This window comes from Neorhizobium sp. USDA 3394 (assembly GCF_056280385.1).
The window spans coordinates 397,089-454,075 of sequence record NZ_JBWCDU010000002.1 but is presented as its reverse complement, the minus strand read 5'-3'; the positions used below and the strand labels follow the sequence as shown (position 1 = coordinate 454,075).

The following is a 56,987-nucleotide window of genomic DNA, read 5'->3' as shown; positions in this document are numbered from 1 at the left end:
ACCACGATCAAGCGGCGCGTTGAATCGGAGCAGGGCGGGATAGCAGCAGCATCAATGACCGAGATAACCATCGAAACTGAATTGACGTCCTTGGGCATCGACTCTTTGGGTTTGGCTGACGTCCTTTGGGATCTGGAGCAGGCCCACGGGATCAAAATTGAGCTGAACACATCCGATGCGTGGTCAAATCTCAGCAATGTTGGTGACGTTGTCGAGGCCGTCCGCGGATTGATTGCGAAGGAAGTTTAAAATGAACAGACGGGTAGTCATCACCGGGATGGGTGGGCTTTGCGGCTTAGGCACCGACGCACAATCAATTTGGACAGAAATGCGGGAAGGTCGCGCAGCAATCGGTCCAATTGCTAACACCCCGCTTTACGATCTGGAGGGGACTGTTGGGTCCGAGATAGGGGGGCTGCCCGAGCACGAGATCAGCCGCAAGCAGCTTGCCTCAATGGACCGCTTCAGCCTCTTGGCTGTGATTGCAGCATGGGAAGCGCTGCGACATGCAGGGCTTTCGGTCAATGAAGGAAACCGCACCCGCTTCGGCGCAACCGTTGGCGTCTGCGGCTGCGGGTGGGATGCAATCGAGCAGAGCTATCGCGGCCTCTTTTTGGGGGGAGCAAGCCGCGTACCCATTTTTAGTGCCCTGAAAGCCATGCCAAGCGCGCCAGCAGCACAGGTAAGCATGGTGCTGCGCCTAATGGGCCCGGTATTTGGAGTTACTTCCGCTTGCGCGTCGGCAAATCACGCTATCGCTACGGCGGTGGATCAAATCAAGCTGGGCCGCGCCGATGTGATGCTCGCTGGCGGTAGCGATGCCCCGCTCACCTACGGAGTACTAAAGGCTTGGGAGGCTCTGCGGATACTAGCGCCGGATACATGCCGCCCGTTTTCCGCCGATCGAAGGGGTGTTGTTCTGGGAGAGGGCGCTGGCATGGCGGTACTGGAAAGCTACGAGCATGCTGCCGCTCGCGGCGCTACCATACTTGCCGAGATCGTCGGAGTGGGCCTTTCCGCCGACGCTTTCGATATCACGAGCCCATCAGTTGAGGGACCAGAGTCAGCGATGCGAAATTGCCTTGCTGACGGCGGTTTAAACCCCGAAGATGTCGATTACCTTAATGCTCACGGCACCGGCACCAAGGCTAACGATCTAACGGAAACAGCAGCAGTTAAACGTGTCTTCGGAGACCATGCATATTCAATGTCGATTTCCTCCACGAAGTCGATGCACGCGCATTGCCTTGGCGCAGCAAGCGCACTGGAAATGATTGCATGCGTGATGGCGATCAGAGAGGGCGTAGTGCCGCCGACCGCAAACCATCGAGAGCATGACCCTGACTGCGATCTAGACGTTACGCCCAATGTGGCGCGCCAACGTAAGGTACGTGTTGCCTTAAGCAACTCCTTTGCGATGGGTGGCACCAACGCCGTATTGGCCTTTAAGGGCGTGTAGGGTCCTGGACCGCCAATTTCCTGCTCCCCTGGGGGATTTGTACAGGCGGCCATCATCAAATCTACCATAACTAGCGGGGTGGAAATAAAGCGAGAAGAGAATTGATGCTGCGCATCTAAGATCTCGCCGGTGCGACGGCTGTCCATCTGCGATGGCTCGGTCTAGCCTATCAGCCAAGGAGCCGACTGGTACGCCTTGTACCAGATCGGCTCGCAACACTCCCCGAATTAGCCATTCCGGGGCCTGTACAGGTCAGGCCGTGGTGGGGAGTGTCGGTAAACCTCCCCTGCCCTCAATACTCGTCGTTTTTCGATAGATACTGCGCTGAGTTGGGAGCTGTGGCGTTGATCTGGCGATCACCCCGTTCGATTAGAGCCAAGGCCTTGATTGCCTTTGCCGCTTCGCTTTCTGGGTCGAGAGCAAGCATATGGCCGACCATTTCCGCAGCCCATTGGGGCCCCCGCACCACAACCGCTTCCTTGGCAAGATCGAGCGCCTTCTTTGCCCCGGCCATGTCGAGGATCTTGCGCGCGCTCCATCGCCGGCAGAGGGTGTAGATTGGTCGCAGTGCGATCGAACCACTCCACATAGTCGCCATCGATGCTACAGACGGCCCAAGTGACGCTACCATAATATTCCTGAAGGTACGGGCTATATGCAAGTTCTGAAGATAGGTTCACCTCCCGGGCAAATTAGTCCGGCGTCTTGCGGTGCTCAAGGCCTGCCAGGGACTGATCAAGAATGCTCTTGATTCCGGTTAGTGGGTGGGAGCATCTCTCCCCTCATCCTTCCCGAGGCTCAGACGCAATATTCCCCTGCTCCATGGAGCTGGCATCCAAGGTGAGCATCTTCTCAAGGCTGGCGATCCATGTCTCAGGTGGCCTCACTCGTTAGTCGGGCAGACGTTATGCCGCAAGACCAGCAATCGCTTCGAGAAACGCATCGATTTCTTCCTCCGTATTGTAGTAATGCGGCGATGCCCGCACGACCGGCGGAAGCTGTCGCGAATAGGCGTCAACGGGCGTGCTGGAGGGAGGTGACACGGAGACGTTTATTCCTTTATCTGTCAGATAGGCCATGACCGCTGACGAGGCCCAACCGCTAACGGTGAATGAGATGATGGAAGCGAGCGGCGCCCCAAGGTCATGGATCGATACGGAACGCAACTCTCTCAGGCCCTCGCGCAGCCTGGATGAAAGGCGATTACAACGCTGCTCAATGTTGTCGAGTCCAACGCCCAGCGCGTAGTCAACTGCCGCCCGCAGGCCGAGACGAACCGAATAGTTCTTCTCCCACGTTTCAAAACGCCTGGCATCGGGTCGCAATTCGTATCGGCCAGGAGCTGTCAAGGGCGCACCATAGAGGTCTATCATCGCTGGCTCTATCTTCTCGAGGACTGATCTACGCATATACATGAAACCAGTTCCCCGCGGCGCACGGAGAAACTTCCGACCCGTGGCGGTGAGGATATCGCAGCCAAGCGCGTTGACATCAATCGGCATCTGACCCGCCGCCTGGCATGCGTCGAGTAGATAGAGGATGCCATTTTCTCGCGCTATTCGACCGATCGCTGCCGCTGGATTGATAAGGCCGCCATTCGTCGGTATCCAAGTGACCGCTATCAGCCGCACGCGATCATCGATCATTCCCACCAGTGCGGTCGGATCGAGGACGCCAGAGGCGTCATTCGGGATGACTTCGATAGATACCCCGGTGCGCTTAGCGACTTGCAGAAAGGCGATGTAGTTGGCTGCAAATTCGGCACTTGCCGTCAGAATCCGGTCCCCTGGACCAAAGGAGAGGGAGTAAAACGCGCGCTGCCAGGCGATTGTTGCATTTTCAGCTATCGCTATCTCATCGCGGGTGCAGTTTACGAGTGTGGCCAAGCTGTCATATGTCCCCTCAAGTAGAGAGCTGGCCTCGGCGGCGGCTTCGTATCCGCCGATCTCTCCTTCACGGCCTATGTACCCGATTACCGCTTCAATAACCGGGCTGGGCATCAAGGCAGCCCCAGCATTGTTAAGGTGGTTTCTGTTTTTTGTCCCGGGCGTTTCAGCACGCAAGCGCAGAAGATCCAACGCCTTGTGAGCGTCGCCGATAAATTGCGACATGCTGTTTCCTTCCTTTCATCGAACCACCAATTTAGTTGACGCTATCCGCACTGTCGCGAAACCCCCTACTTTTGCAACCGGCTGTGCAGATTTGAACGACGGGAAAACACTCACTGCCAGTGCCTCATCAACACGTAAGATTGTGCTCACCGGACTCCTTTTGTGTTCGCAGAGGGCATCGATCTATAGTTCCGCCGCGTGTTCCACAACCAGCTGCCATTTGCAATCGCCCGCCACGACAGCAGACCATTATGTCCGTTCGCGCTCGTGTGACAAAAAATCACAGTCACCACTGTGCTTTTCTCAGAAGGCGTTGTTCGTCTCGGCGAACCAGTTCCTTCAAGAATTGCTTCACCGCTCTCACTCTCGGAAGATAAGCTAGGTCCTGATGCGCCGACATCCAAATTTCGCGCACACCATGCAGCTCTTCGAGCACTGGAATGAGACCAACGTTCAGGCTGCGTGCGAATTCCGGAAGCGCCACAATGCCCGCCCCCGCGGATGCGGCGAACATCTGCGACATCATGCTATTTGAGCTGAACACGATCTTCGGAGCCGATACAAGCTCTTCGAGCCAAAGAACGCTTTCGAGCTGGACAAGCTCATCGATATAGCCGACGAAGCGGTGCTCCCGAAGATCTGCCGCGTAACAAGGAACTCCATTGCGCTCAAGATAAGCCTTGGAAGCGAACAGCCCTGTTTTAAAACGCCCAATCAGCTGACTGTCCAGCGCAGTTCCACGGGGTTTAAAAAAACTTAGAAATAGATCCGCCTCGCGGCGAGCGACGCGAACCGACTGAGGGGATGTTACCAGTTCGAGGTCAAGATCAGGATGCCGCTCACTGAGTTCCACAAGCCGTTTTGAGAGATAAAGTGTTGCGATACCCTCCATCGTAGCGAGTCTGACGGTACCGCGGATCTCGTCGCGATTGCTCACGTCACTTCGAAGGGCATTCACCCCGTTCTCAATTTCCTCCGCCCGTCGCATGGTAATTAGCCCAGCCGGTGTCAGCAAAAGTCCGTCCGGATTCCGCTCGACGAGCGCGCCGCCCACCGTATATTCTAAACGAGCAAGCCGGCGCGAAACGGTAGAGTGGCTGACCTTCAGTTCGCGGGCGGCGCCGGTCACGCTCTTGCACCGGACTACGGTAAGGAAAAGCTTGAGATCATCCCAATCAAGGTGGTCAATTGCCGTCGCCATGCTCCCCCCGTCTATTTTTGCACAGCATAGTGCATTCTATTGGGGTTGGCGCGCAGATTCGCTCTGCTAGCTTCGGACCCGACCCCCCAGTTAGTCCGTGTGAAGCAAACTTCGGCAGGCGGACTGATCCCAAAAGTTGGTCTGCTTAAGGTAACCTAGGAGAAGACCATGTCGAGACAAACTGTGAACTCTTCGCACGCCACCGCTGTGGGATCATACTCGCACGCGACATGGGCTGGCGACTTGCTGTTCTGCTCTGGCCAAACGCCGATCAACCCGAGCTCCGGCAGACTGGCCGATGGCGGCATTGCCGATCAAACACGCCAGTGCTTTGACAAGCTATTTCAGGTTCTCGAGGCGGCAGGATTAGGGGGCGACGACGTCGTTTCAGTCAACGTCTATTTGACCGACATGAGCGACTTTAGCCATATGAATCGGGTTTACGCCACTCGCTTTTCAGCACCTTATCCCTCGCGCACCACCATTGGCTGCTCCAGTCTGCAGCTAGGAGCGCGAATAGAAATCAGTCTAACGGCACAACGACAATCCTGAACACGCCGCGCTTGTCGCGATGCTCCAGATGGGAAGGGCCGATTTTATCGGCAATGGAAATCGATGAGAACCGTGAGTTTTAAGGCCGCCGCCGCTCATACCGCGTCGGTGTACTTGGATCCCTTGGCAAGCGCAAACAAAGCTTGCTCCGTGATTGCTGAGGCGAGCCGCAACGGCGCTTCCCTGGTGGTGTTTTCGGAGAGTTTTCTTCCCGGTTTCCCTATTTGGGCAGCACTTTACCCGCCGATCCAATCGCACGAACATTTCAGGCGCTTCTTGAATGCTTCGGTATACGTGGATGGCCCGGAAATTGAGCGCGTGCGGAAAGCGGCGACTGACTATGGTGTTTTCGTTTCGATCGGCTTCTCGGAGCGCAATCCGGCAAGTGTCGGAGGACTGTGGAATAGCAACATCTTGATCTCAGATGCTGGCCAAATCCTAATCCACCACAGAAAACTGGTCGCGACCTTTTTCGAAAAATTGGTATGGGACCCCGGCGACGGCGCTGGTCTGGTCGTCGCGAATACAAGAATTGGACGTATTGGCGGTCTCATTTGCGGGGAAAATACCAATCCGCTTGCGCGGTATACTCTGATGACGCAAGCAGAACAGGTCCACATAAGCACTTATCCCCCCATATGGCCTACTCGTGTTCCTACAGAAAGAGACAACTACGACAACCGGGCGGCCAATCGAATCCGTGCCTCGGCCCATTGTTTCGAGGCCAAGTGCTTCGGCATCATTGTAGCCGGGCGGTTGGATGAAAGCGCGCGCCAGTCCATAGCCTTGAATGACCCCACGGTCGCGGCGGTCATAGATGCCAGTCCGAAGGCCAGCAGCTTTTTCCTCGGACCAACGGGGGCGCCCGTTGGTGATGAATTGATTGACGAAGGTATCGGGTACGCCCATATCGATCTGGAGGATTGTATTGAACCGAAGCGGTTTCACGACGTCGTTGCGGGTTACAACCGCTTTGACATATTCGACGTAGCTGTGAACCGGACGCGTCGAAAGCCGATAAAATTTGTAAAAGACATCACTACGGAATCTTCAACGGACACTGAGGTGCAAGCGTTACCGGAGTAAGGCGATGACACGGACGGGCATGCATATGACCAAGAAGGGGTTCTCATTCCAAGGCCCTGCTGAAGGCGTTCATGCCCTCAACTCCTGGATCACCGCTGAAGACGATCTTTTTCTGGTCACTCATATGGGGTTCCTGGAAATCGACCCTAACCATTGGCATCTGGATGTCGATGGCCTCGTGGGAAACCCGGTGGAGCTGCGCTTGGCTGATCTCCTGGCGATGCCGCAGCGCGAGTATATGTCATTTCACGAATGCGCTGGCAGCCCTCTTGCTCCGACAATCGCCAAGCGCAGGATTGGAAATGTGGTTTGGAAAGGGGTGCCGCTATCGCTTGTTCTGGAGCGCGCGAAGATCAGCAGCGATGCGTCCTACGTATGGACTTCCGGCCTTGAGTGGGGCTCGTACGCAGAAGTCGAAGAACCTTATCAAAAGGATCTGCCGATCGCGAAAGCACTTGCAGAAGAGGTCCTTCTTGCACTTGAGATCAACGGCCGGCCGCTTTCCATGGAGCGCGGAGGTCCGGTTCGGCTGGTCGTGCCAGGATGGTACGGCACGAACTCCGTAAAATGGCTTGGTTCGATCACTGCCGCAGACCGGCGGTCGCGAAGCGCCTATACGACGCGTTTCTATAACGACCACACGGCTTGGGGTGTGAGACCGGTTTGGCATGTCGCCCCGGAGTCGGTCATCGTGTCGCCGTCCCCAAGTGATATACTCTCAGCTGACATGCCAACAACAATATGGGGCTGGGCTTGGGGAGACAATCAGATTTCGAGTGTCGAGGTGAGTGTGGATGGAGGAGGCTCGTGGCAAGCTGCAACAGTCGGGCCACGCGAGGATAGAAGCTGGCAAAGGTTCGAGTTGTCATGGTCGCCTCGAGCGGGTCAGCACCTCCTAATTTGCCAGTGCACGAACGAAGTCGGGGAAGGGCAGCCGTTAGCTGGCGCGAGAAACGCGGTGCACTCGGTGGAAATAAACGTCGCATGATAAGCCCTCATCTGCAAGCAATGTTATAGTTATCACTGGCCCCCCCGGCGCATGAATTTGCCTTAACGTCCCGTTCCTGTTCGGCAACCCGGACGTCTGAGCCAATACCCTTGACCGTGGTCTGGGGGCAAGGCGCCCGCCCTTTATTTTCTGTCCAGGAGGGCTTCAGTCCCTGGCTCCGCGGAAACCCAGTGTGGCAGGCGTGCCGCATCGTCCAGTCTACAGGAGGAGCCAAGCCGCACTGATCGTCAACAAGAGCGCGTTCCAGCCGCCGCCTTTTCTGACGTCGAGGGAGGCGCGAGGCAAGGCGGAAAGTCGCCTTGCGGAATCGATTGGTCTTACACGTCAGACGAACCCTGCCACGCAAGGTAGCTCAAGAAAACAAACCGACATACGGGGAACAAGAGAATGTGCAAGCCTGTCAGTCAGGAAGGGGGCGATCATGTCGCCAATAGCGCCGTTTCCATTTGGCCCATCATCGTTATCTGCTTTACGATCGTCGTCTTTGATGGCCTCGACACCATCTCAATAACCTTCGTGGCGCCAAAGATTGCCAATATCTGGGACATGCCGGCGTCCGCCATGGCGCCAGTCTTCATGGCTGCCAGTATTGGCGCGGTCATTGGTTACATTGCAGCAGGTCCAATGGCAATTCGCCTTGGAGACCGCAGAGTGATGCTTCTCAGTGTCGCAGTTTTTAGCATTGGCAGCCTCGCCAGTGCAACTGCCACCGATATCATGGGTCTCGCTACCCTGCGGCTAATGACCTCCGTAGGGTTGGGAGCGGTTCTGCCTCTTGCTGTGGGCGCTGCGTCGTCCGTCGTTTCACCGGCACGTAGGTCCACCACGGCCATATTTATCACAACCGGTCTTTCAGCAGGGGGCGTACTGGCGGGTATTCTCGGAGGGCCGCTGATCCAGAACTATGGCTGGCAATCAATCTTTATAGTCGGTGGAATACTGCCCCTGCTTCTATTGCCGGCCATCGTCTGCTTTTTTCCTGCTTCGAGCCGTGAGCATACCGTAGCCGGCAAAGAAAATGCGATCCTGGGGCTGTTTGCGGGGCAGCTTGCACTTCGGACGATTCTTCTTTGGCTTTTCGCCTTCGTCGTATTTGTGGAAGCCTATGCCGTCCTCTACTGGACGCCGACGTTGTTGATCAACTGGGGCATGCCATCTGAAATGGCTCCAGCGAGCGCGGCAGTATTGTCCATGGGTGGTCTGTTCGGAGGCGTGATCCTCGTTTTCCTGGTAGTGGAACTGAGTGTCGTGAGATCCCTTATGGTGTACGGGGCCTTCGGGCTCGGCTGCATTCTGATCTTCGCACACGGAAGTCTGGACAAGACAATAATGATGGTTGTCTTCGGTATTGGAGCCGGACTGGTTCCTTGTTGTATGGGGCAGGCCGCTCTCGCTGTTTCGTTCTACCCCGGACACCTTCGAGCGACAGGAGTTGGCTTTGCTGCGGCCGCAGGCCGGATCGGTTCTGTGGTCGGCCCGGGACTTGGAGGCGCGGTCATCGCATTAGGCTGGTCGACACAGCAGATTGTCCTGATGGCGGCGGTCCCGTCCATATTTTCAGTGATCATTCTTGTCGCAATACACATCCTAGGACCTATCGACATTCAAGATTCCCAAATCGCTTGAAGACTGATTGGTAGACGACCGTGTTTGATCACGGAGGTTTGTGGATGGCAGCCAGACGATATGAATTGAGCGATGCTCAGTTGGCGAAGATTGCGTCGTTGTTGCCTGATAAAGCTGAGGATTCGGGGCGCACTGGATCGGACAACCGGCTGTTTATGAATAGTTGTCTTTGGGTGTTGCGCTCTGGCGCGATCTGCCGGAGCGGTATGGCAAGTGGAAGTCGGTGCATAAGCGTTTCAGCCGCTGATGCCATGCCGGCATCTGGGAGCAGGTGTTCGAGACGCTGAAGGCAGACTAAGACAACCAATATCTGATGAACGACAGCACGATCGTCTGTGCTCATCAGCAGGCGGCATCCGGAAAAAGGGGCCAAGGATCCGGCGCTCAGGCGTTCCCGAGTTGGATTGACCACTCGGCGACGTCATGCAAGCTCCGGCGCCTCTGGAAGGGCAGATCGGCAATGTCGTGCTGGCCGATAAGGCCTATGACAGCAATGTTTTGCGAGCAATGCGCCAGCATCGGAGCCAAAGCCGTTATCCCGTCAAACTGTTCGCGCAAGATCATCATTCCGCACGATGAACTCCCGTACATGCATTGCAACCGTATAGAGAGGTGCTTCAACCGAATGAAGCACTTCCGCAGTTTTTTAACCCGATACGATCGCAGAACCATTCATTCCCAAGGCTTCTTCTATCTGGTTGCCGCAATGCTCTGGCTGCGATGAATGTCGATCGTCCTAGCTCCCAACGACCGGTCGACCCGCGGCCAAAGCCCAATGAGTTCCATACTGCTGATCTGCTGCTGCAGCTTTTAAAGTCTCGCGATTATGCTGTTATGGGATACGGTCGCTAGCGCGTTGTTCCTTAGGTCATGTTGACAAAGTGAGGCAGCCAAATCCTCACTGCGGCGATCGCCAGGAATGCAGCGAATGATGTTTTAGTCTTGTCGTAGCGGGTAGCGATGCGGCGGAACTGTTTGATCCGGTTGAACATCCGCTCGATACGATTGCGGTCTTTGTAGGCATGATAATCGCAAGCTGGTGGATTCTTCCTGCTTGCTCGCGGTGGAATGACCGGGCGTGTGCCGTGGAAGAGAAGTTCCTGGCGGATGCTGTCGGCATCATATCCCTTGTCGGCGAGTAGACGACGGGGCCTGTTTACCGGCATTGCGAGAAGATCTGGAACGGCCAGATAGTCAGAGGCTTCGCCACCCGTCAGGACAAAGCCAAGAGGGCGGCCCTGACCGTCTGCTCGGGCGTGGATTTTTGTCGTAAAGCCGCCGCGTGATCGACCAAAAGCCTCCTTATGAGTCCCCTTTATGGATGGCCCGCCCCTCCCGCCGGCACCAGTGTATGATGCCAGTGTCCAAGAGAGGAAGGAGCGAGCCATGCAAATAATGATCCTTGGTATTGACCTGGGCAAGAACAGCTGCAGCGTCGTTGGCCTGAACGAAAGTGGGAAGGTCGTCGTTCGACGGCGGATGCGGCGTGACGGGGTCATCTCGTTCGCTGCCAAGCTGCCGCCATGCGTCATGGCAATGGAAGCTTGCTGTGGTGCCCACCATATGGGCCGGTCACTCGTGTCGTTTGGGCATGAGATTAGACTCATGTCGCCGGAGTATGTGCGACCTTACGTCAAGGCTCAGAAAAATGACGACCGCGACGCAGAGGCGATCGCCGAAGCCGCAAGCCGCCCGACCATGCGTTTTGTCGAACTCAAAAGCGAGGAGCAACTTGACATTCAAACCCTCCATCGCGTGCGCGACCGTTTGGTTGGTGAGCGCACTTCATTGACCAACCAAATCAGAAGCTTGCTTTTGGAGCGTGGGCTCGTCGTGGCACAGGGGCACGCTCGATTAAGTTTGTTGCTTAGCGAATTACTTGACACCGATGCCAGCACGCTTAGCCCGCGCATGATGTTCCTGCTGCGTGACATGCGCACACGTTGGGAGGAACTCGATCGGCGCATCGCTGCTTTTGATGCTGAATTTGCGTCCATGGCACGAACTGACGAGCGAGCTCGGCGTTTGACGGACATTCCCGGGATCGGGGCATTGAACGCCACGGCGCTTGTCGCGGCTGTCGGCGACGCAGCGACGTTTTCCAAGGGACGCGACCTCGCAGCGTGGTTGGGACTTGTGCCTCGCCAGGCCACTACCGGCGGAAGACCGAAGCTCTTGGGCATCACTAAGCGCGGCAGCAGATATTTACGCAAGATGCTGATCCAGGGCGCGAGATCTGCCATGCCCTCGTTGGCAAGGAGTGACACCGCCGTAGGGGCGTGGCTGCGAGGACTTCTCGCACGTAGTCACTCCAATGTCGCCGTTGTCGCACTGGCCGCAAAGATGGCGCGAACCGTCTGGGCCTTGCTCCACCACGGACGAAGCTACAAGGTGATGTCGATAACGACTGCCTGAGACACATAAACAGCGCTCATGGCGAAACGACGCCGGATGCGCCGAACTGCGAGTGGTAAAAGGAAGATGGCCTGACAGTCGATCGGCGTCCTGAAAACCTCCGGCGCTAAATGGCCTTCGAGGCCGGCCCCTTTATGAGGATGAGGACGCGCGGATCTCCATCTTGGCAGTGGCCAGCGCGCCAACATGCCGGATACGTTTGTGCAGACTGTTCAAACCAGCATCCGATTATCGCTTGCAAACGGGGCGGGCCATACGTTAGCGCCCGCTGCCTGTGAATGGCCGCGAACTGTGGTGCTGTCCAGCATGTGCTGCCAATCATCTGTAAGGCCAAGCTCCACAAGCGTTTCCAAGAGCGCATCCCACACCCCTTGCTCGGCCCAGCGCCGGAATCGGACGTAGACGGAATTCCACTTTCCATATCGCTCATGCATGTCACGCCACGGGCAGCCGACCCGAAGGACATGCAACATGCCGTTCATGAACTGACGATTATCGTGCGAGGGTCGCGATTTACGGCCACGCTCTGCAGGAAGAAGCGGTTCTACGATCCGCCATTCTGCGTCGGTTAGGTCTCCACGTGCCATCGCTGCCTCCTAAAAAGCAGCTTTGAATCAGACCATAACTGATTTGAGAAGACACTTTGTCAACATGACCTAGACACTCAAACGCTGCGGCTGGTTTCAAAGGAGCGGGCCATTCTGGACCTGACGTTCCATGGAAATTGGTTCGTATCCACCCGTTTCTTGGTCTAGACCCTCTACCCCGCCGAAAAACACAGGAGGATGTCCATGCTACAGATTACCTTTCTGGCGGCGACGCCAAGAGCTCTCTGCCGACGTGAGCCGTGGCCTTATCCGAGACCGAGCCTCTTACGCAAATCAGCGTTTTCTACGCGCAGTTTTTCTGCCAGCAATTTGCGTAGATGCTGATTTTCCTGCTCCAGCTGAAGAAGATCGACGAGCTCATCAGTTGCAAAATTGACCGATACAGCAACCATCTCATCAGGTTTTATAGCCGGTTCTCCAGTGTTTTTCCTGACGCTGGCGCCCGCCGAGAAGCTGAGTTCCTTTTTGCGCGCCCTTGTTTGTCTGCCGCGATCTACGCCCGCTGCACCTGAGAAAGTGGAAGTTTCCGCGTTGACTATGGATGCCGTCTCACTAACCGCTTTCTTGATACGCGGTTTGCGCTGCTTCTTCGATACTGAATCCGGTACAGCCTGTGATCCTTCAGTATCGGTATTGAGTGTCGGATCAACCGGGTTGACGACGGATGTCACTGGTTCGAGTAATCTTTTCTCTTTCCAAGGCTCTAGAGACAGTGTCGATGGCGCTTGGTCTGTCAACTCGGCCGAAGTCACATCCGCAAGCATATTTTGCTTCCGAACAAACTTGGAGAAAAGCGTCGCGTCGTCCTGCACTGCACGCGTGATTGATCTGAGGTCGACGTCTCCCCAGATGGTCTTTGAAATTGGCCGCTGAGTTTTTCGAGAGAGCTTACGTTCGACGATAAAGTGCCGTTGGGGCTTTTTCATAATTTTGATTCCGAAACTTCCGAGCCGCAGGCTCAACGGTATGACTGAGGTGATAGGTCGCCTATAAAACTTACTTCACAGACGGTCTAGGTCATTCGCAGATTTCCCAGCCGGACGCAGCTGTTGGAACCGGGATAGTCTGAAATGAGGCATTTGAGAATGTTGACCAGCGGAAATCACCTGTCTAGGCATCTGAGACGGGTGCGGATCATCGTGTCTCTACACCTCAACAACGCGCGCCATCACGACCGGCGTTGGAACATAAGCTCCTCCGCGAGAAATGCACGGGCGCGAACCTCGCGCGCATAAGCCGCGGCCGCTCCTACCCTCTTGCCCAGATCGCCATATGCTTGACGAAGCGGGGCGTAAAATCGTTGAGCAGCTAAAGCATCTCTTCCGAAAAGAGAACCTGGCCGTCACAGGCGACCGATGCGGCGATTCCGATGGTCGGAACAGCGATAGCTGCCGTCTGTATCGCTCACACGAATGGCACGCAGAGCGCAACATTCATCGCAGAAGTGTCGTTGCAGGGTATTATCTGCCAGGCAACTCTTGAGGAAGGACAATTCAGGTGGACAATCAACGCAGCGCGGGCGGCTACGACAACCTCTGGATAAATCGCGAGGGCCAGGCAGAAGCCTTCGACGCCATTGGCGCGCACTACGATGAGGCCTTTCCACACAAACAGGGTCAAGTCTCAGCGGGCGATTGGCTGATCAGGTCCTTGCCGACCGGTTCTCGCGTTCTGGATCTGGGCTGCGGTACTGGCGTGCCAACTTCCCGCCAGCTAGTGGCCTCCGGTTTTGAGGTCGTGGGCATCGATCTGTCCGGCGCGATGGTGAAACTCAGCCAGGACTGTGTGCCTGGCGCAACATTCCACCAAATGGACATTGCCGACTTGCGACCAGGTGGACCGCGGGAACTCGGCCAGTTCGACGCTGTCGCGGCCTTCTTCTCGCTGCTAATGCTGCCCCGTGCGGAGATTCCCCTCGCGCTCCTGACGATCCGCAATCTGCTGGTGTCTGGTGGCCTGTTCGCCCTATCCATGGTGGAGGCCGATGTCGACGATTTCCCAATAACGTTCCTCGGAAACAACATCCGTGTCTCCGGCTACCTGCGCGAGGATCTGCGGACAATTATCGCAGAGGCTGGCTTCCAAATAGTGAAGGAGACCTCGTATACCTGTGCCACGGCTATCGATATGCCGCCGGAGGAACAGATTTTCCTATGCTGTCGTATGAGCCCTTCGCGCAGCGGCTAGATGTTCATCCATTGTCGGCAGATCGGCGGTGTGGCGGGCGATCACCGATGCGCCCTTCGTGCCCGAACGGGAAGCGCACGCGTTGGATCGGACCGCTTAGGAACAGAAGAGTTCCGGCGCTCTGTCGCCGGCTCAAGTGGCAAGGAGGCGAATGCGCCATGATCCCAACGGACAAATCTCGATACGGATCAGACTGTCTTCCTCAATGCGTCCTCGAGCGTGACAGCGATAAGGCGATCGACATGGCGGATCTCATCGTGGCCAGCGGCATAGACCGCGTTAGATCGGCCGAACATATGACTGCACGTCCGAAAACCAAAGTCTGAACCCTGCTGACAACGTGACGACTTGTTAACTCATAGCGGGACCGCGTCCAGCGCCCGATGACAGCTTTACTGCTTTGGGGCAACCGGTGAGCTCTTTCTAATCAGGCGAAAGGTTTTCAGGTGAACGCTCTCCAGGCGATCGTGGCCAGGCAGTAGATAGGTTGTGAGCCTTGTCGCTGGTTGGCGTGGTCCTCCGGTCGGCACAGGTGTAGCGTTCCGCTCACACATAGGCGGCTTCAATACCGCCATCGATCGGCAAGTTGGCGCCGACGATCCAGCGGGCATCGTCCGACAACAGGAACACGATCGGCCCTGCTATCTCATCGGGAAGCGCCGGACGCTTCACGAGGGCCGAATCGCGATCGACGCGTTCCTGTCCGAGCATCGAAACGAAATCGCCGAGGATGGGCGTGAAAACCGGACCCGGTGCCACCGAATTCATGCGAATGTTGTCCTGCATGAAAAGTTCTAAGCTGCGCTTCTTGGTCCAGACGATTAGGGCCTCCTTGAAATACTGGTAGCAGTTCTCCTGCTGCACCGGGTTTGTGTCGAGCCAGGCCTTGCCCAGTACGAAGCTTGCCGCTGCCGCCAGTTCCTTGTGCGCGTCGAGACGGTGCGGCCAGTCGGCGCCGAGAATAGAGGCGATATTGACAATCGAGGCGCCCTTCAGCATGCGCGGCACGAGCGCTTCCGTCAGGTGGCGCAGGCCGAGATAGTTCACCCGAGCAACAATGTCGCTGTTAACTGTACCGGGCACGCCCGCGGCATTGACGAGGCCATCGATGCGATCGGGAAGCGCGGTAATGGCGGCGTCGATGACGGCCGGATCGCCGAGGTCCATCTTGACGAAGCCGTCAAGTGTGAGAAGCGTGTCATTGCGGTCGATACCGATGACACGCGCGCCCTCAAAACGTGCAAGCCGCGCGACTTCCCCGCCGATGCCGGAGGACGACCCAGTAATCACGATAGTCTTGCCATGCAGTTTCATGGTTAAGCTCCTTACACGTCTGAGGTATCGACCGGCCCGGTGGGGTGCGGCGGGACCGACCGAAAAGGAATTCTTGGGAGACGCCCACGATGTCAGAACGGATAGGCGGTGGCTTGGTCCTTGACCGAGACCCACTGCCACTGGGTCAATTCCTCAATATCGGAGGGACCGCCCATGCGGCTGCCATTACCGGATTTGCCGCGACCGCCGAACGGCGCATAGGGGCCACCATTCACCGTCTGGTCGTTGATGTGGAGTTGACCGACATTCAGCTGATTGCCAAGCGCCATGGCGCGCGCGACATTGCGCGAAATAACGCCGGCGGCAAGGCCGTGGTCTGAACGATTCACTATTGCGACCGCGTCTTCATCGCGCTGGAAGGACACGACGCAGGCGACGGGGCCGAAGATCTCCTCGTTGAACGCCCGCATGTCCGGCCTGACGTCCGTCAAAACCGTCGCCTTGTAGAAGCGCCCATCATGGGTGCCACCCGCTAAAAGCTGAGCGCCTTTTGCGATGGCATCATCGACAATAGCTTGGATAGAAGCCACCTGTTGATCCGAAATAATCGGTCCGAGCGCCACCTGGTGGCCGGAGGGATCGCCGACCTGCAGATGCCCAGCCTTCGTCGCCAGCCGTTCACTGAGTCCAGTAGCGATCTTCTCGTCGGCGAGGACCAAGCCGGTTGCCATGCAGATCTGCCCTTGATGCAAGAAGGCGCCCCAGGCGGCGTTAGAAGCAGCGACATCGAGATCGGCGTCGTCGAGGATAATCAGGGCATTTTTGCCGCCCAGTTCCAATTGCACCTTCTTCAGGTGCTTGCCGCATAATTCGCCGACCTTTGAGCCGCCACGTACCGATCCTGTAAACGAGACCATGGCGACATTGTCATCGATGCAGAGTGCCTCGCCGGCATCGGCGCCACCGGGAATGATGTGCAGCACGCCTTCCGGTAGTCCGGCTTCCTCGAATATACGGGCAATGATGAAGCCGCCGGAAATGGGGGTGCGTGGATCGGGCTTGTGAACTATCGTATTGCCAAGGGCCAAGGCCGGCGCGATCGAGCGGATCGACAACACGAGCGGGAAATTGAAGGGTGAAATCACACCGACTACGCCGTGCGGCACCCGGCGCGCATAATGCGTGCGCGTGTCCATGCCCGGCAGGAAGGTGCCGGTGGCAGCCATGGCAAGCGTTGCGGCATGGCGGATGAAGAGCGCGCCATGCTCTACTTCGATCATTGCCTTAGCGTGAATTGAACCGGATTCCCGCATGATCCACGGTGCCAGTTCTTCGCCATGTTTCTCCAGCAGATCGGCGGCCCTACTGAGTATTCTTGCGCGCTCGCCGGCGAGCGTCTCCGCCCAGCTCTTCTGAGCTGCCTTTGCCTCGCGGGCGGCGCGGGCAATATCTGCCGGCCCACCGAAACCCACAGTGGCAACATGCAATCCGGTAGCAGGATCCGTAACGTTCAGGGTTCCAGCAGCTGTCGCCTGCCAGCCGGAGAAGAAGGCTAGGCCATCCCAGCGGTCGGATTGCAGAAAGTTGGGTTTGTGGACGTTCACGATGAAGCTCTCCTCAGCTTTGGTTTTTGGGGACAACGCTCTGCCGTGGGCGGGGATCGTCGTCTGACCCTTTCGCTCGGTCTACTGTGTTGTCGTCCTCCGACCCGTCTCCTCAACGGATGGCAGTCAGCAGCAAACCGCGTGCCAGGTCGAGACAAAGGCAAATCTACAGCCTCCCTCCACCGTACCGAACTGGAATGGCTTGGCTTTTTCGGAATATCACCCATTTCGCCCTTTCTACTCCTTGCTTGCGAAACTTCATCAAATGATAAAAAACATGATCATGATCGATAAATTGATGAAGGTGCTCGCGTGGTGATGGATCGACTGCCAAAACTGATTTCGCTCGCTGATGCGTCCAGGAAGACCGGCAAGATGGTTTCTCGGGGTGCCTTTGACGAACTGGACACCGGTGCGTCCCCCACGCTGAGCGAATTGGCGCAAGCCCTTCATTTTTCGCTGGGCGACGGCCGTATCTGGCTCAACGATCAGCGCATGCTGCTGATGCAGGCGCAGGTGCTCGGCCGCCTACGGCAGGAGGTGATCGAAGCCTTCGGAGTGGAGGCTGCCAAAGGCATGTTCATGCGGGTCGGCTACATGCAGGGCGTGCGTGATGCGGAACTGATCCAAAAGCGCTTCCCAAACGAGGATCTGACCCATGCTCTGGCGGCCGGCCCGCGGGTTCACACTCTGGAAGGTTTTGTGAAGGTGACGACGCGGCATTTTCGCTTCGACGTTATGAAGGGCACCTATTTCGGGGAGTTTCTTTGGGAGGATTCCTCCGAAGCGGCGGAACATATTGCCCATCACGGGCTCGCAACCGAGCCCGTCTGCTGGATGCAGACGGGTTATCCAACCGGCTACACGAGCAAGCTTTTCAAGCGACCGGTGATCTTCCGCGAGATCGAATGCTCAGCCATGGGCGCGCAGCGCTGTCTGGTTGTGGGCCAAAATGCCGAGGAATGGGGTAACGACGCGCCGGAGCGCGCCTATTTCGGGCTCGAATGGAAGCCCCGGCGTCGAGAGACGATGGGGGACGCTACACCGGAGCAGAACGGCGACAAGGACGGCTCACGCGAACCCACGGAGTCCAAGACCACGGACGAGATCATCGGCGCTTCTGCGAGCTTCCTGCGGGCGCGCGCCATGGTCGAGAAAGTGGCCGACACCGATGCGACTGTGCTTTTGATCGGCGAATCCGGCGTCGGAAAGGAGCTTTTTTCGCAAAAACTGCACCGCTTAAGCCCACGCTCCAAGGGTCCTTTCGTCGCTATCAACTGTGCGGCCATCCCGGATAACTTGGTTGAGTCAGAACTGTTCGGCGTCGAAAAAGGTGCATTTACCGGCGCAGTCGCCTCTCGCGCAGGCTATTTCGAGCGGGCCGCCTCCGGCACAATTTTTCTCGATGAGATTGCTTCGCTTGCCTACGCGGCCCAAGGCAAGCTTCTGCGCGCGATTCAGGAGCGGCAGATCGAGCGGGTCGGCGGTTCCCGCACGGTGCCGGCCAATGTGCGGGTAATTGCTGCCTCCAACGTGGAACTGGCGGATGAGGTACGGGCCGGACGGTTTCGCCAGGACCTCTATTTCCGCCTCTGCGTCTTTCCGATCGCAATCCCGCCTCTTCGGGAACGCCGCGACGACATCTCGTTCTTGGTATCGCATTTCCTCAGACAGTTCAACATCCGCCATCGTCGCGACTGTAGCGGGCTGACGCATCGGGCGATGGATGCGCTGCTGGCCTATGATTTTCCGGGCAATATCCGAGAATTGCAGAACATGATTGAGCGCGGCGTGATATTTGCCGATGCTGGCGCCCAGATCGACATACAGCATTTGTTTTCAGGTCGCGAGATGTCACGCGTTTATCCGCAGCAATTGAGCGAGGACGGCCGAATCTGGCTTCCGGCGCCGCGCAAACACGCAGCCAATACTGCCTTGGGAGTGGGTATCACCTCCACCGACGACTTAGTCAAAGCCGAAGAGGCGCTTTATCGTGCTGCGCTGGCCGACGCGGGAGGCAATATCTCGTCAGCTGCCCGTCGCCTTGGCCTGACACGGGCAAAGCTCGACTACCGCCTGAAGAAGCATGGCCTTGCCGGCGCTCGCTAACATCGCGGCGCCGGATTGTCCCGCTTTGGTAGCTCATCGTGCGAGCCAACTGGCCGAGGCGTCGATGTCGCCCGGCGGGCCGGCTTGATGCGTACGGGTTGTACTGTCTGCGGCCTTGGCGGATGCACGTCCCCGCGCGTCGCTCCCCGCATTGTCTGCCTGTACCGAATTTGGTCAATTTGCTGCATGAGATCGGTTCGGGTACGGTATTGCCCTTACCCTCGTTGATCGACCCCTCTCGGACGAGGCCGGCCCTCACTAAAGCTGGCTCAGGGCGGAGCTTGATCCGAGGTCGGTATCCTGAGAATCAGCATTGACGTTACGGGTGAGGAAAAGCAGTTCGCCTTGGCGAAAGAAGGAAACGCCTTCACCTAACCGCCGCCGAGATAATCGTCTCGGTGAGCATGACAATGCGGCCAGCGCTTGACCCACGGCTGCCGATCAACCGAGGTTGAGCCGCTTTCGCAGATCGGCATTTTCAGCACGCAGCTTCTCGGACAGCTGCTTGCGCAGTCTTTGGTTTTCGTCTTCCAGCTGCAGAAGATCCGCAAACTCGTCAACTGCTGCCACCGACGGATCAGTCGCTGCCTGCACCGCCTTCGGAGCACGTTTGAGAGGCGCAAGTTTGGCGCTTGGCGCACCTTCGTCGGACCTTGCCTTGCGGCCTCTCCTCGGCTTGACCGCTGCGGCATTCGAAGTCGCTGCCGGTTGCGCCGAAACTGCGGCTGAGGCCGTTTCAGCCGCCGCCTTTTTGGCGCGAGGTTTGCGCTCCTTCTTCGGTGCGGGCGCCGCAACCGTCGGTGTGTCAGCATCAATCGTCGTATTCATATCGTCGGCCATTATGGTCTCCTGTAAAGCCGCTGCATTTGTCTCCTGCTCAATCGACGGTGTCAACAACACCGCAGCCTGTTGTTCTCCGACGAAAGACATTCAGGCGGCGGCTAAGCTTGGGGAAGGAATGGCATTGCTTCTTCAAAGCCTATGTCCGCAATCACTCCAGTTGCCGGCTTCCGCGAATCTGAACCAGCTCAGAAAGAATGATTATGAGCGCTGGCCACGGCGCTTCCGGCAGGTCGGAGCGGGGATCCTCTGTCTCCAGCTCACAGTGCAGATCTGCGGCGACGCCGGCGACAGATCGAGATAGGGGTGGTCCGCAGCTCCTTCACCAAGGCGCCTTCGACTTTCGCGATTTCCACCTCCGCCTTTTAGGCCTTGGAGTAACCTATCCGCCTGCATCGAACGGACCTCGCGTATGAAACTGAAATGCCAATGCAGATGACCGAGCTAACCTCGAAGCCCCAGTCTAGACGTTATCGAAAATCCCGGGGCCTGCGCCTGTTGCGCTGTCGCAAAAGGGGTCCTTGCGACAGCTTATCCTTCTCACGGTCCTCTACCAGAACCGGCCCCTATTGAGGAGAAGTTCAGCCGTTTCCGAAAAAACCATTAAATGACCTTCTCGATATCAGGCAAGCGCCACGACTTGTCGAAATATGGCTCTAGCGGGCCGAACAAGCGGAAATACATAAACCAAGCTTTACCCGGCGTTGTCGGTATCCAGTTCTGCTCCAGGCCTTTCGGAGTCTGCGGTCCCATAACAATCTCAATCGAGCCGTCGTTTTGGACTTTGAGTTTTTGCCGGGAAGATCGATCCACGATCTGTTGCTTGTTCTGAATGAGACCGCGGGTCTCGGTGTCGTACAGCGTGATCGACCAAAAGGACTTGGCAGGGACATTGGCTGGAACGCGCAACCGGTAAGACTTTGCGCCATCAAAGGCGTGTCCGTCGGGATCACAGTAGGCGGTGAGGTATGCCGAGCCAGTTCCGGGTGTCTTGGTGAGAACGGCGGCGGAAGTGCCTGTGACCTCGTAGAAGAACGCCATCCGTTCATCAAGCAGAGTACCATTCGGCACGTCCTGTTCGTTGACAAAGTCCTGAGGTATCAAATATTCCCAATGCGTATCGTCCCGATAGCGCATCCCTGGAATGCGCTTGCTGAAGGCACTAGCCTTCGCCATCGCTTCGCCGAGCTTTGCGGCTTTCTCAAGTAGCCCTCTCTGCCGGTCACTTGGCGAAAACGATCCGTCATAGGTGACACCAAGCGGCTTCAACATAGCTGCAAAGAAGCGGTCTCGATCCTCGATCTGCTCACCATTCAGCGCCTGAACCAACGACTGCCAATACGCGAGGCCTTTAGGATGAGCCATACTGGTCAACTCGCCCCCGGTCTTGAACCTAAGAAGCGCCTTCGCGCCGCTCCCTGTTGCGCCAAGCGGATAGACCTGAATTTTAGAGAAAACAGCCTCGACCTTCGTGAGGTCACTATCGAGTCCCCGGCAGAACATCAGGACTTTGTTGGTCCGGGAACGCAGCACTTTTGCGCCATCGGGCAAATTTTCCGGAGCTTCATACGCCGGACCGACCAATATGAATTCCGCTCCCTTGCCGCCATCTGGCCCCGAAATGCCGACATCAATGAGCGGACGATCCCACCAGTCGATCAATGAGCCCGCAGTAGCGCCTTCGGGATAGTCGATGACAATTGGTCCCTCCGTAAGATCAAACCACGCGAACACATAGGGCGTCGTTACATTCGACCCGAGCATGACGCTGACGTCCCGATACCCGGCAACAAGCACGAGATCGCCGCTCCTCGCGTCGGCGTTGTCGATAAGCATCCGGCGCGCACCTTCCATGCCGACAATCGGAACCGCCCAGAGATAGGCTTGCACTGCGCGTTGAAAATCCATGGTATCATATAGCTTATCAACCGTATCTGGCGTCGGAATTCCGAGGTCGAACTCCAAGTCGGCACCCTGCAGGACTGCTTCGGCAGCAGCATCGTGTGCTGCTGCCGCGGTAGAGCCGACCGCTCCAAGAATTGTAGCCGATGAAGCCATCTTGAACGCATCCCTCCGAGTGATTTCCATGAATGATACTCCCTACTGTTCGATTTCTTGCACCTTTACAACAGTCATGCTGTCACCATGATGTCAGCATAGGGCATGGCCATAAGCGGTTGATCGGTTAAACGACTCACGAGGTGATGTCCGTTCATCTCGATGGGAAGCAAAAGGGGCGTAATGCGTAGAGCAGACAGACTACTTCAGATCATACAGATCCTACGCCGCGAACGCAGACCGATCAGCGGCCGCACCATTGCGTCGGAACTTGAGGTGTCGTTGCGAACGATTTACCGCGATATGGCAGCGCTGGAAGCATCCGGAGTGCCTGTTTTTGGCGAGCCGAGTGTCGGGTACGTGTTGCAGGACGGCTACGATCTGCCACCACTGATGTTTTCGACGAACGAACTGGAGATCGTCATGCTGGGATTACGCATGGTCGGGGCGCGGGGTGGCAAAGAAATAAACACCACAGCGCGCGACGTTGTCGCCAAAATCTCCGCCATTTTGCCGGATGCGAAGCGCTCAGAATTTTGGACCGCACCCTTACTTGCGCCTGGTCCGGAGGTCTTACCGAAGGATGGCCCAGTGCTGCTCCAATTGCGGGGTGCGATGAAGGTTAATTGCAAAGTAGAGATCCTTTACCACACGGCAGACCGTGAACCTGAGCGGCGCACTGTTTGGCCAATCGTTATCGCCTTCTTCGATTGCGTCCGGGTGCTCGCCGCGTGGTGCGAACTTCGGGAGGCATATCGATATTTCCGGACTGATAGGATGCTGGAAGTCAACCTGCTCCCTGTGAAGGTCCCTCGCTCGCGAAAGCGGATCTATGCGGACTGGTGGCATCACGAAAAAATGGAATCAAAGCTGGGCGTCGACGGAATGGGTGTTGTCGCTCACTCCTAACGCCAAAGCTTTGCGCGGCAGATTTGCGTGTTATTGGGGGATTTTGGCAGCAATGGTTTGATAAGATCTTTCTGACGCCTCTAGGCAGATTAACCTGATGTGGTGGACCGCCTCCGCTCCCGGCATCGCAATGTGCCAAAGTGTGGTTGTCGAAGTCACATGAGGAGAGCCCGCCATGGAGCATGGTTACGATAATCGGTCTGGATATCGCTAAGCAGGTATTCAGATTCAGAGAGTCAATTGTGCTGGTGCGATCGTCTGCCGCCGCCGGCTGCGCCGCGACGTTGTGGTGGGATTTTTCAAGGCGCTGGCGCCGTGCTTGATCGGAATGGAGGCTTGCGCGACCGGACACCGCTGGGCTCGGGTTCTTACGTCACTGGGCAATGAGGCTGATGCCCGCTTCTTACGTCAAACCCTATGCCTAGCGGCAGAAGAATGATGCGACGGATGCCGAGGCGATCTGCGAGGGGGTGACGCGGCCGACGATGCCGTTTGTTCCTGTGAAGAGCAGCAGAACGTGCTCACGCTACGCGTTGGGGGAGGTACACGAGACGGTCAGCGACATGGATCGTAGATCCACGGTTGGGATCGCTCGAACGAACTGAGCCGTCGCTTTGAGACAATCCTTGGAATTGGCCCAACTATTGCGAGCGCAATCGCCGCGACAGTGAGCGACGGATCTCTCTTTAAATCCGGAAGACAATCGGCGGCGAGGATAGGCCTGGTGCCGCGACCGAACTTATCGGGCGGCAAACACAGGCTTTGAAGGATCGGCAAGCAAAGTAACGCCTATCTCCGACGACTTCTCGTCGTCGAAGGGCATGCGGTGCTTCGCTTCACCCAATAGGTGCTGATGGCGTGATGGTGGACGGTCGAGCCGGAACCGGACAAACTCGGTTAGTGGTGTAGCTTGAAAGCGCGTTGACCCGTCTGGGATCCGATCTGCCGATTACATCAGGGCCAACGGTATGGATACGCCGCAATTAAAGGCCGAATACATCCCTCTGCACCTGTCAATCCGCCGAACCCGCCAAATTGCGCTTGCCACGCGAGGGCCGTCCATACATGCCACTGAAGTTTCAACCCGTGCATTTAGAACCTCGGCGGTTTTGGAGTATTCTAAGCTCAGCGTGTCAGCGCTGTGACTTTTGCTACGACACGCATCAACTCGTCATTTGCTTAAACAGGCCTTACGATCACAAGGCATGAAGGTCACGAGAGCGTTTCCGGTGCGACGAGCCAATATGTAGTCGTAACCTGAGCAAGGCGTGACATTTCTTAATCGAGAGATTATTATCGCACAACAATTGTGTGAACGAGATCATGCCAAAGATTGTAGACCACGATCAGCGCCGGACCGAGATTGTCCGGCTTATAATCAAAGTTATATCGGAACACGGCCTCAATGGCACGACCGTGCGCACTATATCTCGGGCGGGCGGCTTCAGTAGCGGCGTCCTGTCGCATTACTTTTCCGACAAAGACGAGATGATCAAGTTCGCGTTCGAGGGGGTGGCAGACCTTATTTTCAGCCGAATCGATCAACGACTTCAAAATGCCAAAGGTCCAGAAAGACTTCGGATTATCCTCGAAGAACACTTGCCAATCTACGATCATGACGACGAAACCGCCGTGGCATTGGCCTTCTGGGAAGTAGCGATGCATGACCCTCAGCTGCGAGTGCAATTCAAAAAGAACTACGGCAGATGGCGCGACCGGCTACGCACTGAAATGCGTAACCTCCTTCCGGGTATCTCGGCTACGGAGATCGAAACCCGCGTGGATTTCGCGGTTGCGTCCACCGACGGCCTGCTCATCACCTTTGCGCTCGACGGAGAAGATTACAGCAGCGAGCGTAGGATCATGTTGCTTGATCGCCTGATGACAAACTTGGGAGTGGAGGATATGAAGGAAGCTGCCGCCTAGAAAGTGAAGGCTGCGAATGCTCGACCTTTCCAAGCCGCCGGACCAAGGGCGTGGATGGAGTTCCCTTTCGTATCCACCGCCACCATCACCGGCATGTCTTCGACCTTCAGCTCGTAGATTGCTTCCATCCCGAGATCGGGCCAAGCGGCGACTTTGGCTGACCGGATTGCCTGCGATACCAGATATGCCGCACCGCCAACCGCCACGAGATAAGCGGCCTCGTTCTTCTTGATCGCCTCAATGGCGGCAGGACCGCGCTCTGCCTTGCCGACCATAACCCGCAGTCCAGTTGCCGGAAGCACGGTTTCCAGGTAACGATCCATGCGCGTGGAGGTGGTTGGCCCCGCCGGTCCGATGACTTCGTCACCCACTGCATCGACCGGGCCAACGTAATAAATGGCCTTCTCCCGTAGATCGACGGGCAGCCCCTGTCCACGGCTGATTGCATCGGCCATGCGTTTGTGAGCAGCATCGCGTCCCGTGTACAGGGTGCCGGACAGAAGCAGCGTCTCGCCGGGCTTCCAGTCCGCAACAACGTCCTTATCGAGACAGTCGAGGTTCACCCTACGCATGTCTGCGCCAGCTTCAAGACCAACGTCGGGCCAGTCGGCCAAATTTGGAGGATCGAAACGAGCAGGCCCTGTGCCATCAAGAGTGAAATGGACGTGTCTCGTCGCGGCGCAGTTCGGGATCAGAGCGACCGGCAAAGATGCGGCGTGACAGGGGAATGTTTTGAGTTTGACGTCCATAACCGACGTTAATCCGCCTAGACCCTGAGCCCCTATCCCGAGGTCGTTCACACGGCGGTAAACTTCCAGGCGGAATTCTTCGGCCTTGTCCTTCGGTCCACGTGCGAGCAGTTCATTCATATCGAGAGGCTCATTCAGGGCCTGCTTGGCCAGGATCATCGACTTATCAACGCTCCCTCCTACACCAATGCCGAGGATACCGGGAGGACACCACCCCGCTCCCATCGTCTGGACAGTCTTCACTACCCAGTTGGTAACACTTTCACCGGGGTCGAGCACTGCAAACTTAGCCTTGTTTTCCGAGCCCCCACCTTTGGCCGAGACGGCGATACCGATTACGTCTCCCGCAACCATCTCCACATGCATGATACCAGGTGAATTGTCTCCTGTATTTCCCCGGTCGAAAAGCGGGTCGCGAACCATCGAGGCTCGAAGCGGATTATCTTCAGCCTGATAGGCATCCCGCACGGCATCATCGACGATTTCCTGCAGGCTTCGCGTTGTGTCTATACGGGCACCCATGCCGATCTTGAAGAAGATGTTGGCCGTGCCTGTATCCTGACAGATGGGACGACGGCCGAGAGCTGCCATCCTGGAATTCTTGAGGATTTGCCCAATCGCATTGCGTGCCGCAGGACTCTCTTCACGTTCGTAAGCCGCGCCGAGGTGGCGGATGAAGTCAGCTGGATGGAAGTAGCTTACGAACTGCAGCGCGTCGGCGATACTCTGGCGGAGGTCCTGCTCGGAGATGACGGCCATGATTTCAATCGTCCCCAAATTTCAGTGACAACAGCGGCGCGTGCTGCTGAGCGCCGTACACGTCCGTTTCCCCGATGGCACCCGAAACGAGAGGTCGTTTGATCGTGGCTTTGATTGCGTTGGCTGGCTCGAAGGCGATGATGTCCAACACGTCCTTTTCCTCGATGCCGTACAACGAGCAAATGAGTCCAGAATTGATGAGATTGACCCGTTTGGCCTCTTCGAACCAAAAGCGGTCTTGGAAAATGATGTCGAACGTCAACTCGTAAGGTCCGGCGTTTTTCGACCGAATGACGCTTGCTACATCGATCAGACGTGTCATGCCCTGTCCTCCAGGTTCACAAGCTGAAAAGGGAACGGAGATACTGGATCGGCAACTTTCAGCAGGTGATACAAGCTGAAGGCATAGACCTGTCCTGCCTTGAAATCCGAAGGGGAATACGGAAATGCGAGGTTTCCAGCCGTCGATACACGACCAGGGTAGCCGAAGTGGAGCATCGTTGACCGCGCAAATGAACAGATAGTGTCTGCATCGTCTTGCGTCTTGGCAATTGCCTCGATCACTATGCCCAGTTCGTGCGGCGTAAGATCGCGCTGCGGCTCCAGCGCACCCATAACACCATCCCGACCATAGGTCCGAAAAATCAGCTCCCAGCTACCTGTCGGCATTTGCCTGAAGTTGTCTTCGACGCGGGCTCGCACGCCGGCAATGATTTCGTCGACCTTTGCTATGAAGTCAGGTCCTCTAGCGCCTGCGATGGAAACTGTGCGGAAGCCCAGAGGACGAGCACCTTCCACCTTAACGAAGTAGTCGTCACTAGGAATGAAGCGTGTTCCTGTGACGCGAACACGCCCATTCTCCAGCTGTTCGAATTTGGTCTGATGTAGATCGAGCGCACCCCCAGGTCCGGGCAGTCGATATGGGTCAGACTTCTCATAAAGAGTGTGCGCCGCGACCGAAGAGATTGTGCAGACGCGCTCTGGGTTTACGGTTTCAAGCACGAAGCCCTCGGCATCGAGTGTGCCGATCATACAGTCGGATCCGCTGCCTGGTGTCGACGCAATCGCAGCGCATTCCAGGATTTTTCCCATGTGAAGCGCGAGCGCTCTGTCGAAGCCGCAATTGATTGGAACCGCTGCAAATACGGCAGGATCGTAGCACCGGCCCGCGATGATCACGTCTGCGCCGGCCTGCAACGCAGCGATCAAAGGTTCCTCGCCCATCTGGGCAACCACATAGGTGGACGATCCAACATCGTCCTCGCTCGCCGGATCACCCGGAGGCAGTGCCACCAACCTCCCCGAGGCCATCGATGATACCAGAAGTTCTTTGGAAACATCCGCTGGGATGACGGCTAGTCTTCCTGATAGCTGTTCTTCTGCGGCGATCTCCTTGACAATATCGACAGTCCAATCGAGATGAGGTCGTGCACCACAACCACCGGCGCTGCCGACGAGAACAGGGATGTTCCGCTCGCGAGCAGCGGTCAGCATGATCCGAAGGTCACGCTTCACCGCAGCCCTATTGGTGAAGGAAACCCCCGCTCCGAGATAGTACGGGCCGGGATCGCTGGATCCAGCATCGACCGCGATAACGTCGGGATTAAGAAGCATGGCTGCGGCGAACGACTTCTCTGGGAAACCGTATCCCAGGATAGCCGTCGGTGAGAGAACCTTGATCGACGCGTTCGCGGTCATACTGACACCTTAGAAAGAGAGAGACTGTGCCGGGATGGCGAGGTCATCGAGATTCATTAGGACTTCAGCTCCGCCGTCGATGATGATGTCGGTTCCGTTCACCCAGCACGCCTCTTGGGAAAGCAGGAAGGCAATCGGACCGCACATCTCACCTGGACGAGCATCCCTGCCCCCGGCCTGCGACCTGAGCCGACCCAGCAGGTCTTCGCCCATTGTTTCGTAAAAGGTGTCGAGGATTGGGGTCTGAACGGCTCCTGGACTTACAGTGTTCACCCGCACCCCACGGTGACGCTCACGACTGGACGCCAGCATCGAATACAAGATAACGGCCTCCTTGGAGACGTCATAAGCCGTCACGCTATCGAGACCGAAAGAGAGAAAGTGCGCGAGCCCCTCCTTCCAGTCGCTTTTTGCGATCAGAGTTTTGATCATCCCTGTTCGCGCCCGCCAATTTGCACCGGCTGTCGACGCGATGTTTACGACGGCTCCGAAGTCACGAATCCGAGGCAGCAACGCGTCGGTCAGGCGACGAACCGCCAGGTAATTCACCTGCGCGATGGTTTCGACCTTGAACGAACCCGGGACGCCCGCGATGTTCACCAGCCCATCGATAGGTTCAGCGATAGCCTGAACCGCTGCATCGATTTGATGGGGGTCAGCCAAGTCGCACTTGAAGAATGTGCTGACACTGCCTTTCGGCTCAACGCGATCCAATCCGATGATCTTGGCACCACGGCCCGAAAGGTCTGCCACGACCGCTGCACCGACACCGGAGGAAACGCCCGTCAGGACGTAGGTCTTGTTTTCATGTGTCATGTGAGCCTCACGCAGTGTACCGGATCGGCAGCGACGCCAAACCGTTCACAAAGCGGGACGGCACAAACACGGCATCGCCCGCTGGTTCTATGTTTTTGAGATGTTGCAACGAAGCCTTGGCCAGCATTGGAAGTTCGAGGCGAGCTAGATGCGCGCCCAGACAGGTGTGACGTCCACCACCGCCAAATCCAATGTGAGGGTTTGGGTTCCGCTTCACGTCGAAGCTGAAGGGATTCTCGAACTTGGCATCGTCCTTGTTGCCGGAATTGTACCACACGACAACCTTGTCTCCCTCGGCGATCTGCTGACCGCCGATTTCGATGTTGGCTGCCGCGGTACGGCGCATATGCTGCACCGGCGATACCATGCGCACCAGTTCTTCGACGCCGGTCTGAGCAATTGCGTCCGGATCGGCAGCCCATATCGCCATCTGATCGGGGTTCTCCAGGAACAGACGCATCATATGACCGCCCACAGTCCCTGTCGTTTCCATGCCCGCCGTCACCAGAAGCTGGAAGAAATATCCGACCTCGTCATCGTTGAATTTGCGGCCGTCGATCTCGGTGGCGATGAAGAGCGAGACCACATCGTCTTTCGGGTTTTTACGGCGTTCACGCGACAGCTCTGCGCCGTACACGTTCAGTTCAGCGAAGGCAGCAGGAACCTTGTCGGCCCCCCCCATCTCAGGTGCATCGCCAGCAAGTGCGGTGACCGTTAGTCTATGAAGGTGTTTGCGGTCGCTTGCCGGGGCACCAAGGATGTCGCAGATGACCGCGACAGGGAACGGTTGGGCAACTTCGGTGGCGAAGTCACATGCGGCCTTTTCCTTTGCGGCGAGTACCAGTCCTTCCGCGTGCTGAGCGGCCGTGCGAGCCAAAGTCTGAACACCAGTTGGCGAGAAAATCTTGGAGACCACCTGGCGAAGCTTGAAGTGCTCGGGTGCATCCATGTTCAGGAACCAGCCTTCCTGGCGGGCCTCTTCGACTGACTGGTCACCGATATAGGTGGTTGGACTGTTCCGGAAGGTCTTGGCATCCTGGCTCACAGCGACGATGTCATCGTAGCGCGTGACCGACCAAAAACCTTGCATGCCCTGTTCCGGGCCTTCGGGGAACTCATGCCAGCTGACCGGCCGTTTGCGGCGAAGGATTGCGAAACCCTCATCACGGTCTGGACGTCGCCAGAAGCTGTGATCCGCCAGATTGATTTCATTGACATCAATGGTCATGGGAGCCTCCTCCAGACTCAGTTGTAGGAAACGCCGGGAAGGACGCAGAGAAGCTCGAACGCGAGGTTCGCAGCAACGAGCGCGGTATTCCCGGAAGGGTCATAGGGTGGCGAGACTTCGACAATGTCGGCACCGACGACATCGAGACCACGGCAACCACGGATAAGCTGAAGGCCCTGCCACGACGTCAGGCCACCAATCTCAGGCGTGCCGGTCCCCGGCGCGTACGACGGATCGAGCGCGTCGATGTCGAAGCTGATGTAAGTCTTGGCATTGCCAATCTTAGCGCGAATTTCATCGATCAGCGGCACCAAGGATTTGCCCCAACAGTCGTCAGCAGATACGACCGTGAAACCTCGGCTACGAGACCAATTGAAGTCCTCTGGAGAGTAGCCGGTCCCGCGCAATCCGATCTGGAACGTCAATTCCGGAATGATTGCCCCTGCTTCGTAGGCACGGTTGAACGTCGTCCCGTGAGCAATCGGCTCTCCGAACATCGAATCGTTGATGTCGGCATGGGCATCGATATGGATCAACGCTACCGGACCGTGCCTATCTGCGACGGCCTGCAGGATCGGGAAGGTAATGGAGTGATCGCCGCCCAAGGTGATGGGACGGACAGGATAGCGAAGCAGTTCCTCATACGCGTCGCGGATGCGGCGAGAACTGTCCGGAAGATTGAACGTGTTGATCGCCACGTCGCCTACGTCAGCTACCTGGAGGCTTTCGAACGGAGCAGCTCCCGTGGCGACGTTGAACGGACGGAGCAAGCAGGATTCCGCACGGATAGCTCTGGGGCCAAACCGTGTGCCAGCGCGCCAGGACGCACCGATGTCGATCGGGACGCCGATGAAGCAGGCATCCAAGCCCTCCGGCGTGGGCACGCTCGGCAACCGCATCATGGTGGCGGTCCCACCGAAACGGGGCATTTCGTTTCCGCCCAAAGGCTGATTGAAGTTACCCATCACTGAGTCTCACGATTGCTTGCTGGGGAGATGAAGCAGAAGACCGTCATGGTCGTCAGTGATGTGCAACTGGCAGGACAAACGACTCGTGGATGTTGGTTCAGCGACGAAGTCCAGCATGTCCCGTTCCATAACACCAGGTGCAGGCAGACGCTCGGTCCACGACTGGTCCACGATCACGTGACAGGTCGCGCAAGCGCAAGCGCCACCACAATCTGCCTCGATAGCTGACACACCGTTTGATGTCGCGAGTTCCATGATGGATTGCCCGACCACACCCTTCAGGGTCGTTACTTCGCCACTTGGCGATTGGAAATGGATCGTTGTCATGGTGTCACCTCACTTCGAGACGGAGTCAGACAGAAGCGCACGAGCCAACCGAGCGACGCCCTCTTCGAGATCTTCGTCGGTGATTGTCAGCGCAGGCGCGATACGGATCGTGTTTCCCCAGAAGCCGCACGGAAGTACGAGAAGGCCTTCGGCGACGGCACGATTGGCGAGAGCCTTAGTTGCGTCGGGATCAGGGGTCTCGCCGTCGTCCTTGAAGATTTCAAAGGCTACCATCGAACCTACGCCTCGGATCGCGCCGACAGGAACGACTTCGTTGCGGGCCGCGATCTTCTCCAGCTCAATCTTCAACTTGTCGCCGACGGAAACTGACCGTTGAAGGAGGTTCTCCTCTTCTATCAGATCGAAAACAGCGAGGGCTGCGGCGCAGGAGAGCGGGTTCCCGGCATAGGTGCCGCCAAGAGAACCTGGCTGCGTCGTATCCATGATGGACCGCTTACCGATAAGACCTGCAAGCGGCAGACCTCCACCGATGGCCTTCCCGACGGCGATGAGATCGGGCTCAACTTCGGCATGCTCTATAGCGAAAAATCGTCCGGTCCTGGCGAACCCCGACTGAATCTCGTCAGCGATAAGGAGGATGCCATGCTGATCGCAGATCTCACGTAGACGCCGAACGAATGCGACCGGGGCTTGGTAGTACCCGCCCTCACCCTGCACTGGCTCAATGATGATGCCTGCTACCTGTTCCGGAGAGATCGACGACTTGAACAGATAGTCGAGCGCCTTCAGGCTATCTTCTTCGCTCATACCATGTGCTGGCACTGGGAACGGGACATGGAAGACGCCCGGTTGGAAATGAGGATAGTTCGCGCGCAGCGGCGCAACCTTCCCTGTCAGCGAAAGCGCCAGGTTCGTTCTGCCATGGAATGATCCAGTGAAGGCGATGATACCGGGCCGACCGGTTGCGATCCGAGCAATCTTCACGGCATTCTCGGTTGCCTCAGCACCCGTCGTGAAGAGAACGGAAGTAGCATCGGCAATCGGGGCAGCCTCGTTGAGGCGTTCGCAAACTGCGATATATGGCTCATAGGCCTGGACCGGATAGGCCACGTGGGCATAGTGGCCGAGTTGTTGGGTCACGGCGGCAGTCACCTTCGGATGGTGGTGCCCGACGTTCATGACGGCAATTCCCGCTGCGAAGTCGATGTACTGCTTGCCATCTGCGTCCCAAACTTGGGAACCTTCGGCACGCGCAGCGAATATGGTGTATGCAGATGCTGCACCGGCCGGAACGGCTGCCTTGCGCCGCGCCAAAAGCGATTGATTGTTGCTCATCTCAAGTCGTCCTCAATTCAGTGCGTCAGACCGCCAGACCATCATCTTCTCGGTCTGCATGTCGCGGATGGTGTGGGGGATACCGCCTACGCCGAGGCCGGAGTGCCGAGCACCTGCAAAAGGCATCCAGTCGACGCGGAAGAGCGGGTGCTCATTGACCATGATGGCTGTGCCATCCAAGTGGCGGTAGCAGTGCATCGCGGTATCGATGTTGCGGGTGAAGACCGCAGCCTGGAACGAGAACGGAAGATCGTTCGCCTGCGCGAGAGCAGCGTCGATATCGTCAAATCCATAGACGCAGATAACGGGACCGAAGACCTCCCTTCGCGAAACATCAGCATGCGCATCAGGGTTTACGAGAACCGTATTCGCGTATGTGCTCTCCGTCAGGCGGTCGCCACCCGCCGCGATCTTGGCACCAGAACGAGCAACCCAATCAGCAACGCGGTCCGCCTCCGCATGAGTGATCAACGGACCGACGTCCGTTTCAATCTTTGTCGGATCACCAATCTTCATTGCCGCTGCGACGCCCGACAGGCCCGAGACAACGTCGTCGAGGACAGAGTTGGCACAATAGACTCGCTGAACCGACACGCATGCCTGGCCAGCATGCCAAAAACCGGCACGGCCGAGACGCGGAACGACGGACGAGAGGTCAGCATCAGCAGCAACGATGACAGGAGCCACGCCCCCGTGCTCCAACGCGCAACGTGCACCCGGAGCGAGGTTTGACCGAAGCTTCCAACCGACCGCAGCCGAACCGATGAAGGTCAGAAATGCCACGCGGGGATCGGATACCATACGACCGACGACTTCCATATCGAGGGGCAGAACCATCTGCGCCCAGACTTCAGGAAGGCCAGCCTCACGGAAAATCTCAATCACCGCGCGGCAGCTCAGCGGCGTCTTGGGAGATGGTTTCACAATGACCGGAGCACCGGCGGCAACAGCCGGCGCAACCTGGTGGATGACGAGGTTGAACGGATGGTTAAAGGCGGCAATCGCCAGGACAACCCCAATCGGTTCCATCTGCGTGAACGCTACCCGACCCGCAGAAGTCGCATTGATGTCCATCGGGATAACGTGACCGCCTTCGTTGCGAAGGATCTCAACAGAAAGCTCGATGCCATCGATCCCACGGTCAACTTCAATCAGCGCATCCTTGAGCGGCTTGCCGGATTCTGAAGAAACCTGAAGAGCGAGCTGTTCGCGGCGTTCACGAACGATGTTCGCAACCCGGCGGAGAACCGCGATGCGCTCAACCTTTGGCAACCACCCTTTCCTGTTGCGGTACGCCCGGTAGGCGCGTTCGAAGGCGTTCTCGACCTCGCCAGCGGTGGTAGCCGTCAACGTCTCGAGAAGTGCTCCGTCAAAGGGTGCTCGTACGTCGAATTTATCGGTCATCGTTACGCAGTCCTCTGCATTGCAAGAGTTTTGAGATCAGTCGCCGGATCAGCCAGTACTTCTGGGATGACCGGAATTCCGCCTGCGACCATGCGGCGAGCGCACATATGATCAGATGGGCTATTCACACTGTCGGCTGCGATCACCCGCCCGGATTTGAGGTGGAAAACCGTGAACTTTCCTGCCTCGGGATCACCACGAACGACGTGTCTCTCGGCGGCGAACGGCAGACCGGTCGTTTGCAATTTTGCCTGGCCCTGGTCAGACCAGAACCATGGCACTGCATCGTACGACGCAGTTTCGTCCAACATTGCCGCAGCAACAGTCTTCGACTGATCGATAGCATTCTGCACGCTTTCCAACCGGACGTAGCTTCCTGCAAACCTGTTGGGATGGAAGGCGCAATCACCGGCGGCGAAAATATCAGAATCGGCGGTACGACCAACTGCATCGACAAGCACGCCATTGGGGCATTCGAGACCGGCCTCTGCTGCGATCTCGGTATTGGGCACAGCTCCGATGCCAACCAGAACGAGATCGGCGGCAATGACCTCACCGTCTCCAAGGGTAACGGTCTTGACGTGATCAGTGCCATCGATCCACGCGATCACTGCCGAGGTAACAATCCGCGTTCCCATGTCGCGGTGCATCTTGTCGAACCAAGTGGAGATTTGAGGTGCGACGGCACGCGCCATCACCCTAGGGCCAGCTTCCAGAACGGTCACCACCTTACCAGCGGCGACTGCAGTTGCGGCAACCTCAAGGCCGATGAAGCCGCCACCGACGATGACCACGTTGTTCGCTGACGTCAGGGCAGACATAAGCTTCTGGCCATCGGCCAGGCCTCGTAGCGAATAGACGCCCTCTAAATCTGCGCCAGGCACAGCGAGCTGCCGAGGCCTTGCTCCTAGGGCAAGTGCCAATTTCTCATACGAGACGGTCCCATCGTTGATTTCGACAGTCTTTGCGATAAGGTCGATGCGACGTGCCTTCTGACCAAGAATAAGGTCGATGCCTTGGGCAGCGAGTGCTTCTGCCGGACGGAAGATCAGGCTCGCCGCGTCTGTTGTGCCCTTGAGGAAGGCCTTCGAGAGCGGAGGACGCTGATAGGGCGGGTGCGGCTCATCGCCGATAAGGACCACCTTGCCAGTGTAGCCCTTCTGACGAACCGAGGTTGCGATCTGCAATCCGGCCTGTCCGGCACCTAGAATTACGATTGCCATAGGAAACCTCAAAATTTGATCCACGTCGTTTTCATCTGGGTGTACTTCTCAAATGCGTGCAGCGAGTTGTCGCGGCCATTGCCGGACTGGCGCATGCCTCCAAAAGGAACCAGCGGCGAAATGAGGTCGACCGTGTTGACAGCGACAGTGCCTGCGCGCAGGGACTCAGACATTCGATGAGCCCGGGAAAGGTTTGAGGTGAACACCGACGCCATCAGTCCGTAGATGGAGTCATTGGCCATCCTCACGGCTTCCGCTTCGGTTTCGAAGGACAGAACCGAGAGTACCGGCCCGAAGATTTCCTCTTGGGCGATGATGTGCCCCGGCGTGACACCGGCAAAGATCGTCGGCTCGATAAAATTCTCTGACGATCCAATCGTGATGCGATTCCCACCGAGCACAAGGCTCGCTTCGGCACGCCCCTTCTCGATGTAGGACATAACCCGCCCGCAGTGCTCGGCATCTACCATGGAGCCCATGAGCGTATTCGGGTCGAGAGGGTTGCCGGGCGCATAAGCTCGGGAATGTGCGATCACCTTCTCCAGGAACGCATCATGAACGCCCTTCTGGACAATGAGACGCGTCGGCGAAGAGCAAATTTCACCTTGATTGTAGTGAACCCGAGCCGCCAGCTCTGCTGCTGCGTCCAGGTCGTCGGTGTCGTCGAAGATGATGTTCGGGCTTTTGCCGCCACACTCCAACCAGGCGAGCTTCATATTGGACTGAGCGGAATACGATAGAAACCTCTTGCCGACCTCAGTGGAGCCGGTGAACGCGAGGCAATCGACGTCCATGTGAAGGCCAAGCGGCTGACCGACAGCTGCACCGAAGCCGGGAAGAACGTTGAACACGCCATCGGGCACGCCTGCTTCAGCTATGAGCCTTGCCAGGTGAAGCGCAGTAAGTGGCGATTGCTCAGCAGGTTTCAGAATAACCGAGTTGCCAGCTGCCAGGGCAGGAATGCATTTCCAGACAGCCATGTCGAGGGGGAAGTTCCACGGCACAACAGCAGCCACAACACCAACTGCCTCGCGTCGGATCAGGGCTAGATTGCCCCGTGGCGCAGGAGCGATCTCGTCATAAATCTTGTCGATGGATTCAGCGAACCAGCGAACATATTCGACAAGATCAGGCAGCTCATAGGAGAAGGCGACCTGAACCGGCTTTCCCATATCCAGGGATTCGAGCAACGCAATCGATTCAAGATCACGCTCGATCAAATCAGCCAAGCGTAACAGAACCCGCTTCCGTTCCGTCGGGCTGCGACGTGACCAAACACCGGCTTCGAATGCGGCACGAGCTACCGATACTGCTCCATCGACATCCACCTGCCCGCATTCAGCAACGAGATTGATCAGCCCATTGGTAGCCGGGTTCCGATTTTCGTAGGTCTTGCCAGACGCCGATTGCACGAACCGACCAGCGATGAAGGCGAGACCATCAGGTTTCAGCTCCGTGGCGCGGCGAGTCCAGAAGTCGAGGCTGCGAATAGACACGTTGGAATTTCCTTTGAATTCTGAAATAGACGGGGGCCGGAGACTAGCCCCCGGGCAAGACCCTCAAACTTCCTCGAGAAGTCGGGCGAGCTTTGCGTATGACTCCGGGCGAGCCTGGCGCAGCCACATGGCGTAGACCACTCCACCGACGCCGATCACGGCGACGAAGACCGGAATGAAGATGTCGAGAACGGGCGTTTGGCCACCGGTGAGCCAGGCGACGTTTGTGACCATCATCCAGAGGATCCAACCCAGAACTGCAATGCTGATGGCCGGCGCGATGAGGCGCTGCCAAAGATTGGTGTCGCGCGGATTGGAGCGGAAGAAGCCAATGACTGCGATAGCTGTGAGAACCTGCACAGCGACAATTGCGATGGAAGCCGGAGCTGCTGCGACAGGCATAAGCTGGGTGATAGGATCGACGCCGAGCAGACCTGCAACCAATACGCCCACCAGCATGAGGCCACTCTGAAATGCACTGGCCACATGCGGTGATTGCTGGGTCGGATGCAGCTTGGCAAAACCGGTCCAGATCACGCCTTCACGACCCAAGGAGAAGAAATAGCGGGAAAGCGTATTCTGGAAGCTCAAGATCGCAGCAAATAGCGACGTGATCATAAGCAGTTCCATGGCGGTTGCAGCCCAACCACCCAAGACCTTAGTAGCGATATCGAACCAGATCATCCCGGGGTTGCTGGCGGCTTGAGCAAGGGCCAGCTCCGTGCCGTAGGCGGAAATCATAAACCAGGTCGCCGAGCCATCGAGAAGCGTGATAACCGCGACAGCAAAGAAAAGGGCGAGAGGAATGTTTCGCTTCGGGTTACGGACCTCTTCTGAATAGATTGCGGCGGTTTCGAAGCCCATGAACGCGGCGATGACGAATACCACTGCGGAGCCAAAACCCGGCGTAAAGACAACGGAAGGCTGGAACGACTCCATGACCCAACCATCCGGTCCGGGCCCCTGGAAAAGAACGCCAACATTGAAGACTAGCGCAATGCCGACTTCCGCCAGCATCAGCAGACCGAGGACGCGACCGTTGAACTGTATGTTTCGGCTTGCGAACACGTGAACGATTGCGACGAAGGCGGCACAGATGATCCACCAGGGAAGTTCGAGACCAGTCACCCTCGTGAAGAGCATCGAGCCGAAGAGGCCGAACATGCCGTATAGGGCTAGATTCAAACTGGCGTACGCGACGACTGCCAGGAATGCAGCCCCTACCCCGGCCGGATGCCCCAGACCATTGGAAACGTAAGCGTAGAACGCGCCAGCATTCTTGATGTGGTGAGACATCGCTGCGAAGCCGATGCTGAAGATCAGATACGCTAGACCGATCAGCAGAAAGACCGACGGCAAGCCCAAACCGTTGCCGAAGGCGATGGCAGTTGGAACCGCACCGATGATGACCGTCAGCGGTCCGTTTGTTGCGATGACGAGAAGCACAATGCTCAGGACGCCCAGCGCGTCTTTCCTGAGCGTCGGAGCAGACGCTTCGTGCGACATGTTGTTCCCTCTTTTTTATACAACAGTTGTTTTAAAAAAGAATTAGTAACTGTTGTCAAAGGAATTCGTTGCTGCGACGCACAAAATTTAGCAATTGCTGACGCTGCCCGTTTATTAATCACCGCCCGTGTGCAACGGGCGGTGGCAGTCGGAGTGGGTTCAAGAACAAGGACGATATTTGCGGGTCTCGACTGGCCGCATCGGTTGATCAAACCTACGGTATCGGAGGGTCGAGCCTAGCACATTGCTGCAGGAAGGCGGCCGGTCCGGCTGACTGGCAGAAGCCTATCACTGCATCGGGTCGATCACGAACCACACCTCCGGCGCCACTACGAGCTTCATCGCGGAGGTAAACAAAGCGACCAGATAGGCGTGGTGGTGCGCATTGATCATGTTTATGCCCGCGAGCGTGATCAGCATGGCCCTCAACAAGCGGCAGTAAGGTAATGAGAGAGAGATGCGCCGGTCAATCATGGGGCTTTTATGCCAAGGAAAAGTGCTCCCTTAGCAGCGCTTGCACGAGCTCACCACGATACATTATTGCGAGGGGAAAGACGCGAATCCGGCCGGTCGAGGAGAACTAGTGGCCGGACGTCAGCTTCAGGCCGGCGATGCACCCTACGACGCCCAGCACCAGCAGGATGCGGACCGGAGTTGCCGGTTCACCAAAAAATGCCATGCCGATTGCGACTGTGCCAAGGGCGCCGATTCCGGTCCAGATCGCGTATCCCGTGCCTAGAGGAATTACCCGCGTTGCCATTTCCAGCAGCACCATGCTCAGGATGATGCACACCATGAACGCGAGCGTCCAGGGGATGTTACGGAAGCCGTCCGTGAAGCGCATGCAGGTCGTGAATCCGACTTCGAAGACGCCGCCAAGTATCAGATAGAGCCAAGCCATTTTTACACCTATGCTGTGAATGTGGGAGAGTTTTGGACTGTTATCGAGTCCTTGTGGCGTCCGGCCGACGCGCCACCGTCCGCGTTAGAAGCCGCGCTCCGCGCCCGCGTGTAAACCAAGCCCAGGCCCAGTTCACATAGACGGTGAGCTTGCTGCGGAAATCGATGAGCAGGAACAGATGCACCATTGACCAGGCCGCCCATGCCGGGTAGCCGCGAAGGCGTAGCCACCCAAAATCGGCAATGGCCTTGGATCGCCCGATGACAGCCATGGTGCCCCAATTGCGATAGCGGAACGCCCGGGACGTCTTGCGGCCGGCCGCGCGGGCGATGATCAGGCGCCCGACGTAGCGGCCCTGCTGCTTAGCCACGGGCGCCAGTCCGGGCAGCGGCTTCCCCCCGATCTGGTAGCTCGAAACGTCCCCGATCGCAAAAATATCCGGGTGACCTGGCACCGAGCAATCATCCAGCACTTTAATCGAGTTGTTACGTGCACATTCCGCGCCCAGCCAGGCGCCGGCCGGCCGGGCTTGTGTTCCGGCCGCCCAGAAGACGTTCTGGGTGGAGATCCGTGTGTCGGCAACCACCATCCCATAGGCGTCGATGTGTTCAACAGCTGCGCTCAGGATAACCTCAACCCCATGTGCGCGCAGCGCCTTGAGGGCATACTGCGACTGGTTTTCAGTGAAGGCCGACAGCACACGGGGGCCTGCCTCAACCAGCAGGATGCGGACCTTGGATGAGGACAGGCGCCGGTAATTACTTTTGAGCATGGCACGCGTGAGTTCCGCGATCGCGCCCGCCAGCTCGACACCGGTCGGCCCACCACCAATCACCGCGAACGTCAGCAGCGGCTCTACGTCAGTAGTGTTGTCGGCACCCTCTGCAGCCTCAAAGGCCGACAGAAGTCGCTCGCGGATGCCCAATGCGTCGTCAAGTGTCTTGAGAACCGGCGCGACAGGCTGCCACTCGTTGTGGCCGAAGAAACTGTAGTCCGCACCGGTTGCCAGGACCAGGTAGTCAAACGCGACCTTGCCGGATTTCGCCGTTAGGACCTGTTTACGGTCGGCGTCCACGCCGACAACCTCTTCCAGGATAACCGACACATTGCCGGCCCTTGCAAGCAGGCTGCGGGACGCCGAGGCGATATCCGCTGGCGAAAGCGCGGCGGTTGCGACTTGGTACAACAGCGGCTGGAACAGATGATGATTGGTGCGATCGATCAGGATTACATCCAACTCAGAGCCCGACATCGCGTTCGCCGCAGCAAGGCCTCCAAAGCCCCCTCCAACGATAATCACCCTTTTTCGATGGTGGTTCTGCATGTGCATTCTCCTTGATCTTTAACGCGCATACCTTAAAATACGAGCGTATTTTGACTGTGAAAATACGCTCGTAATTGAAAATTTCAAGGAGTTCCTGCATGGGCGCACGCCACACCGTTGATAAGGACCGAGTGATTGCGCTTGCAGAAGGGATCGTCAGTGAACGGGGCGCGGCCGCCTTGACGATCGACGCGGTTGCCAAGGCTGCAGGCATTACCAAGGGCGGCGTGCAGTCATCCTTCGGCACGAAGGACGCTTTGATTGCCGCCATGCTTGATAAGTGGATGTCGGAAGACGACCGGCGCTTTCGCGACTATCTGGGTGACGGGCCTGCGTCCCCAGCCAGGAAGGTCGCCGCCCATGTGAAGGTCACACATCAGCAGGATGAAGCCACACACTCGCGCGCAGTAAGCCTGCTGATATCCCTCCTGCAGTCGACGGAGCATCTCGAAAGCGCTCGCAGGTGGTACGCGCGACGGATCGACGGCTTGCAGGACGATAATGAGAATGACGAACGCGCTCTGCTCGCCTTCCTTGCTGCGGAAGGCGCCTTTTTTCTAAAGTTTCTCAAGCTGATTGATATTGATCAAGACCGCTGGGACCGCATTTTCACGCTGATCGACAAGCTTCTCGTCCATGGAGAGGGCGACGTGTAGCGCCGATGCGGTCAAGTGCGTCGCCTGACGATCAAACTACGAAATGCCACCTAGGGCAGAGCCCGGATCCTCAATTCCCAGGAGGGAATGCAGCTTCACCGCGACGCCGGCGACGGATCGAGGCGTGGTGCTCCACAAGTCCTTTGCCAACGCCTCCTCGACATCTGCGATTTCCTCCTCGGCTTTCTTCGCCGTCGTATATCCGACCCGCTTGTCAGCCTTTCTTCCACTCACTCCGGCGGGCCGCCAATACGGCCTTTGCTTGCCGCCGCATTTCATCCTGATCAAGCGTTGGGCAAAAGACGGTCGATCTCCCGACTGGAATGGACCACCGTAAAATCGTACATTGTCTAGCACCTTAATGACTGAACGTTGCCATCATCGGCGGATCTGAGATCCTGGATGACCGTGCGCTACATTTGACACCTTCCGCAATGCAAGCAGCGGAGCAGCGACGCGGCAATCTCAGGGCAGGCAGCTTGCCGCGCCGGCTGGCTGATTCAGGAACGCGATCAGTCAGGCTCTTTCTCGGCGGTCACCCTGGATGCCGGCTCCCGCAAATCTGCACCAAATCAGAAAGGATGGTTCTGAGCTCTGGCCACGGCGCCTCCTCCAGGCCCGATCCGGGGTCCTCTGTCTCCAGCACACAGTGCAGCTTCGCAGCGATGCCGGCGACGGATTGAGATGAGGTGTTCCACAACTCCTTTGCCAAGGCGCTTTCGACTTCTGCGAGTTCCGCCTCCGCCTTCTTGGCGCGGGAGTAACCGATCCGGGCGTCCACCGCGTTCCAGTCGGCACGGCGTTCCGCCAGCTTCGCTCGGGCCGCTCGTCGTGTCTCCGTCTGATCGGGGTTCGGGAGAAGGCGATCGATCTCTTCCGTGGTGTAGGCCCACATGAAGCCGTCGCCCTCGGAGAAGCCGATTTTCACACGTGGGAAGCTGCCAAGTTCCCGAAGCATCTCGGTTTCGAGCTTCTGCTGACGACGGCAAGCCTCACTGTACAATCTGTGGGCTGCCAGCCAGTCCCTCCACAGCGAGACCGCCGGGTCGACTTGATCGGTTCGATCCCCTCCCCTCGCAGACCTGCCAGCCGCTGACGTCGCCGCAATCGACGCAGCAGCCGCGGCCAGGGACGTTCGGCGCGTTGTATTGAGTACGGCGCCCTTATTCCCAGAACAAGCCATTGGAAACACCTCCGGTGGTATCAAGATCCGTGAAGATCACCCGCAGGTCCGGAAACCGCGGTTCGCTGTGGCGACACAGCTCTGGATGTAGTTGCGTTCGATCGTGGCAACAGGCGAGTCCTTTCGATGAGACGCGATCTTGTGCCGAGCGTTGCCGTGCGCCTAGCTCTCCGCTCCGACCCCGCGGCTGTTGCCGCGACGCAGAGCCTTCCCGCCAGCCCGCATGTCACGGAGAGAGCTGTCGGTGCATACAGTAACTTTCGGCGGGTGATTGCAGACAAAGTTCTGCTATTCTCAGAATCAGCCATGATCCAAGCTCCAGAAACCAGGTTGTGGTTGAGCCTTACGCTAAGGGACGAAGGCTGGATTAATTCGTAACAGGGATACGATAACGGTAGATGATTTGCATTTCAATAAAAAATCGTATCGGTGATACGAATTGAAGCCGATCCAGTGCAAAATGGCTCGGACAGCTCTAGGCTGGGGCACGCGTGATCTGGCCAGGAATGCCGGGGTTTCCCCAGACACGATTGCGAGACTCGAACGAGGTGAGAACTTGCGCGCCTCGACAATTTTTGCTGTCCAGAGCGCCATCGAAGCAGCCGGTATCGAATTCATTCCGGAGAATGGCGGGGGCGTAGGTGTACGTTTCGCGCGGGCGACCGAGCACGAGAAGTAGCGCCACTGTTCGAGACGCCCCGACGGCAGTTAGATCCCGCCCCCGACAAGAGCCGGGCCTTTCGGTCTCTTTCCTATCCTGCCTCGTGAAGCGGGGCCGTCCTACAACGGCGCCATGACCTCTGACTCAAAGATTTTTGTGAGCCTGCGGCCAATCCGCAAAAGCCAGCCTAAACATCAGGAACCAGATGGGCCAAAGTGCCAATGGGACCGATGCGAAAAGAGCGGCACGCACCGTGCGCCGGTGGGGCGTGAAGCAGAAGGGCTATTTCTGCTATTCTGTCCCACGCATTTGGCGGCATATACCGAGGGCTACAACTTTTCATCGAGCCTGTCCGACCCCGTGACCGCCCGTTATCAGCGGGAGGCCGCCAGCGGTCTTCGGGCAACCATTGGCGTAATGATCAATCGAGTTACAGAACCCCCTCTCCCATCCACGGCCCGATCAGGCTCAGCAAAAGCGATCAATGCGCGAAAGAGTGCAGCCGAGCGGCAAGCGGCAAGCGCTGCGAAACGGGTTCGCAAGCTCAAGGTTCTTCAAGCAAAAGCATTCGAGACGCTCGGCATTTCACCCGACGCGACACCTGAAGAGATCAGGAGGCGCTACAAGGAGAAACTCAAGATGCACCACCCGGACGCCAATCAAGGCGATCGCAATTCGGAAGACGAGCTCCGGGCGGCCATAGAAGCTCATAAGATCCTCAAGCTCAACGGCTTCTGTTGAAACTGGCGACGGTGCTTTCTTCTGTTGAAGCCCCGGATTCCCGGCACTCCTTTGTCCGCGACTTCAAATCAACCGCTTGGCTTTTAAGGCGATAGACAACCTATTCTCCAAACGGAAGTTCAATTTCTTCGCGATTTTTTTTGCGCCCTCGATCAGGACCGTCTTAAACCGCTCGGCATCTTCTGCCGGCAGCATCTCAGCCCCGGCTCGAATGCCTTCCTGCCACGCAGGCCCGCGTTCCCATGCTTCGTTGTAGACGAGCGCCAATTCGGCGAACCCCCTCGTCTGCAGCAGGGCCTCAAAAGCAGCGCAGCTTGGCGGACATCCTTCTCCCGCTTCGCTGCCCCCTGCCCGTCAGTGTGCCGGCGGCTGGCGACGATGAGCTTGTGGATCGCGTACCCGGACGGATCGGGGACAACGACCGGGACACCGCTTCGGTGGAGCATTGTCCTGACCGGTTCCCTTATGAGGAAGTCGAGAAAGCGCAGTGGATCCGCGCTGCCGCCGAGGGCGATCATCCCACCTTCGCGGGTCAGGGTATTTACCAAACGCCTGCGAGCGCGTAGGTCGTCCTTGTCCCGCTTATGATCGGCTACGCGCCGCGCGATATCCGGATCATCAGCAGAACCGACGTAACGACGTTTGGTACCACCATGTCTGCTGGGATGTCGAAGTACCAGTACTTGCGCCCCTTGATGTTCGCCGGGGTGAACCGACCCTCCGAAGGGAAATCCGCCGTCCATGCGGCGTCTAGCGAGCGCTGACCTATTCGGCGAGCTAATCTTCTATTTCCGATTGGGCCCCATGGCAAAAGTGAGCGATGCTCGCCTTAAAAGGTAATGAACCTACGACCAGTTTCGGATGCCACCATACGCCTACAAGCCGTTCGCCGAGTTGGCACATGCGATCCAACGCGCTCCGGTCGCCGCTCATATCAACACAGTTGGTTGCAGTTGTACCTGCAGCGGGACGCCGCTGGTCTTTCTTCATCGAGACGCTGTCTCATGGTTTCGAAATTCGCGGCTAAGCGCGATTTTGGATATTCAATCGGGTTGGTGCGAGCGCGACCGCGAGTGTCACGGCGGTCATCAATGCCGTCACCCAGACCAGCGCCGAGGACAACGACACGAACGTCAGCAGCGCACTCGCGAACACGACGCCCCCTGCCTGCGAGGTCCGCAGAAGAGCGAACAGCTCCGGCCGTCGTTCCGGAGGGGCAAGGGTATCCAGGGCCAGCGAGAAATAGGTGCCCAGAGGGGCAAGCACCACGCCGATCAGGACCGTCCCGACGACGGTCATAACCATGGAATGATTCACCGCCGCGAGTGCGGACCCCAAGGCCATGGCGGCCAGTTGGACCACCACAGCCGTTCTGGATGCCATGCGATTGCGCACGCTGATCCAGATCCCACCCGCCACCGAGGCGAGGCACAGCGGGACCGTAAACGTGATCGCCAAAGCCGGCTCGTACCCGAAATTCAGCGCCAGGGCGACGGCGCCGATTTCAATGGATGCGACAGTCGCGCCGCTGGCGGCCGCACAGGCAAACCAAAGTAGGACTTCCGGCGACAGCAGCTTCCCATGTAACGTGGGTAAGCCTTCTACACGAGCGACAGCCGCCGTCCATGGAACGACTATGGCTGGCAAGGCGCCCAGTGTCGTCATGGCCAGGAGTGCGAGGAGCGGCGAAACGGTCGCAAGGCCGGATGCGGCTACGGGCGCCAAAACAAAGGTCACTTCATTGAGCGTGGACGCGATCCCAAGTGCCCGGGGTAATCGCGAAGCTAAAACGAAGTGATTCAGCAACGTCCGGAGAAAGCCATAGGCCGCCCCGTTGACCAAGCCCGCTGCGGCCGCGAACAGAACCAGCCATTCAAAGGAAGCCCCGTAGGCCGCGCAGACCGTGATCGATGCCAATGCCATCGCGCGGAAGCTGATCAGCAGCCTGAACGTTGTCGCCGCAGGTAGGTTTCTGCCTAGTCGCGCGAGAGGTACGGCGCCGGCAATCTGCGCCAGCGTCATGGCCAAAATCATGGCCGCGCCGCCACTGGTGCTGCCGGTCAGGCTTAGGGCAATGAACGAGAAAGCCACCGGACCTGCCGCCTGCGGGACGGTCAGCGTCGCGGAGGATACGAACCACCGGAGTAGCGGCCATGAGTTTGTCAGCAGGGACGTTCCCGTCACTTTCAGATCCCACTCAGCAGTTCGAACGCAATCAGCCACATAACACATGCGATGCCCGCTTCGAGGATGCGCCAAGACGATGGACGGGAAAACACCGGCCCAAGGCGTGTCGAGCCGTATCCGAGCGAAAAGAAAAACAGGAAGGATCCCGTGGTTGCACCGGCCGCGAACGCGAACTGATGTCCGGGGAACCGGGTCGCAACTGTGCCGAGGAGCACAACCGTATCCAGATAGACGTGCGGGTTCAGCCAGGTGAGCGCGAGGCACATCGCCATTGTTCCTGCGAAGCTGGCCGGCGTGCCGTCCCTTACCTCCAAAGCTCCGGAACCTCTCAGCGCCGAAAGTAGGCTTTTGGCGCCATACCAGACCAGGAATGCCGCGCCGCCGTACCGCATGACAGGGTCAAGCCACGGAAGCACCCCGACGATCTGCTGCAGGCTGGCGACCCCGAGAACGATCAGAATGGCATCCGAAAGAGCGCAGGAAAGGCAGACGGCGAACACGTATTCGTTGCGAAGTCCCTGCCGCAGCACAAAAGCATTTTGCGCACCTATCGCGACGATGAGGCTAAGTCCCATCATCATCCCGGTAAAATAAATTGTAAGGTCCATTTTGCCAGTCGCACTCCGATCTGACAGATCGATAGACCACCTCAGCAAGTTAGGCTAATTAAAGATCATAACCTAGATTAAGTGTAACTAATCCGTGATCGACTACACCGCCCTCCGCGTACTCCACGCCGTCATCCAGTCCGGCAGTTTCGAAAAGGCTGCCACCGTTTTGAATGTCACCCCCTCAGCGGTGTCCCAGCGAGTAAAGCAGCTGGAGGAGCGGGTGGGTGCGGCGCTTGTCGTGCGTGGCACTCCATGTGTGGCCACGGAAAAAGGTGATCAGCTCTGCAGCCATATGGAAAATGTCGGCATTCTGGAACATGATCTGCTCAAGGAGTTGCCGTCTCTGGCCGACCCGCACGGCCCCCAGCAACGGGTCACGCTGCGGATCGCGACCAACGCCGACAGTCTCGGAACATGGTTTCTGGAGGCGATGGCGGAGTTCTCGAAGTCGTCGGATTACCTGTTGAACCTTTCGGTGGATGATCAGGATTATACATCCGACTGGCTTCAGCAGGGAAAGGTGATCGCGGCGGTATCCGGCTCCGATAAGCCTATTTCGGGATGCCGGCGCTTTCCGCTGGGGGCGCTTCGCTACCATGCGACCGCCAGTCCTGGGTTCATCACCCGCCGTTTCGCGGGAGGCGTCACGCCGGAAACCCTGGCGGATGCGCCCTCCCTGACCTTCGACCAGAAAGACCGGCTTCAGTCCGACTGGGTTCGTCAAACGTTAGGCGAATCCGTCAGTCTGCCGACGCACTGGTTGCCGTCTACACAAAGTTTCGTCGAGGCGAGCCTTATGGGTATGGGGTGGGGAATGAACCCCATCCAGCTCGTCAGGGACCACCTGGAGGCCGGACGCCTGGTGGAACTCCTGCCAGGTAAGACGCTCGACGTGCCGCTGTACTGGCACATCAATCGGCTGGCCGCAGACCGTCTCAATGCCTTGACCCGGTGTGTCAGCGAAGTGGCCGGCCGGACTTTAATTCGAATGGAATAACAAGTATCCGAGCCTATCTCAGATAAGCAAGAGCTTGGGATCGGCCGACATAAGTGGGCTCTTGAAGAGAATTGAACCGTCGGCGGGCCGCAGTCACGATCCGTTCATCAACCGTAATTGCGGCGTTAGGATTATCGGCCTCAATATGAGTGAATATATCGTCGTGATCAGAGAGCGCGAAGGCGGACCAGACGAGCTTCACCTTTTCAGGTCGCGTGCTCTGCGCCGGGCTGCTGCTCGACGCTCCGCGAAACGCGCCTCGGCCTCATTGTCCGGGATGTCGGGCCGTGTGTCGTTCAGGGCCTCCAACACCTTCGCCCGGAACCAGGCATCATGTCCCTCGCTGCTAGTCACCAATTCAAGCGGTAGAGAGCCTTCGTTGGCAGTACGGGTCAGCAGGATCCGCACTGCATCGAACACTGTCAGCCCCATGCCTTCGAGCACGGCGGACGCACGATCCCGGACCTCGGCATCGATGCGGGTTTGAACGAGAGCATTGGCGGCCGTAAGCGATTCCTCTGTTAGAATTAATGTAATGCAATCGAATGACAAATGCCAGAGGGCTCTACATACTGGAGATGTTTTTGCATACATAGGATCACAGATAGCCGCGCCCGCTGTCGGCTGAGCACGCCACCCGCGCGAAGCAAAAACCCAGCCTGGTATGCCGCGCAAGCCGGCTCTAACGTGTCGTTCGCCTAGAAAGGACTTGAACCGGTGACCCGTGGATTTGAGACGCGAAATATCCTATTGCTAAGCTGCGTTATAGGCAGAGCGTCCGTCTGCCGAGGCGACCACTGTGGGGGTTTCCGAAGATATCGAACGGACGGTGCCGGACGGCTGTAAATGGCACCTGCCTCTCGTTCAACACGCAATCATTGCGCCACATCCAGTAGCATCCTGTAGCGCCCCTTTTTGCCAAGCCATGATAATGAAATGTTCCCGCCGGGTCGGGCAATTGGAAATGCAAATTGCGGGCAACCGCTAAGTCCCGAGAGACACAGAAGCTTGATGCAGCCGGAGCGAAACGTTGCGAGACATTGCCGTGTGGCGTCGCGCCTTGGCGGTCTCACGGCCAATGTCGGAAGAGCGACAAGGACGTTTTCGGCGAACAACCGGCCGATTTTCCTGGAGAAGGGCTCCCGAATCCGACACGCCTCTTGTACATCGCCGTCGTTGAGGAGCGATCCTGACAGAAGGTGCGCGGCAATGTTGGGCGCGATGTATGCGGGCTTCGCTCGAAGGGCGATCGGTTGCTTTCCCAGGCTTCTCTTTGCAGGATGAATGCCCAAGCAAGCTCGTCCAAGTTCAACGAGCCGATCGATTTGCCGGAGGCTTCTGAGAGATTGGAGCCTATATGAGCAAGACAACGAACAAATTCTCTCCCGAAGCCCGTGAGCGCGCCATTCGAATGGTGCTGGACCACAAAGCCGAACACCCAAACGAAATGGCCTCCGGCAAATCCGGCGCGGTTCAGCACGCACCCGACCGATGCGGCCGGCGCCCAGAAGAGCAAAGTTCACTGTCATGGTTGATTGCTAGTGGCTCGATCAGCCGTTGATCATATTGCGGAAGCGGACGAGTTCCTCGCTCGCCACGCCGACATTGTGCGGCTCCGCCGGATAAGCTCCGCTCTCGACGTCCTGGCGGAATTCCCGGAACGCTGCGATGCGCTCGTGCTGCAGGCGGTCGAACTCTGCGGCAAAGTTGCGATAGGTCTTCGCATGTCGCGGCACATGCCCGCGGTTCTGTCCGAGCACGTCATCGGCAAAGAGATATTGCGCGTCGCAACCGGCGCCCGCCCCCATCGAGATCATGAAGAGAGACGTCTGGGCGCTGATCAGCGAGGCAACGTCGGCAGGAACCACCTCGATTTCGGCGGCGAAGGCACCAGCCTCCTCGAGGGCTTTGACCGCATTCCAGATCGCCATCGCGCTGTCGGCCGTCTTGCCGACCGCCTTGAAGCCACCGGTCCAGGTCGCCTTCGAGGGAATGAGGCCGACATGGCTGCAGACGGGAATGCCCTCGTCCCTGAGCTCGCGGATGATCCGGAGGCTCGCCGCGCAATAGACGGCGTCGCCACCGGCGCGCATCGCTTTGAAGGCCGCCCGCAGATATTCCTCCGTCGTGACGAAGTCGCCATATTCGAGCCCCGGCACGGCAAAGACACTTGGCGCCACCTCGCGGAACGCAGGCCCCAGGAGCGCCGGCGGCACGGAGACCATTTCAATCCCGGCCTTGTCGGCGGCTTGCGCCTCCTCGAGCGTGACGACACGAAGCATGCTGAGCTGGCGCTTGCCCTTGAGCGCCAGGATATCGGCAACGGTGGGACGGTGGGATTTCATCGGTGCATCCTTTGGCGCCAGGCGCTCACAGAAGGGATTTCAGTTTGACGGAAGGATCGGCGAGTGCCGCGCGATCGGGGCGCGTGCCCCTCGCGATCAGCATCTCGGCAAGCCGAATGTCGCGGGCAACGGCACCGCCGGGGCCAAGTCCGCTGGCTGCCAGCAATCGCCCATCCGCATCGAGGTGAAACAGGATCTCGGCCTCCGGCGACAGCGTCCGGCCGATGGTCGATGTTGCGCCGTCGGACAAGCCGGCTACCTGCAGCGTCAGGTCGTATTGGTCCGACCAGAACCAGGGCACCGCATCGAAGGATGCGGCCTCTCCCAGCATGTTGGCCGCCGCGACGCTGCCCTGTTCCTGCGCGTTGCGCCAGGATTCGAGCCGGACGCGCCGGCCGCCATAGGCGGTGACGGGAAAGGAGCAGCAGTCGCCGGCCGCGAAGATGTGCCGATCGCTGGTCGCCAGATGGCGGTCGACGGCAATGCCGTTGTCGATCGCAAGCCCTGCTTCTGCGGCAAGACGGGTGTTGGGCTGGGCGCCGATCCCGACCACGAGCGCATCGACCTTGATCTGGCGACCATCGGCGAACCCGATGGTAACGCCGCTCTCGCCATCGGCGATGGTCTCGATCCCCACGCCGCAGAGGAGTTCCACGCCTTCTGCCGCGTGCCGTGCCTGCAAGGCGAGCGCGAGCTTTTCGGGAACACCGCGCATCAACACGCGCGGTTGCGCCTCAAACAAGGTGACGGCCGTCCCGAGTTTCCGGCCCATCGCGGCCAGTTCGAGCCCGATGAAGCCACCGCCGAGAATGGCCAAGCGGCCATCCCCCCGCATATGACGACGAATGGCGGAGGCGTCCTCGACGGTCCGCAGCACATGGATGCGATCACTCGTGCCAATGCCGGGGAACGGGCGCGGTGCGGCGCCGGTTGCAAGCAGCAGCCGTTCGTAGGACAGCGTTTCGCCGGCTTCCAATAGCAGCGCATGGCGTGCCGGGTCGACCGAGATAGCCCGATGGCCTCGCAGAAAGGTGATCCCCGCCTCGGCAAAACGTTCGTTTGCGACGATCGCCCGGACGGTCTCGGCTTCCTCGCCCCCCTTCGACAGGGGTGGACGCTCGTAGGGGAGATGCGGCTCGTCGCCGATCAGCGTGACGGTTCCCTGGTAACCCCGCTCCCGCAGGGCAAAGGCCGCCCGCACGCCGGCTTCGCCGGCGCCGACGATCACCATGCCTTTGTCACCCATCTCAGCCGACCTGGATGAAGACGCGGCCACCATCGACCTTGACCGCATAGGTCTTGAGGTTGACGCAGACGGGGGCGCCCTTGGCTTGGCCGGTCTTGTAGTTGAAGCGGCCGTTGTGCTTCGGACATTCGATGATGTCGTCCATCACCAGACCATCGGCCAGATGAACATTCTCGTGCGTGCAATGTCCATCGGTCGCGTGGAAACTGTCTTCCGGGCTGCGATAGATGGCGTAGCTCTTGCCGTCGTGATCGAAGCGGATGACATCCTCTTCGTCGATCTCGTCCTTGTCGCAGACGTCGATCCAGGTGCTCATCGGGCTCTCCTCCCCCTTTATGGCTTGTTTTTGTCGGACGCCGGCGTCACTCCGCCGCTGGCGCCATGGCGTCGCTGTGGAAGTCTTCGCGATAGGGCTTTGCCGTCGGTGGCAACTCGCGCCTCAGGAAGTAATCCTCGTTCCGGAGCTGGCGCAGGAAGGCCGGGATCATCTCGCGATAACCGTCGAGGATCGACGGGTTCGGTGCCGGCAGATCGCCCTTGATCATCGCGTGCAGCTTCGGCAGCGCGTGATAGGGCACCATCGGGAACATGTGATGCTCCACGTGATAGTTCATGTTCCAGTAAATGAAGCGACTGATCGGGTTCATGTAGACCGTGCGGCTGTTTAGCCGGTGGTCGATGACGTTGTCGGCAAGGCCGCCATGCTGCAACAGGCCGGTCATGACATGGTGCCAGGCACCATAAAGGCGCGGCATGCCGATCAGCACCAGAGGCAGGATCGAATTCAGGCCGACCGCGAGTGCGACGGTCGCCACATAGATCGCGAGCCAGATGCGCGCGACGCGGATCGCCTTCGACTGCTCCGTCTCCGGAATAATGATCTTCTCTTCGGCGCTGATGACGCCAAACGCGTTGCGGACCATGTCGATCACCGCATGCCAGGCATCCAGCAGGCCGAACAAATTGAGGATCAGCCGCAGGAGATCCGGCGGACGCATCACCGCGATTTCCGGATCCCGGCCGACAATAACCGTATCGGTGTGGTGCCGGGTATGGCTCCAGCGCCAGGTCACCGGATTGCGCATGATCATGAAACAGGCGATCTGGTAGACAAGGTTGTTCATCCACATCGTCTTGAACGCCGTGCCATGACCGCATTCATGCCAGCGGCTGTCCGAGGCGGACCCGTAGAACACGCCGTAGGCGAGGAAGAAAGGGATCGCCCAGAGGCTGCCCCAGAAATAGATGCCAAGCCCTGCAAATACGACCAAGCAGCCGAGCCAGATCGCCGTGTCCCGGAGGGCTGGCCCATCCTCCCGCTTCATCAATTCCTTCATCTGCTTGCGCGGCACCTCGGTATGATACCACTGCGCTGCCGCGAGCCCGTTGGCCACCGCCGCCTGCGCATCGCGCCCAAGCAGGCTGTAGTCACGCTTTGCCGCCGTCCTCGCCATCGATCTCCTCCATCGGTTTCGATGCGGTCGCCATCAAAGGCGTCGCATGGAATCTGATCTTGAGGATTATCGTTGTTCTGACAGATCACAATCCACGCATGATATATTCTATCAAAGTCTATCATTCTTGATTTACTCCATGATAGAAAGGTCTCACTTGAAGGAGGAACAGATGGGATCAAGACCGACGATCGCGGATCTGGCCAAGACTGCGGGAGTGAGCGTCGCAACCGTGGACCGCGTGCTGAACGGGCGGCACAAGGTGCGCGAGGACACGGCGCGGCGCGTCTATGACGCGGCAAACGAGATTGGCTTCCATGCCGTCGGATTGCTGCGGCAGCGAGTGTTCGAGGGGCTGCCGCAATACCGGTTGGGCTTCATCCTGCAGAAGCCCAACCACCATTTTTACCAGAGCTTCAAGCGGGAGCTGGAGATCGCCGTCCAGAATCATCCCTGCATTCGCGGCGTGGCCCAGATCGAATTCTGCGCCAACCAGACACCGAGCGAACTGGCCGACAAGCTGAAAGAGGTCGGCGCCAGGAATCAGGCGGTCGCCATGACATCCCCGGACTACCCAGCCCTGACGGTGACAGCGGAGGAACTGAAGGCAAGGGGCATCCCGGTATTCTCACTCCTGTCTGATTTCGCCTCCGGCATCCGCGAGGGCTATGTCGGGCTCAATAACCGCAAGGCCGGTCGAACGGCAGCCTGGATGATCGCGAAGGCTGCGAAAAACCCGGGGAAGGTGGCTGTTTTCGTCGGCAGTCACCGCTTTCACGGTCACGAATTGCGCGAGATCGGCTTTCGGTCCTACTTCCGCGAACACGCTCCCGATTTCGAGGTTCTGGACACGCTGGTGAACCTGGAAACCGTTGAAATCACCCACGAAGCGACGCTGGATCTTCTGCACCGCCATCCGGATCTTGTGGGTTTTTATGTTGCCGGCGGCGGAATGGAAGGCGCCATCTCCGCCATCCGGGAAGAAAAGCTTGGCGGCAGGCATGTTATCGTCGTCAACGAACTGACGCCAATTTCCCGCGCGGCGCTGGCCGATGAGATCGTGACCATGGCGATTGCGACACCGCTTGCAAATCTGTGCCGCGAACTGGTGCAGCTAATGGTCGAGGCGGTGGATACCGGTCCCGCGACGGCGCCAGGCCAGACTTTCCTGCCGCTCGAAATTTACGTGCCGGAAAACATCTGAGCGGTAATGATGGAAATTCATCATAACAATCTGCAAATTCTTTCATAAATGAGATAGAATATTGCTATTTCGTCTTTGACGAACGCCACGAAACCTGATGACTTCGTTTGGCGGGACGGAGGAGGAAAGCCGGCCGCGCCAAACTTCGGGAGAACTCATGGCCGCGCTTACCTTCGCGCTCAACCACATGGTTGCGCCACACATGCCGCTCGGCGCTTTTTTCGAACTGGGCATATCGCTCGGTGTTCGGCAATTCGAAATCCGCAACGATCTTGCGGGTAATGCCATGCTCGACGGGACTTCACCTGAGACGGTCGGCGACCTGGCAAAGGCGCACCGAACCGAAATCATTTCGATCAATGCCCTGCAGCGCTTCAACGAATGGACGCTGGAACGGGAAGCGGAAGCCAGGGAACTGGCCGCCTATGCTGCTGCCTGCGGCGCAAAAGCTCTGGTTCTCGTGCCCGTCAACGATGGAAGCGGCAGGCTGGAGGGAGAGCGTCAGGGGAATTTGCGCGTTGCGCTCAAGGCACTGAAACCTATCCTGCAGGACAATAACCTCATCGGACTCGTGGAGCCGCTCGGTTTCCAGATCTGCTCGCTTCGCTCCAAGAAAGAAGCAGCGGAAGCAATTGCCGCGATCGATGGCCGCCAAAGCTTCAAGCTGGTTCATGACACTTTCCACCACGTGCTGGCTAGCGAGCCGGATATATTTCCGGATTTGACGGGGCTGGTGCACATTTCAGGCGTCGATGACCAGGACGTCAGCATCGACGCCATGCGCGATCCGCATCGCGTGATGGTGACGGCACGGGACCGGCTGGACAATGTCGGTCAGATCCGTGCGCTCGTCGACGCTGGTTATCCCGGCCCGTTCTCGTTCGAACCGTTCGCGTCATCCGTTCACGCATCGACCGATCCGCAAACGATGATCCGCAACAGCATGGAGCTGATCCGGGACAGACTTTGACGTCTTCACCGATCCGGTGGCAGTGACCGGATCGGTTCGTGAGATTGCCTTCGGGGAGGAGGCGACCGGCTTTTTGAGGTGTTCGCCGGGCACCGTTTCAGAGGAGGAAGAGATGAAGAAATTTTTGGCGGGTGCCGTGCTCGGCGTTCTGATGGCATCGAGCGCCTATGCAGGCAATATTGGCGTGTCCATGGCCAATTCCGACACGTTCCTGACGGTTCTGCGCAAGGGTATCGAGAAGTCTGCGGCCGATGCAAAACAGCCGGTCCAGATCGAAATCGCGGATGATGACGTTCAGAAGCAGCTTTCCCAGATCCAGAACTTCATCGCCTCGAAGGTCGATGCGATCATCGTCAACGCCGTCGACACCACGGCAACGGCGCCGATGACGAAGCTGGCGAACGATGCCGGCATCCCGATCGTCTACGTCAACCGGATGCCGGCAGACGTGGACAAGCTTGGCCCCAAGGGGGCATTCGTCGCCTCCGACGAAGTCCAGTCCGGCACGCTGCAGACCAAGGAAGTATGTCGCATCCTGGGCGGCAAGGGCGATATCCTTGTCATGGTCGGCGATCTCGCCAACCAGGCTGCCGTCCAGCGCACCAAGGACATCCACGACGTGATCGCGACGCCGGACTGCAAGGGCATCAAGATCCTCGACCAGCAGACCGCCGTATGGGATCCGGTCAAGGCGCAGGACCTGATGACCAACTGGATCGCAGCCGGTCACAAGCCGGCGGCTGTCATCGCCAACAACGACAATATGGCGATTGGCGCGATCAACGCCATGAAATCCGCCGGCTGGAATATGAAGGACGTGGTCGTTGCGGGCATCGATGCCACCCAGGAAGCACTTGCCTACATGAAGGCGGGCAATCTGGATGTATCCGTGTTCCAGGATGCCTTCGGCCAGGGCTCGGGTGCGGTCGCCGCTGCCATAAAGCTCGCCAAGGGTGAGAAAGTGGACGCCAAAGTCTGGATCCCGTTCCAGCTCGTGACGCCTGAAAACATGGCCAAGTTCACGACGAAGAATTGACCGAGGACGGGCCGATCCGCTGTCTTGCGAGGCAGCGGATCACTCTCGTGGAGGAGGACCGCCATGTCGGCTGAACGCATCATCAGTCCGCAGACCATGGAGGCCGTTCGCAGGAGCGGCGCTGTCCCGGGCAGCAAATATCTTCTTGAAGTCGAGGACGTGCGCAAGGAATTTCCAGGTGTCGTTGCTCTGGACAATGTGCAGCTGAAGCTGAAACGCGGGACGGTGCATGCCCTTATGGGCGAGAACGGCGCCGGCAAGTCCACGTTGATGAAGATCCTCGCCGGCATCTACACGCCCGACAGCGGCTCATTCAAACTGCGTGGCGTCGATATCCGCCTCAAGAATCCGCTCGACGCACTCCAGAACGGAATCGCGATGATCCATCAGGAACTGAATCTGATGGCGCCCATGACCGTGTCGGAAAACATCTGGATCGGTCGTGAGCCGCTCGGGCGTTTTGGTATCGTGGACCATGCCGAAATGAACCGTCGGACGGACGCGCTGTTTGAGCGCCTCGGGATCGAGATCGATCCGGAAATCAAGGTCGGCAAGCTCAGCGTGGCCAACCGCCAGATGGTCGAGATCGCCAAGGCCGTATCCTTCGATTCCGATGTCCTCATCATGGACGAACCGACATCGGCCCTCACCGAGAGAGAGGTGAACCACCTCTTCCGGATCATCCGCTCCCTTCGCGAGGAAGGAAAGGGCATCATCTACATCACCCACAAGATGAACGAACTCTTCGAGATCGCTGACGAGGTCTCCGTCTTTCGCGACGGCAAGTACGTTGCGACCTGCAATTCCTCGGAGGTGACCCGCGAAGACATCATCCGCATGATGGTCGGGCGCGAGATCACTCAGATGTTCCCAAAAGAACCGGCGCAGATCGGCGACGTCGTGCTGTCGGTAAAAGGGCTGACGCTGAACGGCGTCTTCCGCGACGTGTCGTTCGATCTCCGGGCCGGCGAGATCCTCGGCTTTGCCGGCCTCGTCGGCTCGGGCCGGTCCAACGTCGCGGAGACG

50 protein-coding genes and 7 pseudogenes (2 of these 57 cut by a window edge) are annotated in these 56,987 nt (G+C 58.1%); 22 read left to right on the top strand and 35 right to left on the bottom strand.

Translation table 11 applies throughout. The annotated features are described in order from the left end of the window. A protein-coding gene (locus tag ACZ9EJ_RS23665) for an acyl carrier protein (protein WP_040125981.1) crosses the window boundary here: on the top strand, nt 1-249 show its 3' portion. It extends 30 nt beyond the left edge of the window; only the last 249 of its 279 coding nucleotides appear in the window; the start codon falls outside the window, past its left edge; its stop codon occupies nt 247-249. Nucleotide 250: 1 nt separating this feature from the next. Beyond that, nucleotides 251-1,459, top strand: a complete 1,209-nt coding sequence (locus ACZ9EJ_RS23660; RefSeq protein ID WP_040125980.1) for a beta-ketoacyl-[acyl-carrier-protein] synthase family protein — start codon at nt 251-253, stop codon at nt 1,457-1,459. A 292-nt stretch (nt 1,460-1,751) separates the two neighbouring features. Here ACZ9EJ_RS23660 and ACZ9EJ_RS23655 read toward each other — a convergent pair. The 3 genes and pseudogenes from ACZ9EJ_RS23655 to ACZ9EJ_RS23645 form a co-directional block, all read right to left on the bottom strand. Then, nucleotides 1,752-2,139: pseudogene (locus ACZ9EJ_RS23655) on the bottom strand (alkyl sulfatase dimerization domain-containing protein). Between the two features lie 225 nt (nt 2,140-2,364). Further along, nucleotides 2,365-3,570 (bottom strand): aminotransferase class V-fold PLP-dependent enzyme, encoded by a 1,206-nt coding sequence (locus ACZ9EJ_RS23650; RefSeq protein WP_040125978.1) that lies wholly within the window; start codon nt 3,568-3,570, stop codon nt 2,365-2,367. Between the two features lie 286 nt (nt 3,571-3,856). Continuing rightward, a complete protein-coding gene (locus tag ACZ9EJ_RS23645) occupies nt 3,857-4,771 on the bottom strand; it encodes a LysR family transcriptional regulator (protein ID WP_040125977.1) in 915 nt (304 codons plus the stop codon). Nucleotides 4,772-4,939: 168 nt separating this feature from the next. On the opposite strand from ACZ9EJ_RS23645, the gene ACZ9EJ_RS23640 reads away from it, so the two are divergent. The 5 genes and pseudogenes from ACZ9EJ_RS23640 (at nt 4,940) to ACZ9EJ_RS23620 (ending at nt 9,768) form a co-directional block, all read left to right on the top strand. Beyond that, nucleotides 4,940-5,323: a RidA family protein gene (locus ACZ9EJ_RS23640; protein WP_046636061.1), complete on the top strand. Its 384-nt coding sequence runs from the start codon at nt 4,940-4,942 to the stop codon at nt 5,321-5,323. A 63-nt stretch (nt 5,324-5,386) separates the two neighbouring features. Beyond that, nucleotides 5,387-6,409 carry a carbon-nitrogen hydrolase family protein gene (locus ACZ9EJ_RS23635; protein ID WP_046636060.1) on the top strand — a complete coding sequence of 341 codons (1,023 nt, stop codon included), beginning with the start codon at nt 5,387-5,389 and terminating at the stop codon, nt 6,407-6,409. Nucleotides 6,410-6,413: 4 nt separating this feature from the next. Beyond that, on the top strand, nt 6,414-7,397 hold the full coding sequence (locus ACZ9EJ_RS23630; RefSeq protein ID WP_040125975.1) for a molybdopterin-dependent oxidoreductase: 984 nt from the start codon (nt 6,414-6,416) through the stop codon (nt 7,395-7,397). 408 nt (nt 7,398-7,805) lie between these two features. Beyond that, complete coding sequence (locus ACZ9EJ_RS23625) at nt 7,806-9,044, top strand: MFS transporter (protein WP_051900757.1); 1,239 nt, start codon at nt 7,806-7,808, stop codon at nt 9,042-9,044. Between the two features lie 44 nt (nt 9,045-9,088). After that, nucleotides 9,089-9,768, top strand: a pseudogene (locus ACZ9EJ_RS23620) (transposase). Nucleotides 9,769-9,907: 139 nt separating this feature from the next. On the opposite strand, the pseudogene ACZ9EJ_RS23615 reads toward ACZ9EJ_RS23620, so the two are convergent. Then, a pseudogene (locus tag ACZ9EJ_RS23615) lies at nt 9,908-10,360 on the bottom strand (IS5 family transposase); the annotation flags it as partial. 70 nt (nt 10,361-10,430) lie between these two features. Here ACZ9EJ_RS23615 and ACZ9EJ_RS23610 point away from each other — a divergent pair. Beyond that, nucleotides 10,431-11,459 carry an IS110 family RNA-guided transposase gene (locus ACZ9EJ_RS23610; protein ID WP_046636226.1) on the top strand — a complete coding sequence of 343 codons (1,029 nt, stop codon included), beginning with the start codon at nt 10,431-10,433 and terminating at the stop codon, nt 11,457-11,459. Nucleotides 11,460-11,719: 260 nt separating this feature from the next. On the opposite strand, the pseudogene ACZ9EJ_RS23605 reads toward ACZ9EJ_RS23610, so the two are convergent. From ACZ9EJ_RS23605 to ACZ9EJ_RS23595, 3 genes and pseudogenes are all read right to left on the bottom strand, one after another. Then, nucleotides 11,720-12,046 (bottom strand): annotated as a pseudogene (locus tag ACZ9EJ_RS23605) (IS5 family transposase); the annotation flags it as partial. Nucleotides 12,047-12,312: 266 nt separating this feature from the next. Continuing rightward, a complete protein-coding gene (locus ACZ9EJ_RS23600) occupies nt 12,313-12,993 on the bottom strand; it encodes a hypothetical protein (RefSeq protein ID WP_046635182.1) in 681 nt (226 codons plus the stop codon). Between the two features lie 242 nt (nt 12,994-13,235). Next, a pseudogene (locus ACZ9EJ_RS23595) lies at nt 13,236-13,462 on the bottom strand (3-methyl-2-oxobutanoate hydroxymethyltransferase); the annotation flags it as partial. Between the two features lie 102 nt (nt 13,463-13,564). Here ACZ9EJ_RS23595 and ACZ9EJ_RS23590 point away from each other — a divergent pair. Continuing rightward, a complete protein-coding gene (locus tag ACZ9EJ_RS23590) occupies nt 13,565-14,254 on the top strand; it encodes a class I SAM-dependent DNA methyltransferase (RefSeq protein ID WP_040125972.1) in 690 nt (229 codons plus the stop codon). A 546-nt stretch (nt 14,255-14,800) separates the two neighbouring features. Here ACZ9EJ_RS23590 and ACZ9EJ_RS23585 read toward each other — a convergent pair. Both ACZ9EJ_RS23585 and ACZ9EJ_RS23580 read right to left on the bottom strand, forming a co-directional pair. Beyond that, on the bottom strand, nt 14,801-15,568 hold the full coding sequence (locus ACZ9EJ_RS23585) for a coniferyl-alcohol dehydrogenase (protein WP_040125971.1): 768 nt from the start codon (nt 15,566-15,568) through the stop codon (nt 14,801-14,803). 92 nt (nt 15,569-15,660) lie between these two features. Then, nucleotides 15,661-17,133: a benzaldehyde dehydrogenase gene (locus ACZ9EJ_RS23580; RefSeq protein ID WP_040125970.1), complete on the bottom strand. Its 1,473-nt coding sequence runs from the start codon at nt 17,131-17,133 to the stop codon at nt 15,661-15,663. Nucleotides 17,134-17,451: 318 nt separating this feature from the next. Here ACZ9EJ_RS23580 and ACZ9EJ_RS23575 point away from each other — a divergent pair, with 318 nt between their 5' ends. Further along, nucleotides 17,452-19,242, top strand: a complete 1,791-nt coding sequence (locus ACZ9EJ_RS23575) for a sigma-54-dependent Fis family transcriptional regulator (protein ID WP_040125969.1) — start codon at nt 17,452-17,454, stop codon at nt 19,240-19,242. 441 nt (nt 19,243-19,683) lie between these two features. On the opposite strand, the gene ACZ9EJ_RS23570 is transcribed toward ACZ9EJ_RS23575, so the two are convergent. Further along, nucleotides 19,684-20,172 carry a transcriptional regulator gene (locus ACZ9EJ_RS23570; protein ID WP_370650466.1) on the bottom strand — a complete coding sequence of 163 codons (489 nt, stop codon included), beginning with the start codon at nt 20,170-20,172 and terminating at the stop codon, nt 19,684-19,686. Nucleotides 20,173-20,685: 513 nt separating this feature from the next. Further along, entirely contained in the window at nt 20,686-22,170 is a 1,485-nt protein-coding gene (locus tag ACZ9EJ_RS23565) for a DUF1254 domain-containing protein (RefSeq protein WP_157885371.1), read from the bottom strand. A 153-nt stretch (nt 22,171-22,323) separates the two neighbouring features. Here ACZ9EJ_RS23565 and ACZ9EJ_RS23560 point away from each other — a divergent pair, with 153 nt between their 5' ends. The 3 genes and pseudogenes from ACZ9EJ_RS23560 (at nt 22,324) to ACZ9EJ_RS23550 (ending at nt 24,975) form a co-directional block, all read left to right on the top strand. Beyond that, nucleotides 22,324-23,049 (top strand): helix-turn-helix transcriptional regulator, encoded by a 726-nt coding sequence (locus tag ACZ9EJ_RS23560; protein ID WP_040125967.1) that lies wholly within the window; start codon nt 22,324-22,326, stop codon nt 23,047-23,049. A gap of 182 nt (nt 23,050-23,231) precedes the next feature. Then, nucleotides 23,232-23,782, top strand: a pseudogene (locus tag ACZ9EJ_RS23555) (transposase); the annotation flags it as partial. Between the two features lie 590 nt (nt 23,783-24,372). Further along, the gene (locus tag ACZ9EJ_RS23550) at nt 24,373-24,975 is read left to right on the top strand and encodes a TetR/AcrR family transcriptional regulator (protein WP_040125966.1); all 603 of its coding nucleotides are present in this window, start codon (nt 24,373-24,375) and stop codon (nt 24,973-24,975) included. On the opposite strand, the gene ACZ9EJ_RS23545 is transcribed toward ACZ9EJ_RS23550, so the two are convergent. From ACZ9EJ_RS23545 to ACZ9EJ_RS23475, 15 genes are all read right to left on the bottom strand, one after another. Beyond that, nucleotides 24,972-26,483 carry a fumarate hydratase gene (locus tag ACZ9EJ_RS23545; protein WP_040125965.1) on the bottom strand — a complete coding sequence of 504 codons (1,512 nt, stop codon included), beginning with the start codon at nt 26,481-26,483 and terminating at the stop codon, nt 24,972-24,974. The two genes, ACZ9EJ_RS23550 and ACZ9EJ_RS23545, sit on opposite strands and share 4 nt — an antisense overlap. A 4-nt stretch (nt 26,484-26,487) precedes the next feature. After that, the gene (locus tag ACZ9EJ_RS23540) at nt 26,488-26,805 is read right to left on the bottom strand and encodes a DUF4387 domain-containing protein (RefSeq protein WP_040125964.1); all 318 of its coding nucleotides are present in this window, start codon (nt 26,803-26,805) and stop codon (nt 26,488-26,490) included. After that, nucleotides 26,802-28,181: an acyclic terpene utilization AtuA family protein gene (locus tag ACZ9EJ_RS23535; RefSeq protein ID WP_040125963.1), complete on the bottom strand. Its 1,380-nt coding sequence runs from the start codon at nt 28,179-28,181 to the stop codon at nt 26,802-26,804. The genes ACZ9EJ_RS23540 and ACZ9EJ_RS23535 overlap by 4 nt, the downstream gene beginning before the upstream one ends. A 9-nt stretch (nt 28,182-28,190) precedes the next feature. After that, nucleotides 28,191-28,997, bottom strand: coding sequence for a coniferyl-alcohol dehydrogenase (locus ACZ9EJ_RS23530; RefSeq protein ID WP_046635188.1), 807 nt, complete (start codon nt 28,995-28,997; stop codon nt 28,191-28,193). Nucleotides 28,998-29,004: 7 nt separating this feature from the next. After that, nucleotides 29,005-30,225, bottom strand: a complete 1,221-nt coding sequence (locus ACZ9EJ_RS23525) for a cytochrome P450 (protein WP_040125961.1) — start codon at nt 30,223-30,225, stop codon at nt 29,005-29,007. 17 nt (nt 30,226-30,242) lie between these two features. Continuing rightward, on the bottom strand, nt 30,243-31,190 hold the full coding sequence (gene speB / locus ACZ9EJ_RS23520) for an agmatinase (protein WP_046635189.1): 948 nt from the start codon (nt 31,188-31,190) through the stop codon (nt 30,243-30,245). Nucleotides 31,191-31,199: 9 nt separating this feature from the next. Continuing rightward, entirely contained in the window at nt 31,200-31,520 is a 321-nt protein-coding gene (locus tag ACZ9EJ_RS23515) for a 2Fe-2S iron-sulfur cluster-binding protein (protein WP_046635191.1), read from the bottom strand. Between the two features lie 9 nt (nt 31,521-31,529). Then, nucleotides 31,530-32,816 (bottom strand): aspartate aminotransferase family protein, encoded by a 1,287-nt coding sequence (locus ACZ9EJ_RS23510; protein ID WP_046635193.1) that lies wholly within the window; start codon nt 32,814-32,816, stop codon nt 31,530-31,532. Between the two features lie 12 nt (nt 32,817-32,828). Beyond that, nucleotides 32,829-34,220 carry an aldehyde dehydrogenase family protein gene (locus ACZ9EJ_RS23505; RefSeq protein WP_046635195.1) on the bottom strand — a complete coding sequence of 464 codons (1,392 nt, stop codon included), beginning with the start codon at nt 34,218-34,220 and terminating at the stop codon, nt 32,829-32,831. A 2-nt stretch (nt 34,221-34,222) separates the two neighbouring features. Then, complete coding sequence (locus ACZ9EJ_RS23500; RefSeq protein ID WP_046635196.1) at nt 34,223-35,443, bottom strand: NAD(P)/FAD-dependent oxidoreductase; 1,221 nt, start codon at nt 35,441-35,443, stop codon at nt 34,223-34,225. 8 nt (nt 35,444-35,451) lie between these two features. After that, the gene (locus ACZ9EJ_RS23495; RefSeq protein WP_046635198.1) at nt 35,452-36,939 is read right to left on the bottom strand and encodes an aldehyde dehydrogenase; all 1,488 of its coding nucleotides are present in this window, start codon (nt 36,937-36,939) and stop codon (nt 35,452-35,454) included. A 63-nt stretch (nt 36,940-37,002) separates the two neighbouring features. Further along, nucleotides 37,003-38,445, bottom strand: a complete 1,443-nt coding sequence (locus ACZ9EJ_RS23490) for an APC family permease (RefSeq protein ID WP_046635200.1) — start codon at nt 38,443-38,445, stop codon at nt 37,003-37,005. A 288-nt stretch (nt 38,446-38,733) separates the two neighbouring features. Beyond that, nucleotides 38,734-38,865, bottom strand: a complete 132-nt coding sequence (locus ACZ9EJ_RS23485; protein ID WP_255743310.1) for a hypothetical protein — start codon at nt 38,863-38,865, stop codon at nt 38,734-38,736. 160 nt (nt 38,866-39,025) lie between these two features. Further along, the gene (locus tag ACZ9EJ_RS23480) at nt 39,026-39,346 is read right to left on the bottom strand and encodes a DMT family transporter (protein WP_040125954.1); all 321 of its coding nucleotides are present in this window, start codon (nt 39,344-39,346) and stop codon (nt 39,026-39,028) included. Nucleotides 39,347-39,386: 40 nt separating this feature from the next. Further along, nucleotides 39,387-40,670, bottom strand: coding sequence for an NAD(P)/FAD-dependent oxidoreductase (locus ACZ9EJ_RS23475; RefSeq protein WP_046635202.1), 1,284 nt, complete (start codon nt 40,668-40,670; stop codon nt 39,387-39,389). A gap of 98 nt (nt 40,671-40,768) precedes the next feature. On the opposite strand from ACZ9EJ_RS23475, the gene ACZ9EJ_RS23470 reads away from it, so the two are divergent. Next, on the top strand, nt 40,769-41,326 hold the full coding sequence (locus ACZ9EJ_RS23470; protein ID WP_040125952.1) for a TetR/AcrR family transcriptional regulator: 558 nt from the start codon (nt 40,769-40,771) through the stop codon (nt 41,324-41,326). Between the two features lie 535 nt (nt 41,327-41,861). On the opposite strand, the gene ACZ9EJ_RS23465 is transcribed toward ACZ9EJ_RS23470, so the two are convergent. Continuing rightward, nucleotides 41,862-42,329: a hypothetical protein gene (locus ACZ9EJ_RS23465; RefSeq protein WP_157885370.1), complete on the bottom strand. Its 468-nt coding sequence runs from the start codon at nt 42,327-42,329 to the stop codon at nt 41,862-41,864. Between the two features lie 640 nt (nt 42,330-42,969). On the opposite strand from ACZ9EJ_RS23465, the gene ACZ9EJ_RS23460 reads away from it, so the two are divergent. After that, a complete protein-coding gene (locus ACZ9EJ_RS23460) occupies nt 42,970-43,188 on the top strand; it encodes a helix-turn-helix domain-containing protein (RefSeq protein WP_040125949.1) in 219 nt (72 codons plus the stop codon). Between the two features lie 114 nt (nt 43,189-43,302). Continuing rightward, nucleotides 43,303-43,911: a J domain-containing protein gene (locus tag ACZ9EJ_RS23455; protein ID WP_046635206.1), complete on the top strand. Its 609-nt coding sequence runs from the start codon at nt 43,303-43,305 to the stop codon at nt 43,909-43,911. 100 nt (nt 43,912-44,011) lie between these two features. Here ACZ9EJ_RS23455 and ACZ9EJ_RS23450 read toward each other — a convergent pair. The 3 genes and pseudogenes from ACZ9EJ_RS23450 to ACZ9EJ_RS23440 form a co-directional block, all read right to left on the bottom strand. After that, nucleotides 44,012-44,722, bottom strand: a pseudogene (locus ACZ9EJ_RS23450) (GSU2403 family nucleotidyltransferase fold protein). A gap of 212 nt (nt 44,723-44,934) precedes the next feature. Then, on the bottom strand, nt 44,935-46,002 hold the full coding sequence (locus ACZ9EJ_RS23445; protein WP_255736309.1) for an MFS transporter: 1,068 nt from the start codon (nt 46,000-46,002) through the stop codon (nt 44,935-44,937). A 95-nt stretch (nt 46,003-46,097) separates the two neighbouring features. Next, entirely contained in the window at nt 46,098-46,706 is a 609-nt protein-coding gene (locus tag ACZ9EJ_RS23440) for a LysE/ArgO family amino acid transporter (RefSeq protein WP_046635208.1), read from the bottom strand. Between the two features lie 94 nt (nt 46,707-46,800). Between ACZ9EJ_RS23440 and ACZ9EJ_RS23435 the strand changes: the two genes are divergently transcribed. Continuing rightward, on the top strand, nt 46,801-47,706 hold the full coding sequence (locus ACZ9EJ_RS23435; RefSeq protein ID WP_040125947.1) for a LysR family transcriptional regulator ArgP: 906 nt from the start codon (nt 46,801-46,803) through the stop codon (nt 47,704-47,706). Nucleotides 47,707-47,904: 198 nt separating this feature from the next. Here ACZ9EJ_RS23435 and ACZ9EJ_RS23430 read toward each other — a convergent pair whose 3' ends face one another. Continuing rightward, on the bottom strand, nt 47,905-48,258 hold the full coding sequence (locus tag ACZ9EJ_RS23430; protein ID WP_255736310.1) for a type II toxin-antitoxin system RelB/DinJ family antitoxin: 354 nt from the start codon (nt 48,256-48,258) through the stop codon (nt 47,905-47,907). Nucleotides 48,259-49,063: 805 nt separating this feature from the next. Between ACZ9EJ_RS23430 and ACZ9EJ_RS23425 the strand changes: the two genes are divergently transcribed. Then, nucleotides 49,064-49,267, top strand: a complete 204-nt coding sequence (locus ACZ9EJ_RS23425; RefSeq protein ID WP_080954255.1) for a hypothetical protein — start codon at nt 49,064-49,066, stop codon at nt 49,265-49,267. Here ACZ9EJ_RS23425 and ACZ9EJ_RS23420 read toward each other — a convergent pair. The 4 genes from ACZ9EJ_RS23420 to ACZ9EJ_RS23405 are packed head-to-tail and all read right to left on the bottom strand — an operon-like array spanning nt 49,257 to nt 52,751. After that, nucleotides 49,257-50,051 carry a 3-methyl-2-oxobutanoate hydroxymethyltransferase gene (locus tag ACZ9EJ_RS23420; RefSeq protein WP_046635210.1) on the bottom strand — a complete coding sequence of 265 codons (795 nt, stop codon included), beginning with the start codon at nt 50,049-50,051 and terminating at the stop codon, nt 49,257-49,259. The two genes, ACZ9EJ_RS23425 and ACZ9EJ_RS23420, sit on opposite strands and share 11 nt — an antisense overlap. Before the next feature lie 25 nt (nt 50,052-50,076). Continuing rightward, nucleotides 50,077-51,297 carry an NAD(P)/FAD-dependent oxidoreductase gene (locus ACZ9EJ_RS23415; protein ID WP_255736311.1) on the bottom strand — a complete coding sequence of 407 codons (1,221 nt, stop codon included), beginning with the start codon at nt 51,295-51,297 and terminating at the stop codon, nt 50,077-50,079. 1 nt (nt 51,298) lies between these two features. Then, complete coding sequence (locus ACZ9EJ_RS23410) at nt 51,299-51,613, bottom strand: MocE family 2Fe-2S type ferredoxin (protein WP_041364807.1); 315 nt, start codon at nt 51,611-51,613, stop codon at nt 51,299-51,301. 46 nt (nt 51,614-51,659) lie between these two features. Beyond that, nucleotides 51,660-52,751 carry a fatty acid desaturase family protein gene (locus ACZ9EJ_RS23405; protein WP_046635212.1) on the bottom strand — a complete coding sequence of 364 codons (1,092 nt, stop codon included), beginning with the start codon at nt 52,749-52,751 and terminating at the stop codon, nt 51,660-51,662. Between the two features lie 172 nt (nt 52,752-52,923). Here ACZ9EJ_RS23405 and ACZ9EJ_RS23400 point away from each other — a divergent pair, with 172 nt between their 5' ends. The 4 genes from ACZ9EJ_RS23400 to ACZ9EJ_RS23385 all read left to right on the top strand — a co-directional run. After that, complete coding sequence (locus ACZ9EJ_RS23400) at nt 52,924-53,955, top strand: LacI family DNA-binding transcriptional regulator (protein ID WP_046642085.1); 1,032 nt, start codon at nt 52,924-52,926, stop codon at nt 53,953-53,955. Nucleotides 53,956-54,112: 157 nt separating this feature from the next. Next, nucleotides 54,113-54,925 carry a TIM barrel protein gene (locus ACZ9EJ_RS23395; RefSeq protein ID WP_046642086.1) on the top strand — a complete coding sequence of 271 codons (813 nt, stop codon included), beginning with the start codon at nt 54,113-54,115 and terminating at the stop codon, nt 54,923-54,925. 112 nt (nt 54,926-55,037) lie between these two features. Beyond that, nucleotides 55,038-55,961 carry a sugar ABC transporter substrate-binding protein gene (locus ACZ9EJ_RS23390; RefSeq protein WP_046635218.1) on the top strand — a complete coding sequence of 308 codons (924 nt, stop codon included), beginning with the start codon at nt 55,038-55,040 and terminating at the stop codon, nt 55,959-55,961. Nucleotides 55,962-56,024: 63 nt separating this feature from the next. Continuing rightward, nucleotides 56,025-56,987, top strand: partial view of a sugar ABC transporter ATP-binding protein gene (locus ACZ9EJ_RS23385; protein WP_046642087.1) — the 5' portion only. It continues 591 nt past the right edge of the window; the window shows 963 of its 1,554 coding nt (coding positions 1-963); its start codon is at nt 56,025-56,027; its stop codon lies beyond the right edge, outside the window.

Coding starts and splice junctions, on each gene's coding strand:
- ACZ9EJ_RS23470 (WP_040125952.1), top strand. CDS start 40,769: ATGGGCGCACGCCACACCGTTGATAAGGACCGAGTGATTGCGCTTGCA.
- ACZ9EJ_RS23395 (WP_046642086.1), top strand. CDS start 54,113: ATGGCCGCGCTTACCTTCGCGCTCAACCACATGGTTGCGCCACACATG.
- ACZ9EJ_RS23410 (WP_041364807.1), bottom strand. CDS start 51,613: ATGAGCACCTGGATCGACGTCTGCGACAAGGACGAGATCGACGAAGAG.
- ACZ9EJ_RS23505 (WP_046635195.1), bottom strand. CDS start 34,220: ATGACCGATAAATTCGACGTACGAGCACCCTTTGACGGAGCACTTCTC.
- ACZ9EJ_RS23540 (WP_040125964.1), bottom strand. CDS start 26,805: ATGACACGTCTGATCGATGTAGCAAGCGTCATTCGGTCGAAAAACGCC.
- ACZ9EJ_RS23390 (WP_046635218.1), top strand. CDS start 55,038: ATGAAGAAATTTTTGGCGGGTGCCGTGCTCGGCGTTCTGATGGCATCG.
- ACZ9EJ_RS23425 (WP_080954255.1), top strand. CDS start 49,064: ATGAGCAAGACAACGAACAAATTCTCTCCCGAAGCCCGTGAGCGCGCC.
- ACZ9EJ_RS23455 (WP_046635206.1), top strand. CDS start 43,303: ATGACCTCTGACTCAAAGATTTTTGTGAGCCTGCGGCCAATCCGCAAA.
- ACZ9EJ_RS23650 (WP_040125978.1), bottom strand. CDS start 3,570: ATGTCGCAATTTATCGGCGACGCTCACAAGGCGTTGGATCTTCTGCGC.
- ACZ9EJ_RS23500 (WP_046635196.1), bottom strand. CDS start 35,443: ATGGCAATCGTAATTCTAGGTGCCGGACAGGCCGGATTGCAGATCGCA.
- ACZ9EJ_RS23630 (WP_040125975.1), top strand. CDS start 6,414: ATGACACGGACGGGCATGCATATGACCAAGAAGGGGTTCTCATTCCAA.
- ACZ9EJ_RS23625 (WP_051900757.1), top strand. CDS start 7,806: ATGTGCAAGCCTGTCAGTCAGGAAGGGGGCGATCATGTCGCCAATAGC.
- ACZ9EJ_RS23640 (WP_046636061.1), top strand. CDS start 4,940: ATGTCGAGACAAACTGTGAACTCTTCGCACGCCACCGCTGTGGGATCA.
- ACZ9EJ_RS23405 (WP_046635212.1), bottom strand. CDS start 52,751: ATGGCGAGGACGGCGGCAAAGCGTGACTACAGCCTGCTTGGGCGCGAT.
- ACZ9EJ_RS23545 (WP_040125965.1), bottom strand. CDS start 26,483: ATGGCCGTCATCTCCGAGCAGGACCTCCGCCAGAGTATCGCCGACGCG.
- ACZ9EJ_RS23515 (WP_046635191.1), bottom strand. CDS start 31,520: ATGACAACGATCCATTTCCAATCGCCAAGTGGCGAAGTAACGACCCTG.
- speB (WP_046635189.1), bottom strand. CDS start 31,190: ATGGGTAACTTCAATCAGCCTTTGGGCGGAAACGAAATGCCCCGTTTC.
- ACZ9EJ_RS23635 (WP_046636060.1), top strand. CDS start 5,387: ATGAGAACCGTGAGTTTTAAGGCCGCCGCCGCTCATACCGCGTCGGTG.
- ACZ9EJ_RS23525 (WP_040125961.1), bottom strand. CDS start 30,225: ATGACCATTGATGTCAATGAAATCAATCTGGCGGATCACAGCTTCTGG.
- ACZ9EJ_RS23530 (WP_046635188.1), bottom strand. CDS start 28,997: ATGACACATGAAAACAAGACCTACGTCCTGACGGGCGTTTCCTCCGGT.
- ACZ9EJ_RS23490 (WP_046635200.1), bottom strand. CDS start 38,445: ATGTCGCACGAAGCGTCTGCTCCGACGCTCAGGAAAGACGCGCTGGGC.
- ACZ9EJ_RS23475 (WP_046635202.1), bottom strand. CDS start 40,670: ATGCAGAACCACCATCGAAAAAGGGTGATTATCGTTGGAGGGGGCTTT.
- ACZ9EJ_RS23565 (WP_157885371.1), bottom strand. CDS start 22,170: ATGGAAATCACTCGGAGGGATGCGTTCAAGATGGCTTCATCGGCTACA.
- ACZ9EJ_RS23610 (WP_046636226.1), top strand. CDS start 10,431: ATGCAAATAATGATCCTTGGTATTGACCTGGGCAAGAACAGCTGCAGC.
- ACZ9EJ_RS23485 (WP_255743310.1), bottom strand. CDS start 38,865: ATGCTGATCACGCTCGCGGGCATAAACATGATCAATGCGCACCACCAC.
- ACZ9EJ_RS23440 (WP_046635208.1), bottom strand. CDS start 46,706: ATGGACCTTACAATTTATTTTACCGGGATGATGATGGGACTTAGCCTC.
- ACZ9EJ_RS23415 (WP_255736311.1), bottom strand. CDS start 51,297: ATGGGTGACAAAGGCATGGTGATCGTCGGCGCCGGCGAAGCCGGCGTG.
- ACZ9EJ_RS23535 (WP_040125963.1), bottom strand. CDS start 28,181: ATGACCGCGAACGCGTCGATCAAGGTTCTCTCACCGACGGCTATCCTG.
- ACZ9EJ_RS23585 (WP_040125971.1), bottom strand. CDS start 15,568: ATGAAACTGCATGGCAAGACTATCGTGATTACTGGGTCGTCCTCCGGC.
- ACZ9EJ_RS23510 (WP_046635193.1), bottom strand. CDS start 32,816: ATGAGCAACAATCAATCGCTTTTGGCGCGGCGCAAGGCAGCCGTTCCG.
- ACZ9EJ_RS23600 (WP_046635182.1), bottom strand. CDS start 12,993: ATGAAAAAGCCCCAACGGCACTTTATCGTCGAACGTAAGCTCTCTCGA.
- ACZ9EJ_RS23550 (WP_040125966.1), top strand. CDS start 24,373: ATGCCAAAGATTGTAGACCACGATCAGCGCCGGACCGAGATTGTCCGG.
- ACZ9EJ_RS23660 (WP_040125980.1), top strand. CDS start 251: ATGAACAGACGGGTAGTCATCACCGGGATGGGTGGGCTTTGCGGCTTA.
- ACZ9EJ_RS23400 (WP_046642085.1), top strand. CDS start 52,924: ATGGGATCAAGACCGACGATCGCGGATCTGGCCAAGACTGCGGGAGTG.
- ACZ9EJ_RS23460 (WP_040125949.1), top strand. CDS start 42,970: ATGGCTCGGACAGCTCTAGGCTGGGGCACGCGTGATCTGGCCAGGAAT.
- ACZ9EJ_RS23560 (WP_040125967.1), top strand. CDS start 22,324: ATGCGTAGAGCAGACAGACTACTTCAGATCATACAGATCCTACGCCGC.
- ACZ9EJ_RS23645 (WP_040125977.1), bottom strand. CDS start 4,771: ATGGCGACGGCAATTGACCACCTTGATTGGGATGATCTCAAGCTTTTC.
- ACZ9EJ_RS23575 (WP_040125969.1), top strand. CDS start 17,452: ATGGATCGACTGCCAAAACTGATTTCGCTCGCTGATGCGTCCAGGAAG.
- ACZ9EJ_RS23480 (WP_040125954.1), bottom strand. CDS start 39,346: ATGGCTTGGCTCTATCTGATACTTGGCGGCGTCTTCGAAGTCGGATTC.
- ACZ9EJ_RS23420 (WP_046635210.1), bottom strand. CDS start 50,051: ATGAAATCCCACCGTCCCACCGTTGCCGATATCCTGGCGCTCAAGGGC.
- ACZ9EJ_RS23570 (WP_370650466.1), bottom strand. CDS start 20,172: ATGTCTTTCGTCGGAGAACAACAGGCTGCGGTGTTGTTGACACCGTCG.